Origin of the sequence: Microbacterium sp. ZW T5_45 (genome assembly GCF_044987415.1) — a bacterium.
In the GTDB taxonomy this organism is placed as follows: domain Bacteria; phylum Actinomycetota; class Actinomycetes; order Actinomycetales; family Microbacteriaceae; genus Microbacterium.
In genome coordinates this window covers 1-53,357 of sequence record NZ_JBJDRJ010000025.1, presented here as the reverse complement: position 1 = coordinate 53,357, position 53,357 = coordinate 1, and the positions used below count along the sequence as shown (strand labels likewise).

Genomic DNA, 53,357 nt, shown 5'->3' with positions numbered 1-53,357 from the left:
CCCCACCGCCGTCGTCTGCACCTCGGGCACGGCCGTCGCGAACCTGCTTCCCGCCGTGATGGAGGCCTTCCACTCCGGCATCCCGCTGCTGCTGCTCACCGCCGACCGTCCGCCCGAGCTGCGGGGAATCGGCGCGAACCAGGCCACCGCGCAGCCGGGGCTCTTCGGCACGTTCGTGCGCTCCAGCCTCGACGCGCCGGTACCAGGCGACGGCGAGTGGATGGGGCTCGCGGAGGCGGCCGTCGCCACCGCGATGGGCGCGGATGCCGAGGGAGCGCTGCCCGAAGTCGCAGGGCCTGTGCACCTCAACCTGCCCACGCGTGAGCCCCTGTCGGGTGCCGTGCCGCGGATCGTCGTCGCGCCCGGGGTGGTACCGCAGCCGGTGCGGGCCGAACCTGTCGTCATCGAACGGGGTCCGCGCACGGTCGTGATCGCCGGGGCTGATGCCGGGGCCGAGGCCGAGGAGATCGCGTATCGGGGCTCCTGGCCGCTCATCGCCGAGGTCGTGAGCGGAGCCCGCTTCGGCCGCCAGATCGTGCACGGGTACCGCCGGTTGCTGAACGAGCAGACGCTCGGCGGGCGCATCGAACGCGCCATCGTGCTCGGACACCCCACGCTCAGCCGCGAAGCGGCGCGCCTGCTGGCTCGCACCGACCTCGACGTGATCGCCGTGCGCCGCGGGGGAGAGGAGCTGAACCTCAACGGACGCACGCGTGCCGCGGCATCCGTCGTCGTCGCGGATGGTCCCGCCGACAGGGAATGGCTCGCCGCGTGGCTCGGGGCGTCGGCGGCGCTCGCCGTCGATCTCAGCGAGGCCGCGCCGGATGCCGAGGGCCTCGCCTCGACCGACCCCGCGACGCGCCGCGACGCCGTGCGCACCGAGCTCGACGCCGTGCGGCGGCCGCTCGACCGAGAGCTGCTCGTCGACGCGGTCTGGCGCGCCACGTGGCCGCACGACCGGCTCATGTTCGGATCGTCGCGGCTGGTCAGAGTCGCCGACGGGGTCCTCGGCGGCAAGAAGGTCCCCGTGCACGCGAACCGCGGGCTCGCCGGCATCGACGGCACGATCGCCACCGCCACCGGCATCGCGGCGGCGAGCCAGGCCGAGGGCGCGCACGGAGTCACCAGGGTGCTGCTCGGCGACCTCGCGTTCCTGCATGACGTCGGCGCGCTCCTGCTGCCCCCCGACGAGCAGGCGCCGCGCATGCAGGTCATCGTCGGCAATGACGGCGGCGGCACGATCTTCGACGGGCTCGAGGTCGCGGCATCCGCCCCGCCCACCGATCTGGACCGCGCGTTCTACACGCCGCACCGGGTCGAGATCGAGCACCTCGCGCTCGCCTACGGCTGGGAGTATCACCGGGTGACCACGCGCAGCGCGCTGGACCAGGTGCTCACCACGCCGGTCGTCGGGCGTCAGATCATCGAGGTGCCGCTCGCCCGCTGACTGGCATGATGTCTGCATGAACGCTCATGCCTGGACTCGCACGCTGCAGGTCTCCGAGGGGTTCCGCCTCGCCGACGTCGACCCGGAATCGAAGCCCGGCTACCACGGGCACAAGGCCGACGGCGCTCGTGATCTTGCGGCCGGCCTCGACGAGCTGAACCTGTTGCAGGAGCGGCTGTTCGCCGAGAGCCGCGTGGGCAAGGCCCAGGACTCGGTGCTGCTCGTGCTGCAGGCGATGGACTCCGCGGGCAAGGGCGGCATCGTGCGGCACGTGGTCGGCGGCGTCGACCCTCAGGGCGTCGCGCTCGCCGCGTTCAAGGCGCCCACCGCCGAGGAGCGATCGCACGACTTCCTCTGGCGCATCGCGAAGCGTCTGCCGGAACCCGGTTTCATCGGGGTGTTCGACCGTTCGCACTACGAGGACGTGCTCATCGGGAGGGTGCGCTCGCTCGCGCCGGCCGAAGAGATCGAGCGACGGTACGACGCCATCAACGCATTCGAAGCGGATGCCGCGGCCGCCGGCACCCGCATCGTGAAGGTCATGCTGCACATCTCGCGCGATGAGCAGAAGGCGCGCTTGATGGAGCGGCTCGAGCGCCCCGACAAGCACTGGAAGTACAACCCCGGCGACGTCGACGAGCGGATGCTGTGGGACCAGTACATGGCCGCGTACCAGACGGTGTTCGAGCGCACCTCGACCGAGATCGCCCCATGGCATGTCGTGCCGGCGAACGCGAAGTGGTACGCGCGGCTGGCCGTGCAGGAACTGCTGCTCGCGGCGCTCGAGGACATCGACCCGCAGTGGCCGGCGGCGGACTACGACGTCGAAGCCGAGAAGAAGCGCCTCGCGGCGAGCTGAGTGCGGCGCCCCGCCGACGGTCCGCACGCGGGTCGGCCTCGCCACACGCGGGTCTGTCACGCCGCACCCGCACGGGCTGAAGACTCACGTTCGGGCTGAGGAATGCGCGAGAAGCTCCCTCCCGAACGCGAGTTCCCCTCCCGAGTGCGCGCGTCTCTCCCGAACCGGGGCTCCTCCCGGCGCCGACCGCGGACCGCGACGGATGAGCCGCTCAGGCGAGGGCGTCGACGAGCGGACGGAACTTCACGCGCGTCTCGAGCAGCTCGGACTCGGGGTCGGAACCCGCGACGATGCCCGCGCCGGCGTAAGCGGTGACGGCGATCGTCTCTTCGCCGGGGGTGAACTGCGCGCAGCGCAGCGCGATCGCCCATTCGCCGTTGCCGGTGGCATCCATCCAGCCGACCGGTCCCGCGTAGCGGCCGCGGTCGAAGGGCTCCAGTTCACGGATCGCCGCGATCGCGGCGGGGGTCGGCGTACCGGCGACAGCGGCGGTCGGATGCAGCGCGCCCACGAGATCCAGTGAGGACTCGCCCTCGGCGAGCTCGCCCTCGACGTCGGTCGCGAGGTGGAAGAGGTTCGGCAGCTTCAACAGGAACGGCTGCTCGCTCGCCGCGAGCGCGCGGGTGTGTGGCCGCAGTGAGGCGAGCACGCTCTGCACCGCATACTGGTGCTCGTCGAGGTCTTTGGTGCTCGAGGCGAGCGCGGCGGACGCGGCGGTGTCGGCGTCAGCATCCGCTCCTCGTCCGATCGTGCCGGCGAGCACGCGCGCGGTGACGGTGCGGTTCTGCACGGTCACCAGGGTCTCGGGGCTCGCGCCGATCAGACCGTCGACCGAGAACGCCCAGGTGTCGGGGTAGCCGGTCGAGAGCGCGCGCACGAGGCGTCGCAGGTCGGAACCGGCCGGGATGCTGCCGGTGAGGTCGCGGGCCAGCACGACCTTGCTGAGCTCGCCGTCGGCGATGCGCGACAGCGCCCCGCGCACGGCATCCTGATACCGCTCCGGCGTCTGCGCTCCCGGGCCGACGGTTCCGGCCCAGTGCGGGCCGTACTCGTGCGGGGAGACCTCTGCGTGGGTGCCGGTGCCCGTCTCGGCGCGGCGGATGCGGGTGAGCCAGGTGCGTCCGCGGTGGCGCCCGATGACCGCGGACGGCACGATGAGCACGCTGTCGGCGGCGGAGTCCTCGTCGAACGCGAGCGCGCCGAAGGCGATGAGGCCGGTGCCGGGCAGGCCGAGCGGATCGTCGATCTCGGCATCCGTCGTGAGGTCGCGCCACGCGTCGCCGATGATCCGCGAGCGCAGCGGGCCGTGACCTGCCGGCACCCGGATGCTCGCGACGATGCCGGAGCCGACCGCGACCACGCCGTCGCCTCGCCGGAGCCACGCGAGCGGTGAGGCGGGGTCGGCGTATGCCAGAGGATCCTCGACGGGGTCGATCTCGCGAGTCTCCACGACCAGCCTGCTGCTCACCCCTCCAGCCTATGCCTCGGCGGCGGGGCCGCCGCCCGCCGATCGAGCGAGCCTCGGCCCCGCCGAGCCCGCACCGCGTCGATCTACGCTGTCTCCATGAGCGACGCACGTCCCACATCCGGGTCCGAGATGATCATGCAGTGGCGCAAGTGGGACGGATCCACGCACTGGCGGCACGAGTGCGTGTACCTCGGCTCCGACGCCTGGGGCGACTGGATCGGCCAGCCGGTCGGATGGCTCAGCGCCCGTCCTGGGCGCGAGTTCGTCGCGGGAAGTCCGAACGTGACCCTGATCCCCGCAGGGCGGGACGACTACGCGCTCACCGTCAACCGTGACCACCCCCACGACATGCGCATCTACATCGACCTGGGGTGGGAGGTGCGCTGGTCGGACGACCCGCTGCTCGCCACGGGCATCGACATGGACCTCGACGTCGTCCGCGTCGAGGGTGAGCGCGGAACCTGGGTCGACGACCGTGACGAGTGGGCCGAGCACAGCGCCGCATACGGCTACCCGGCCGATGTCATGCGTCACCTCGAGGCACTCGCCCTCGACCTCGAGGCGGCCGTGCGTGCGCAGCATCCGCCATTCGACGACGCGACGGCCGACGTGTGGCTCGACCGCCTCGCCGAGCTGCGTCTCGATCGCCCGGCGTAGCCGCCCATCCAGGTCGCTCTCGACCGCCCGGCCTAGACTGAACGGGTGACCCCGACAGAGCCCAATCGCGCAGATCTCGGCAAGGACCCCGCCCGCGTCAGCGGCATGTTCGACCAGGTCGCCGCCGGCTACGACCGCACGAACACGGCCATGACGATCGGCAACGACGCGCTCTGGCGCGCGGCCACCACTCGGGCCGTCGCGCCGAAGCCGGGGGAGAAGATCCTCGACCTCGGCGCCGGCACGGCGTCGTCGTCGGCCTCGCTCGCGCGCAGCGGTGCGCAGGTGGTCGCTGCCGACTTCTCGCCGGGAATGCTCGCCGAGGGCGAGCGCCGGCACGGCAGCATCCGCAATCTGTCGTTCGTGCAGGCCGATGCGACGGATCTGCCCTTCGAGGATGCCGAATTCGACGCTGTGACGATGTCGTACGCGCTGCGCAACGTGAACGACCCGAAGAAGGCGCTGCGCGAGCTCTTCCGCGTCACGAAGCCGGGTGGACGGCTGGTCATCAACGAGTTCTCGACGCCCCCGGGGCGGCTCTTCCGAGGTGCCTACCGCTTCTACAACGCCCAAGTGCTGCCGCGCGTCGCGCGCGTCGCCGGGACGAACGGCGAGGCCTACGACTATCTCAACGAGTCGATCAGGGACTGGCCCGACCAGAAGCGCCTGTCGGCGTGGATCCGGGATGCCGGGTGGACCGATGTCGCCTACCGCAACCTCTCGTTCGGCATCGTCGCCCTGCACCGAGCCCGCAAGCCGGAATGATCGGAGCCGTCGTGCACATGATCGGGGCCGGAGCGCACCCGGGTAGGCTGGGGTCGTGACTTCGAGCCCCATCGCCCCGGGTTCGCGACTGGCGAGCCGTCTCGGCTTCAGCGACCGCGTCTTCATCGGCCCCTCCGCTCGTCGGATCGCGCGCGCGATCGAAGACGGCCTCGAGCTCGTCGAGACCGGGCTCGCCGTTGACGTGCGCGTCGCCGATCCACTCGTCGACGCGGCCAGCCGCTACCTCTACGAGGCCGGCGGAAAGCGCATCCGCCCTGTGCTCACGCTGCTCGCGGCCCAGCTCGGCGACGGCAACACGGATGCCGTGATCGATGTCGCGAAGGCGCTCGAGATCACCCACCTCGGCTCGCTGTACCACGACGACGTCATGGACGGCGCCGACCGGCGGCGCGGGGTCCCCGCGGCCCATGCCGTGTGGGGCAACAACATGGCGATCCTCACCGGGGACATCCTGTTCTCCCGAGCCAGCCAGTTGATGTCGCGCCTGGGTGAGCGTGCGACCCGTCTGCAGACCGACACGTTCGAGCGGCTCGTGCTGGGGCAGATGCACGAGACCCTCGGCGCGCAGCCCGAGGACGACCCGATCGAGTTCTACATCCAGGTGCTCGCCGACAAGACGGGTTCGCTCATCGCGGCGGCGACGCAGGGCGGCGTGATCTTCTCGAACGCCCCGTCCGAGTACGAAGAGCCGATGCGCGTGTACGGCGAGAAGATCGGCGTCGCCTTCCAGCTGCTCGACGACGTGATCGACCTCTCCGCCAAGCCGGAGGACACCGGCAAGGTGCCAGGGACCGACCTGCGCGCGGGCGTGCCGACGATGCCGTACCTGCTTCTCAAGGCCGAGACCGACGCGGCATCCGCCGATCTCGCCGTGCGCATCGACGACGGTGTGGCGCGCATCGCCGACGGCGAGGATCCGGCGATCCTCGACGGCCCGCTCGCCGAGCTGCGCGACCACCGCTCGACGCAGAAGACCCTCGATCTCGCCCTCTCCTGGACGCGGGATGCCGTCGACGCGCTCGCTCCGCTGCCCAAGGGCACCGTGCGCGACGCGCTCACGCGATTCGCCGAGTCGCTCGCAGAGCGCTCCAGCTGACCCTCGCCGCTTCGCGGCCGGCACCCGGGCACGGGTGCGACGAAAGGACACTCATGACCAAGCTCAGACTCGCCATCGTCGGTGCCGGACCCGCCGGCATCTACGCCGCCGACATCCTGTTGAAGGCCGAGCGCAAGTTCGACGTGTCGATCGATCTGTTCGAGCAGCTCCCCGCACCCTACGGTCTGGTCCGCTACGGCGTCGCGCCCGATCACCCGCGCATCAAGGGCATCATCAACGCTCTGCGCGATGTGCTCGACCGTGGTGACATCCGCCTGTTCGGAAACGTGCGCTTCGGTGAGGACATCACCCTCGACGACCTCAAGAAGCACTACAACGCCGTGATCTTCGCGACCGGCGCGATCCGCGACACCTCGCTGGACATCCCGGGCATCGACGCGGTCGCCTCCTACGGTGCCGCCGACTACGTCAGCTGGTTCGACGGCCACCCCGACGTGCCGCGCGAATGGCCGCTGGACGCGGCATCCGTCGGCGTGCTCGGCAACGGCAACGTCGCGCTCGACGTGGCGCGCATGCTCGCGAAGCACGCCGAGGACCTGCTCGTCACCGAGGTGCCCGAGAACGTCTACGAAGGGCTCAAGGCGAGCCAGGTCACCGATGTGCACGTCTTCGGCCGCCGCGGCCCCGCCCAGGTGAAGTTCACCCCGCTCGAGCTGCGCGAGCTCGGCGAGCTGCGCGACGTCGACATGGTCGTCTATGACGAGGACTTCGACTACGACGAGGCCGCGAAGGACGCGATCGCCAGCAACAAGCAGGTCATGGTCATCGACCGCGTGCTGCAGTTGTGGCGCAAGCGCGATTCGGTCAACAACGCGGGAGGCACGGCATCCCGTCGTCTGCACCTGCACTTCTGGGCCCGCCCCGTCGAGGTCCGCACCGACGACCAGGGCCGCGTCGCCGCCCTGGTCTACGAGCGCACGAAGCCTGACGGGCAGGGCGGCGCGGTGGGCACCGGCGAGCTGCGCGAGGTTCCGATGCAGTCGCTCTACCGTGCCATCGGCTACTTCGGCTCGCCGCTTCCCGATGTGCCCTTCGACAAGAAGCACGGCGTGATCCCGAACCGCGAGGGGCAGGTGCTCGCGAAGGACTCCAACGAGCAGCTTCGCGGTGTCTACGCGACCGGATGGATCAAGCGCGGACCTGTCGGTCTCATCGGCCACACGAAGTCCGACGCGATGGAGACGGTTCGCCACATCATCAACGACCAGGGCTCGTGGTGGCACCCGGAGGACCCCTCCGAGGACGCGATCCCCGCGCTGCTGCAGGAGCGCGGCGTGAAATGGACCGACCTCGACGGCTGGCACCGCCTCGACGAGCACGAGATCTCCCTCGGTGCCCCGCAGGAGCGCGCACGCGTGAAGGTCGTCCCTCGCGACGAGATGGTACGGGTCTCGCGCGCCGAGTGACGGCGGACGGGGTTCGGACCGGCTGAGCTCGGCGGGCTGAGCACGGCTGGCTGAGTCCGGGGTCTGCGTATCGGAGGAGATCTCCGTTTCGGAGGTCGACGTCGGCGCAAGGGTCCTCCGCAGTGCAGATGTCCTCCGCAGCGCCGGCCGCCGCGACGCCTGATCAGCCAGTACTGCGGCTGTCGTCGAAGATCTGCTCGTACAGCGGACGCAGTTCTGCAGGCGCACCCGCGATCACACCGGCACCTCGATCGTGCTCCGTGGCCTCACCCCAGATCGCGTATCGCGCCGCGCGGAAGCCGGGGTCATCGGTCGAGTCGCCGACCAGGTTCGTGCGCAGCATCGCGATCGCCGACGGCACCTCGCCCTCGCGCGACGCCCGCAGCTGCAGCAGCGTCTCGAGCACGGTGCGGTCTGCCGCGAGCGCCGGATAGGCCGTGCGGTGCCGCAGATGCTGGATGTTGCCGGCTGCGGCGATGAGATACGCGAGCGCCTCGGACGTGAACCCGTGCGCATCGATGACGGCCCCGATGAATCGCCCGTGCATCGACTGGTGCTCGCCGTCGACGAGTGCGAGATAGTCGAGCACGAGGGGAGCGGATGCCGCATCGGCCAGGCCCAGTGCGAACACGGCGAAGGTACCCGGCATCGCGCAGTCCTCGCCGTCGAGGTTCTGATACCACTCGAACTCGTTCATCGCGGCGCGGGCGTATGCCTCGATCGCCGGATGCAGCCCGGGGTAGGCGGCCGCGGCGGCGAAGAGCTGATGCGCGCCCTTCTTCGGCAGACCCTTGACCGGCAGATAGGTCTTGGTCGGACCGCGGAACTCGATCGCATACGACCGCGGGAACTCGGTCGTCGTGAGCAGGCGCGTGAGGTGGTCGAGTGTCTGTGCGTACGCCTGCTCGCTCTCGTCCTTCTGAGTGATGCGGATCACCGCGAGCGCGTCGTTGGCCTTCGCCGTCACCCCTTCGCCGCGGAACTCTGCCAGCTCGCGTGGCAGAGTTCCGGTGCCGTGCTTCTTCAGCCGCGCGGGCAGGTCGGAGCCGAGATCGCTCACCCAGCCGAAGATCCGATCGGCCGACACCGACGCGTAGCTGGGGCCGTGCTTCAATTCGCCGATCGCGACATAGCACGCGAAGTCGAAGAACGAATCGGGGATGCCGTTGACGTCGGCATCCGCTCTGCGTTCCCACTTCTCGTCCCAGTCCGAACCCCTGTTCACGAAGTAGGGGGTGCACAGCCGTGCCTCGACCCACTGCTTCAGCGTGTAGCTGATCTCGTGCCACCCGAAGAGCGCCCGCATCCGCTCCGTGAACACCCGGGCATGTGCGGCGTCGAACGTGCTCGCAGGTCCCATGCCGAGACCGTAACGCAGTACGGCCGTGCCGAGGAGCATGCGTCCGTCCACCCGGAACCCACGGATGCTCTCCCCGCTGATCTTCACGACGGATGCCGTGCCGTCGTGCACTGCGGCGACCGCGGCGTCGAAGATCGGACGCACATCATCATCGCGGAGTGCATCGTCGAACACGAGCCAATCCCGACCGATCACGATGCCTCCCCTTCTGCGGACCGCTTCGTCGACGGTCCCTCGCGAGCACCTTATCGCCTGATACCGACACGGCCGCGAGCCACGACATCCGCCGACGACCGGCTAGCCTGGCGACATGGCCGATTGGGTACCCGACGTCCTCGGAGATGAGTTCGAGCAGCTGACGCTCGACCTCGGTGCCGATGACGAGGGCCCGGTCGTGGCCACTCTGGTCCGGGCGCTTCCCGCGCCCCCGAGCTGGTGGGACCGGCTGAGCGGACGCACGCGCCCGCTCGATGACGTCGACGTGCTGTACGTGCACGGTTGGTCGGACTACTTCTTCCAGAAGCGGTTGGCGAGGTTCTGGACCTCCCGTGGCGCGCGGTTCTTCGCACTCGATCTGCGCAAGTACGGACGGAGCCTGCGCGAGGGACAGACCCCGGGCTACATCACCGATCTCGCGACGTACGACGAGGACATCGCCGCGGCGCGCGCGGCGATGGCGGAGACGGCCGGTGTTCTCGGCCGACGGCTCGTACTGCTCGGGCACTCGACAGGCGGTCTCACCCTGAGTCTGTGGGCGTCACGGCATCCGGGGGAGGCCAGCGCGGTGATCCTGAACAGCCCGTGGCTGGAGTTCCAGGTCGCGTCCGTACGTCCACTGATCACGCCTGTCGCCGAACTGCAGGCGCGATGGGCACCCAGAGAGGTCGCGCCGCAGGTCGACCTCGGCTTCTACACCCGCGCGCAGGCGGAGGTCGCCGATCCCGACGACCCGATGACGGTCGATCTCGCGTGGCGCCCGGCGCAGACCATGGCAGTGCACGCCGGCTGGTTCCACGCGATCATCAAGGGGCACAACGCGGTCGCCGCGGGTCTGTCGATCGACGCGCCGGTGTGCGTGCTGCTCTCCACGCGCTCGGCGACGCCGACGCGGTGGAGCGACGATCTCACGCGTGCCGACACCGTTCTCGTGGTCGATGACATCGCACGCGCGGCGCTGAAGCTCGGCCCGTCCGTCACCGTCGAGCGCATCGATGGAGCACTGCACGATGTGTTCCTCTCGCGCCGAGAGGCGCGCTCCGAGGCGTATGCGCGCCTCGGCCGCTGGGTCACCGGATGGGCGGCCGTCGGCCGACGCTGAGCATCCGTCGATCAGATGCCGTGGAGCGCTCGCGCTGCACGTTCCGCGGCATCGCCGTCGCCGGAGTTCAGGGCCTCTCGCAGCTCCCCGCACAACTGCTGGATGCGATCGTGGTCCATGTGCGGGTCGTCGCAGGCGCTGAGGTTCCGCCGGATCACGAGTCCGGTCTCGCTCAGCATCGAGCGCAGCGGCGTGTTGCCGGTGCGCTCGCCGAGGAACGCGAACACGTCCCATCTCGCCCGCGCAGCATCCGTGCCGGGCTCGGCATCCGCGAGGCGCTCGATGAGCATCGCGACCTGCTGCCGCTCGAGCGGCGTCGCCCTCGTCGCGGCGAGGCGAGCGACGATCCCGGCCTGGAAACCCGCGAACTCGAGCGTCTGCGCCATGATCTCGGCGGTGACGGACGTCACCTCGGTGTATCGGCTCGGATAGACGACGACCAGGCCGAGGCGCTCCAAGCGCTGCAGCGCCTCGCGCACCGGTGTCCGGGACACGTGGAGTTCTTCGGCGACCTCGAGATCGCGGATGCGATGACCCGGAGGGTACTCGTCATTGAGGATGCGCGCGCCGATGTCCTCGAACACTCGTTCCGCCAGTGTGACCTTGACCGCGCCCGGTCCGTCGGTACCTCTCATGTTCATGACCCCCCAGCCGCGTATCCCCTGTCCAGGCCCCCGAGGTATGCCTGGAGGGCTACTACATCATGAAGCCGGATGCTCCGCACGCACATCCTTCTTCGTCGAACGTGTCGCGCCGTCCGGTTCGCCGTCGGAGGTGCCTGTGACCGGCGGTAGTCGGGGTATCCGCCGGTCACAGGCGATCACGACCGCGGAGCCGACGGAGACCCGATCCCCACCGGGAGCGGAATCGTGAAGGGAGAGCCGATTCCGTCCGCCGGCGCGTCGCTTGTCGTGCATCTTCGTCGCCCTCCGGAGTGCGACGTCTTCAGTTTCCGGCACAAATCCTCGTATATCGGAATGCGTTCTTAGACATCCGGCCAGATTCGTCGCCGGCTTCCGAACCCTCCCTCAGCCCGCTCACCCGCCGCTACGACGCGATCGTCGTGGACCGGTGGCTCCCCGGCGTCAGCGGGGTCTTCCCGGTGGTCAGAACGAGCCCCGCGGCGGTAGGAGCGACGATGGCTCCTGAACGGTCATCGCCGCAGACACAGGATGACGGGGCTCACCCGCCCGGTCAAGCCCCTGGGCGCCCGCGGTCGCGGTTCCGTAAGGTCATCTCCCCGACGAAGGAACGGTCGGAGAGATGGACATGAAAGGAGTCGCAGATGAGTGATCCGAAGAACACCCAGGGCACGCCCGGCGCCGATGAGGAGGCCGACACGGCCTCGGGAGGCGCGCCCGACGATGGCGGCTCCGGGGACACCGACGAGGTGCTCGAGCAGGAGACCACGGATGACGAGGGCAAGCCCCTCGAGAATCCCTCGGGAGGCTGATCGGCGTGCAGGATGCGGCAGGGGCTTCGGCCCCTGCCGCGTCGCTGTGGTTGGCTGAGAGGATGCCGAACGTATGGATCCTCCGCCCCGCTCACGAGGAGGACGCCACGTGGATGGCCGACCTACGGGCCGTCGTCCTGCGGGCGGATCTCGAGCGTCTGGGACGCTATGACGAGCGACGTGTGCGGACGAGGTTCCTCGACGCCTACGCGCCCGGGCACACTCAGGTGATCGTCGTCGACGGCCGTGACTCCGGACTCGTGGCCGTCCGGCCGGAGGGGGAATCGCTGTGGATCGAGCACTTCTACCTCGACCCGTCTGTGCAGGGCCGCGGGATCGGCGGCGGTGTGCTCACCGGCATCCTGCGCGATCACGCGGACGACGATCGGATGCTGCGCCTCAACGTGCTGCAGGGGAGCGCCGCGCGACGGCTGTACGAGCGGCACGGGTTCGTCCTCGAGAGCGAGGACGCCGTCGACGTCTTCCTGCGGCGAGAGCCCGGCGCGCAGGGGCCGAGGCCCTGAAACGCGAATGGCCCCCGTCAGAACGGGAGCCATTCGGTGCGCGGAGCGCGTTCAGCGGTAGTTGATGAACTGCAGGTCGACGTCGAGGTCCGAGCCCTTGAGCAGCGCGATGACCGCCTGCAGGTCGTCGCGGCTCTTGGACTGCACGCGCAGTTCGTCGCCCTGGATCTGGCTCTTGACGCCCTTGGGGCCTTCGTCGCGGATGATCTTGTTGATCTTCTTCGCGTTCTCCGAGGAGATGCCGTCCTTGAGGCTCGAGACGATGCGGAACTCCTTGCCGCTCGCGAAGGGCTCGCCCGAGTCGAGGCTCTTGAGCGAGATCCCGCGCTTGATGAGCTTCGACTGGAAGACGTCGAGCACCGCGGTCGCGCGCTCCTCGGTGCTCGCCTTGATGAGCACCTGCTCGCCACTCCACTCGATGGAGGCACCGGTGCCCTTGAAGTCGTAGCGCTGCTCGATCTCCTTGTGCGCCTGGTTGAGGGCGTTCTGCGCCTCCTGGTGGTCGACCTTCGAGACGATGTCAAATGAGCTGTCAGCCATACCCCCAACTGTAACCGGGGTGCGCACGATCGCGTGGTGAGTGCGGTGCATAGACTGCTCCGATGTCGATCTCGCCGTACGTCGCCTCGATCCGCGCGAGGATCGGGCACGAATTCCTGCTTCTGCCGGGCGTCACAGCCGTGATCCGTGACGGCGCCAGGTTCCTGCTCGCCCGGCACGCCCATTCGGGCCTCTGGAGTCTCATCGGCGGGGGTGTCGAGCCGGGGGAGGAGCCGGCGGATGCCGTCGAGCGCGAGGTCCTCGAGGAGACGGGTGCGCGGGTGCGGATCACCGGCATCGTGGGTGCTTACGGCGGTCAGCCCATGGCCGTCACCTATCCCAATGGCGATGAGGTCGGGTACATCTCGATCGCGTACGCGTGCGAACTGCTTGATGACGCAACTCCGGATATGGAGGAGATCGTCGAACTCTCCTGGTTCTCGCGCGAAGAGATCGCCCGGTTGCCGCGGCGCGACTGGATCGATCGAGTGATCAACGATTCCGATCGCGACCAGTAGGCGCGTCTCCGTCGCGTACCGCTTTTGTCGGGCGATATGCGGTTCGTCGGGCGATTCTCGCGGAAAACCGAGCGGTTCCGGGTGGAGTCCCCGACTGAACGCACGTCGCGCGATGCGGCAGCACGACGAGCGAGCTCAGAAGCCCGAGACGATGTGCTGACATCTACCTTGCCACGCATGCTACCTTGTCATGCATGACAGCCGACGTCGGTGCGCAGATGCGCAAGGGGGTGGTCGAATACTGCGTGCTCGGCCTTCTCTCGCGTGAACCGATGTACGGCTGGCAGCTGTCGGACGCCCTCATCCAGGCGGGGCTCATCGCCAGCATCGGCACGCTGTACCCGCTGCTCGGCCGGCTCCGCGACAACGGCTGGGTCAGCACATTCGAGCAGCCTTCGGAGAGCGGCCCGGTGCGCAAGTACTACCGCCTCACGGATGCCGGATCCGTGCAGCTCGAGAGATTCCGGGCCCAGTGGGCCCCGTTCGCCCGTGTCGTCACGGGCATCGTCGGAGAGGAAAGACCATGACCCAGCTCATTGCGGACGGCATGCGCGACGAGTACCTCGCGCGTCTCGATGAGGCGATGCGCGCGCTCCCGCACGGCGTCGCCGGCGAGATCCGTTCGGGCATCGCCGAAGAGCTGAGCGGACTCGACGTCGCCGAGCTCTCCGCGCGGATCGCCGCTCTGGGCGACCCGGCCGTCATCGCACGCGAAGCGCAGGCGCAGTCCGAGGATGCTCCCGCAGCCTCCCTGCCAGAGCCGGCGAAGCCGCCCGTCACGAGCGGCCGCACCTTCGCGATCGTCGCAGCGATCACCCTCGGCGCGGGCGGCTTCGTGGTGCCGATCATCGGGTGGATCGTCGGCGCCGTGCTCGTGTGCCTGAGCCCGCTCTGGAGGACGTGGGAGAAGGTCGTCGCGATCGTCGTTCCCTTCGTGACCCTCGTGATCTCCGCCGTCATCGGAGGAACGTTCTGGGGCGTCGCCGGGTTCGAGAGCGGCAGCTCCTCCGGAACCGGGGATGCGGTGACCACCGTGAACAATCCCCTGGTGCCTGCGGTGTACGACGTCGTGTGGTCCGGGGCTCTCGTCCTCGGTGTGCTGCTCGTCCCGCTCTCGAGCCTCTGGCTGCTCTGGCGACTGCGGGGACGAGCCGCTCGCTGAGCGCGGCATCCGGATCGGCGTTGCGTCTGGCATCCGTCCTCGCGCACCCGTAGCGTGGAGCCATGGCACGAGTGGGGGGACGCAATCTGGCGATCAGCTGGGTAGCAGGCATCCTGTGCACGGGTGTCGTCGTCGGACTGTTCTGGTTCGCGCTGCCGATCGTCCCCGAGATGGCCGCGTTCTTCGGCGACGGGCTCCGCGGCATCCTGCCCTGACCCGCGCTCGGCATCCGCATCGATCCGGGGTGGCCGACACGTCGGCACGCCTCCCTTGGCGCGCGAACACGCGGCGGTAACCTCGCAGTGACCACTTCCACGAGAGGCGCCCCCATGAGTGACCCCGACGTTCCCCAGAACGAGCAGCCGAGAGACGTCGACGACGTCGTCGACAGCGCGAACGCCGGTCTCGACGCCGCTGCAGCGGCGGGCGCCGACGTCCCCTCCGCCACCGGTGCCTCGGCCGACAGCGCTCACGACGGCGACGCAGTCGTCCGGGACGACACCGACGCAGCCGGCACGACGGATGCCGCCACCCGGTCGACCACAGGCGACGCGACCGCATCGACCGGGGACTCCGATGCGACCGCATCCACCGCGCACGTCGACCCCGACCTCGCTGCCTTCGAAGCCGCCGAGATGGAACACCCCGGCACGTTCGCGACCCCGGCGCTGAACGCTCTCGCCGCCGACGACGACCGTACCGCGGTCATCGACGCCGCCGGGGCGCACGACGAGCCCTCGATCGCCGACACCGCCTATGCGGGATCCGTGGCCCCATCGTTCGAGGACGACACTGCGACGCGCATCGTGCCCTCCGAGCCGACCGCCGCGCAGACGGCTGCGGCGGAGCCGCCCGCGGTCATCGCTCCCGCCGTCGCCCCTCAGCCGATCTTCGTCCAGGCCCCTGAGCCGCCGCGCGAGCGCGGCAACCGCGGGACCGCCGGTGCGATCGGCCTTCTCGCGACGCTGGCGTTCGCGATCCTCTACCTCGGCACCGCGATCGGCCTCGGGGCCATCCACGGCGACGTCACCGGCGAGAACATCGGCGAGGCCGCGCTCGCTCCGCTCACCACGTTCGGATTCTGGGTGCCGGTCGTGGTGTTCTTCCTCGGCTTCTGGCTGCTCGGTGCGATCATCAACCGGGGCCGTTGGGGCCGCTGGGTCGTGTTCGGCATCTTCGTCGGCATCATCGCCTACGGCGGTCACATCCTCGGCCAGCTCTTCGAGGCCCCGTTCTGGCTGCTCACCTCGGCCCAGGGCGCGACCTTCGTGAGCGAGGAGCTCTTCGCTCCGCTCGCGATCGCGGCGTTCGTGTTCGGCCGCGAGCTCACGATCTGGTTCGGTGCCTGGGTGGCCCGCAGCGGCGCCCGCAAGACCGAGCTCAACGAGGAGGCGCAGCGCGAGTACGAGCGCACCCTCGAAGCCGGTCCGACGCTGTCGCGATAACCACCGCACATGTCGACGCCAGACCCCCGCAGACCCGAGTCCGCGGGGGTCTCGGTCGTTCTGGCGCTGGTCTTCGCCGTCATCGGCTTCTTCGCCCTGGCGGTGTTCGGGCTCGGCGCCGTGAGCCTGGTGACGGATGCCGAGATCATCGCGGTGCCCGGTCTCGGCCCGCTGCCCGGCGTGCTCGGAATGCTGGCCGCGATGCTCGGATTCGTCGCCGCACTCGCTCGAGCACTGCAGCGGGTGCGGCCGCGCTTCGCATCGGTGCCGGTGATCGCGCTCGTGGCGGCGCTCGTCCACCTCGCGGTCGTGTGGCTCTGCGTGCTGATCGCGACCGGCGGAGTGGTCACCGCCACCGTCGTCGCGGGCGACCTGGTCACCGGTGGTGCGAGCGCCGTGGTGCTGGTCGCGGCGGCCGTAGCCGGCTGGGGCGGCATCGCCCTGCGGCGCACCAGGGCGCAGCATCCGCGCTGGCGCTGGGAGCGCGACGACGACGAGTGAGCATCCGGCGCGCGTCCCTCGACGCCGACACGCCCGAGCCGCCGTACACTTCAGGCGTGGAGCGTTCGCTGGAGTCCCAGGTGGCACAGGCCGTGGAGGCCTGGATCCGCTGGGTGCCCCGGTGGGAGCCGGCCACGCACCGCGGACGCGTCGCGCCGTGTCGCCGCTGCCTCGGATCTCCCGTGCTCTCGGCCGCCGGCATCGCCTCGAACACCCCGCACGGCGTGCAGCACGGACTCTCCACGCGGATCAAGACGATCGTCGATGCCGCCGTCGCGGAGTACACCGCCCGCAATCTCCCCACCCTGCAGCGCGAGCTCGACCAGCAGGCCGCGCGGAACCGCGCCCGCAGCTACCGGCCGTCCGAGGACCTGGACCCCGAGTTCGACGGGTTGCCGCTGGATCCCGAGCCGGTTCCCGGGGCACCGTTCCTGTTCACGATCGCGGGTCTCGCCGACGACGCGGCCGACGAGCTGCCCCCGCTGCCCCCGCTGAGTGAAGAGGCCAAGACGGCGCTGCGGCAGGAGGTCACCCTCGCCGACGAGTACGCGAACATGATCGGCCGCGAGATCTGCGGACTCGTGCTCCGGCATCGCTTCCGGATCCAGGCGGCGATCTCCCAGCACGTCGAGCCGCAGATCGAGGCGCTGCTCGCCGAGCTCACCGAATCCCTGGACACGCCGTTCGGCCCCGACACGCCGTGACCCCGTGGGTCCCGGATCCATTTGACCGCTAGGTTACGCGGCATTACACTTGACCAGGTGTGTGCACGTCTTGACGTGCGCGCTGGGCGTCGGCACCTTGCCGGTCCGCCCCCACGGCATACCCACCACCACAAAAGCACGTCGGTTCCGGCGTGCCGGTGGGTCTGATGTGAATCCATCACGCTGTCACCGTGCAGCACTATGAGGAGAGAACGTGCCAACCATTCAGCAGTTGGTTCGCAAGGGTCGCTCGCCGAAGGTCTCCAAGACCAAGGCTCCCGCCCTGAAGTCGAACCCGCAGCAGGCCGGGGTCTGCACCCGCGTCTACACCACCACCCCGAAGAAGCCGAACTCGGCGATGCGCAAGGTCGCACGTGTGAAGCTCCGTAACGGCACCGAGGTCACCGCCTACATCCCGGGCGAGGGTCACAACCTGCAGGAGCACTCGCTGGTGCTCGTCCGCGGCGGTCGTGTCAAGGACCTCCCCGGTGTGCGTTACAAGATCGTCCGTGGCGCCCTGGACACCCAGGCCGTCAAGAACCGTAAGCAGGCTCGTTCCCGCTACGGCGCGAAGAAGGGTTGAGTTAGATGCCTCGTAAGGGTCCCGCACCTAAGCGTCCCGTCGTCAACGACCCGGTCTACGGCGCTCCGATCGTCAGCCAGCTGGTCAACAAGATCCTGGTCGACGGCAAGAAGTCCCTCGCCGAGTCGATCGTCTACAACGCCCTCAAGGGCGTCGAGGCGAAGAACGGTGGCCAGGATGCCGTCGCCACGCTCAAGAAGGCGCTCGACAACGTCCGCCCCACCCTCGAGGTCAAGAGCCGCCGCGTCGGTGGTTCGACCTACCAGGTGCCGGTCGAGGTCAAGCCGCACCGCGCCAACACCCTCGCGCTGCGCTGGCTCGTCAGCTACGCCAAGGGTCGCCGCGAGAAGACGATGACCGAGCGTCTCCAGAACGAGATCCTCGACGCGTCGAACGGTCTCGGCGCTGCTGTCAAGCGTCGCGAGGACACGCACAAGATGGCCGAGTCGAACCGCGCGTTCGCTCACTACCGCTGGTAACAGCTTCGCCCGCCCCCGACGGATCGTCGGGGGCGGGCACCCCCTCTTCGCAGTACGACTGCCAAAAAGATAAGGACACTCCTGTGGCACAAGACGTGCTCACCGACCTGAGCAAGGTTCGGAACATCGGCATCATGGCTCACATCGATGCTGGCAAGACCACCACGACCGAGCGCATCCTGTTCTACACGGGCGTCAACCACAAGCTCGGCGAGACCCACGACGGTGCGTCGACCACCGACTGGATGGAGCAGGAGAAGGAGCGCGGCATCACGATCACGTCTGCCGCCGTGACCTGCTACTGGAACAAGAACCAGATCAACATCATCGACACCCCCGGTCACGTGGACTTCACGGTCGAGGTGGAGCGCTCGCTCCGCGTCCTCGACGGTGCGGTCGCCGTCTTCGACGGCAAGGAGGGCGTCGAGCCCCAGTCCGAGACCGTGTGGCGTCAGGCCGACAAGTACAACGTCCCCCGCATCTGCTTCGTCAACAAGATGGACAAGCTCGGCGCGGACTTCTACTTCACGGTCGACACGATCATCAACCGCCTCGGCGCGAAGCCGCTGGTCATCCAGCTGCCCATCGGTGCGGAGAACGACTTCATCGGAGTCGTCGACCTCATCGAGATGCGCGCGCTCGTCTGGGCCGGTGACTCCAAGGGTGACGTCACCATGGGCGCCTCCTACGAGATCCAGGAGATCCCGGCAGATCTCAAGGAGAAGGCCGACGAGTACCGTCAGCTGCTCCTCGAGACCGTCGCCGAGACCGACGACGCTCTGCTCGAGAAGTTCTTCGGTGGCGAGGAGCTCACGGTCGCCGAGATCAAGGGCGCGATCCGTAAGATGACGGTCGCCTCCGAGATCTACCCGGTGCTCTGCGGCTCCGCGTTCAAGAACCGTGGCGTCCAGCCGATGCTCGACGCGGTCATCGACTTCCTGCCGAACCCGCTCGACGTGGGCTCGATCCAGGCGCACGACCCCAAGGACTACGACACGATCATCGAGCGTCACCCCGACGCGAAGGACCCGTTCGCAGCCCTGGCCTTCAAGGTCGCCGTGCACCCGTTCTTCGGTCGCCTGACCTACGTGCGCGTCTACTCGGGCGAGCTCGAGTCCGGCGCTCAGGTCGTCAACTCGACCAAGGGCAAGAAGGAGCGCATCGGAAAGATCTTCCAGATGCACGCCAACAAGGAGATCCCGGTCCCCTCGGTCACCGCGGGCAACATCTACGCGGTCATCGGCCTGAAGGACACCACCACCGGTGACACCCTGACCGACCCGAACTCGCCGGTCGTCCTCGAGTCGATGACGTTCCCCGAGCCCGTCATCGAGGTCGCCATCGAGCCGAAGACCAAGGCCGACCAGGAGAAGCTGGGTGTCGCCATCCAGAAGCTCGCCGAAGAGGACCCGACCTTCCGCACGGAGCTCAACCCCGAGACCGGTCAGACGACCATCAAGGGCATGGGCGAGCTGCACCTCGACATCCTCGTCGACCGCATGAAGCGCGAGTTCAACGTCGAGGCGAATGTCGGCAAGCCCCAGGTGGCCTACCGCGAGACGATCCGCAAGGCCGTCGAGAAGCACGACTACACCCACAAGAAGCAGACGGGTGGATCGGGTCAGTTCGCGAAGATCCAGTTCAACATCGAGCCGCTCGAGCTCGACGACGAGAAGACGTACGAGTTCGTCAACGCCGTCACCGGTGGACGTATCCCGCGCGAGTACATCGGCTCGATCGACGCCGGTTTCCAGGACGCGATGAACGTCGGCGTGCTCGCCGGCTACCCGATCGTCGGCGTCAAGGCGACCATCGTCGACGGTGCCGCTCACGATGTCGACTCCTCGGAGATGGCGTTCAAGATCGCGGGATCCATGGGCTTCAAGGAGGCCCTGCGTCGCGCGAACCCCGTGCTGCTCGAGCCGCTGATGGCCGTCGAGGTCCGTACTCCCGAGGAGTACATGGGCGACGTCATCGGCGACCTGAACTCGCGTCGTGGCCAGATCCAGTCGATGGAGGATGCCGCCGGCGTCAAGGTCGTCCGTGCTCACGTGCCGCTGTCCGAGATGTTCGGCTACATCGGTGACCTGCGCTCGAAGACCTCGGGCCGCGCCGTCTACTCGATGGAGTTCAACAGCTACGCCGAGGTTCCCCGCGCTGTGGCGGACGAGATCGTCCAGAAGCACCAGGGCGGCGAGTAACACCTGTCTGGGAGTCGGTGCTTCGACAGGCTCAGCAACCCATGGGTTCCTGAGCCTGTCGAAGGGCCGCTCCCAGGTCTCCTACAACTTCACATTCCCTCTCTACTAAACTGAGAACCTAACCCGTAGAGATCCGGTCGCAATCCAGTGCCCGGACACCTCTACACGACGTCCTGAGGAGGACCAAGTGGCTAAGGCCAAGTTCGAGCGGACCAAGCCGCACGTCAACATCGGAACGATCGGTCACGTCGACCACGGCAAGACCACGCTCTCCGCAGCGATCTCGAAGGTGCTTGCTGACAAGTACCCCTCCGACACCAACGTGCAGCGCGACTTCGCTTCCATCGACTCGGCGCCGGAAGAGCGCCAGCGTGGTATCACCATCAACATCTCGCACATCGAGTACGAGACCCCGAAGCGCCACTACGCACACGTTGACGCCCCCGGCCACGCCGACTACGTCAAGAACATGATCACGGGTGCAGCGCAGATGGACGGCGCGATCCTCGTGGTCGCCGCCACCGACGGCCCCATGGCTCAGACCCGCGAGCACGTTCTGCTCGCGAAGCAGGTCGGCGTGCCGTACCTGCTCGTCGCCCTGAACAAGAGCGACATGGTCGACGACGAGGAGATCCTGGAGCTCGTCGAGCTCGAGGTCCGCGAGCTGCTCTCTTCGCAGGGCTTCGACGGCGACAACGCTCCCGTCGTGCAGGTCTCGGCGCTCAAGGCGCTCGAGGGCGACGAGAAGTGGACCGAGAAGATCCTCGAGCTCATGCAGGCTGTCGACGACAGCGTGCCGGACCCCGAGCGTGACCGCGACAAGCCGTTCCTCATGCCGGTCGAGGACGTCTTCACGATCACCGGTCGTGGCACCGTCGTCACGGGCCGCGCCGAGCGTGGCACCCTGGCCATCAACTCCGAGGTCGAGATCGTCGGACTGCGTCCGACCGTCAAGACCACGGTCACGGGTATCGAGATGTTCCACAAGCAGCTCGACGAGGCCTGGGCCGGCGAGAACTGTGGTCTGCTTCTCCGTGGCACCAAGCGCGAGGACGTCGAGCGCGGCCAGGTCATCGTGAAGCCGGGCTCGGTCACCCCTCACACGAACTTCGAGGGCACCGCGTACATCCTCTCCAAGGACGAGGGTGGCCGTCACAACCCGTTCTACACGAACTACCGCCCGCAGTTCTACTTCCGCACCACCGACGTCACCGGCGTCATCTCGCTGCCCGAGGGCACCGAGATGGTCATGCCCGGCGACACCACCGACATGACGGTCGAGCTGATCCAGCCGATCGCCATGGAGGAGGGCCTCGGCTTCGCCATCCGTGAGGGTGGACGCACCGTCGGCGCCGGTACGGTCACCAGCATCATCAAGTAAGCATCTGCTTCCTGGCACAGGGGTCGGACCTTCGGGTCCGGCCCCTTCGTCGTGTGCGGGGGATGACGGCGTGCGACCTCGCCCGTATCCGTCTCTTCCCCCGATCGGTCGATACCGGCACAATGAAGATGCGCAGGTCATCTCCGGCGCATCGACCCGGACTCAATCGAGGGGACACAGCATGGGCATCGAGGACACCGTCGGCAACGCCGTCAACAAGGGCAAGGAGCTGTTCGAGCAGAACAAGGACAAGATCGAAGAGGCCGTGAAGAGCGAGCAGGCCGAAGAGGTCAGCGACAAGGTGCTCGACGGCGTCGCCGACTTCGCGAAGAAGATCGCTCCCGGCGCCGCGGACAAGATCGACGAGATCCGCGAACAGGCCGACAAGGCAGTCGGCAACGAGTAGATCTCCGCAGTCGCCAGAAGGCGGCGGCGATCCATCCCGGATCGTCGCCGCCTTCTGCTGTATACCGGTCCGGCAGTATCGACCTTCCCTTCTGCTTCGCCTATAGTGAGCAGCGACCGCCTGGGGAATGCGCGGTCGAGGAGTCGGAGGGGTCCGGCATCCTGAATCCACGCGGTACGCCGCGTTCGAACTGGGGAACGATCGTGGGGAACATCGTGCATCGCTCGCGCGTCGCGCGCGACGGCCGATCCTCTGCCTGCGCGGCGGCGACGCCGCGCTCTCGAGCGGGAGGAGCGGTGTCCCTTCACGCCGCGCCTCTCGCGCCCGGTGCGCCCCCTCGCCCGGGCGTCCTCCCCAAAGCGGGGCGAGGCATGGGGATGCCTCGCCCCGCGCTCGGAGGATGATCCCGCTCGGCGACTCCGGTGCCCGACCCGAGGCACCCGCGGGGCGCGACACGCCCGGGTTTGCGGATGCGGATTCCGCCGTGGCAGAATAGACAGGTTCGACATTCCGGCGCGCTCCGCGTGCGCTGGATCACCATCACGACAGTGCATAGGCGGCGTCATCCCTCAGGGATCGGGCGCAGGGACCTAGGCCGCGGGTGGCAGGACAACCCCGACACCTCCTCACGGAGGTTCCGCCATGCGTGGCGGAGGTCGGAATCCGCGCGTCGCGAGGCGTGCGGGATGACAGCAGAACAGTGGTGCAGCCCCTTCGACAGGCTCACGGACTCCGATCCGAGATCCCGAGAAGCGAAGTGCCGAGGCGCGAACAGCGCCGTCGTGCGTCCAATGCCCCAGGGTCACCCGGCCCCGGACGGTAAGACGCCTAAGAGAGAGAAGCAGACAATGGCGGGACAGAAGATCCGCATTCGCCTGAAGTCGTATGACCACGAGGTCATCGACACGTCCGCACGCAAGATCGTCGACACCGTGACCCGTGCGGGCGCGACTGTCATCGGTCCCGTGCCCCTTCCGACCGAGAAGAACGTCGTGTGCGTCATCCGGTCGCCCCACAAGTACAAGGACAGCCGCGAGCACTTCGAGATGCGCACCCACAAGCGTCTGATCGACATCGTCGACCCGACGCCCAAGGCAGTCGACTCGCTGATGCGTCTCGACCTGCCGGCTGACGTCAACATCGAGATCAAGCTCTGAGGTCCGACATGGTTGACATCAACGCAAAGATTTCCAAGGGCCTGCTCGGCACGAAGCTCGGCATGACCCAGGTCTGGAACGAGAACGGCAAGCTCATCCCGGTCACCGTGATCGAGCTCGCACCGAACGTGGTCACCCAGATCCGTACGCCCGAGAAGGACGGCTACAACGCCGTGCAGATCGCGTACGGTCAGATCGACCCCCGCAAGGTAAACAAGCCGCTCTCCGCCCACTTCGAGGCCGCCGGCGTCACGCCGCGTCGTCACGTCACCGAGATCCGCACCGCGGATGCCGGTGACTACACCCTGGGCCAGGAGCTCACGGTCGACGGCACCTTCGAGGCCGGCCAGCTCGTCGACGTCGTCGGCACGAGCAAGGGCAAGGGCTTCGCCGGTGTCATGAAGCGCCACAACTTCAAGGGCGTCTCGGCATCGCACGGTTCGCACCGCAACCACCGCAAGCCCGGCTCCATCGGCGCATCGTCGACCCCGAGCCGCGTCTTCAAGGGCATGCGCATGGCCGGCCGTATGGGTGGCGAGCGCGTGACCGTCCTCAACCTCACGGTGCACGCCGTCGACGCCGAGAAGGGTCTGCTGCTCGTCAAGGGCGCCGTCCCCGGTGCACGTGGCCGCATCGTCTACGTCCGCAACGCAGTGAAGGGTGCCTGATCATGGCTGACTCGACTCTCGCGCTCGACGTCCTCAAGGCAGACGGCAAGAAGGCCGGCTCGATCGAGCTGCCCGCCGCTCTGTTCGACGTCAAGACGAACATTCCGCTGATCCACCAGGTCGTCGTCGCGCAGCTCGCCGCCGCCCGCCAGGGAACCCACTCGACCAAGCGTCGTGGTGAGGTCTCGGGTGCCGGCCGCAAGCCCTTCAAGCAGAAGGGCACGGGTAACGCCCGTCAGGGCTCGATCCGCGCGCCGCACATGACCGGTGGTGGCATCGTGCACGGCCCGAAGCCGCGCGACTACTCGCAGCGCACCCCCAAGAAGATGATCGCCGCCGCCCTGCTGGGCGCGCTGAGCGACCGCTTCCGTGGTGACCGTCTGCACGCGATCGACGCCTTCGGCACCGAGGGCGCGCCCTCGACCAAGGCTGCGGCGAGCTTCCTCGCCACGGTCGCCACGTCGAAGAACGTCCTCGTGGTCATCGAGCGCGGCGACGAGCTGGCGCTCAAGAGCATCCGCAACCTCAGCAACATCCACGTGCTGTCGTTCGACCAGCTCAACGCCTACGACGTGCTCGTCTCCGACGACATCGTCTTCACCCAGGCCGCTCTCGAGGGCTTCATCGCCGCGAAGACCGGCGCCAACCAGGAGGTCTCCGCATGAGCGAGCAGGCATCTGTTCTCCAGACGGCCCTGAACAAGGACCCGCGCGACATCATCCTGAAGCCGGTCGTGTCCGAGAAGAGCTACGGGCTCATCGACGAGGGCAAGTACACCTTCCTCGTCGACCCGCGCGCTTCGAAGACCGAGATCAAGCTCGCCATCGAGAAGATCTTCGGCGTCAAGGTCGCAGGGGTCAACACCCTCAACCGCGTCGGCAAGGCTCGTCGCACCCGCTTCGGCACCGGCAAGCGCAAGGACACCAAGCGCGCCATCGTGACCCTGAAGTCGGGCACCATCGACATCTTCACGGCAATCGGCTGATCCGGGGGATAAAGGACAATCATGGCTATTCGCAAGTACAAGCCCACGACCCCGGGCCGTCGCGGCTCGTCGGTGGCTGACTTCGCCGAGATCACTCGATCGACGCCGGAGAAGTCGCTGCTGCGCCCGCTCTCGAAGACCGGTGGTCGCAACAACCAGGGCCGCATCACGACCCGTCACATCGGTGGTGGACACAAGCGTCAGTACCGTGTCATCGACTTCCGTCGCAATGACAAGGACGGCGTCAACGCCAAGGTCGCTCACATCGAGTACGACCCCAACCGCACCGCTCGTATCGCGCTGCTGCACTACTTCGACGGCGAGAAGCGCTACATCCTCGCGCCGGCGAAGCTCAAGCAGGGCGACGTCGTCGAGTCGGGTGCCGGGGCTGACATCAAGCCGGGCAACAACCTCCCGCTGAAGAACATCCCCACCGGTACCGTGATCCACGCGATCGAGCTCCGCCCCGGCGGCGGTGCCAAGATGGCGCGTTCGGCCGGAGCATCCGTCCGTCTCGTCGCCAAGGACGGCAACTTCGCTCAGCTGCGTCTGCCCTCCGGCGAGATCCGCAACGTCGATGCGCGCTGCCGCGCGACCATCGGCGAGGTCGGCAACGCCGAGCAGTCGAACATCAACTGGGGCAAGGCCGGCCGCATGCGCTGGAAGGGCGTCCGCCCGACCGTGCGTGGTGTCGCGATGAACCCGGTCGACCACCCCCACGGTGGTGGTGAGGGTAAGACCTCCGGTGGTCGTCACCCCGTTTCTCCTTGGGGACAGGCTGAGGGTCGTACCCGTCACGCCAACAAGGAGAGCGACAAGTACATCGTGCGTCGTCGTAACGCCGGCAAGAAGCGCAAGTAGGAGTAAGAGAAGATGCCTCGCAGTCTTAAGAAGGGCCCCTTCGTCGACGAGCACCTGCTTCGCAAGGTGATCGGCCAGAACGAAGCCGGCACGAAGAACGTCATCAAGACCTGGTCCCGTCGGTCCATGATCATCCCGGCCATGCTGGGTCACACGATCGCGGTCCACGACGGACGCAAGCACATCCCCGTGTTCGTGTCCGAGACCATGGTCGGTCACAAGCTGGGCGAGTTCGCGCCCACCCGCACCTTCCGCGGCCACGAGAAGGACGACAAGAAGGGGCGGCGCCGCTAATGGTCGAATCCATCGCACGCGTGAAGCACATCCGCGTGACCCCGCAGAAGGCTCGTCGTGTCGTCGCGCTCATCAAGGGAAAGCAGGCCAAAGAGGCCCTGGCGATCCTGAAGTTCGCTCAGCAGAGCGCCAGTGAGCCGATCTACAAGCTTGTCGCGTCGGCGATCGCCAACGCGCAGGTGAAGGCCGATCGCGACGGCGAGTACCTCGACGAGCAGGACCTGTACGTGAAGAACGCGTACGTCGACGAGGGCACGACGCTCAAGCGTTTCCAGCCCCGTGCTCAGGGTCGCGCTTTCCAGATCAAGAAGCGCACGAGCCACATCACGGTCGTGCTCTCCACGCCCGAGGCGGCTCCGGCCGCTGCCGGCGACAGCAACAAGAAGGCGAGCAAGTAATGGGACAGAAGGTCAACCCGTACGGCTTCCGCCTCGGCATCACCACTGATCACGTTTCGCGTTGGTTCTCCGACTCGACGAAGCCTGGTCAGCGTTACGCCGACTACGTGGCCGAGGACATCAAGATCCGTCGTCTGCTGCAGACGCAGCTCGACCGTGCCGGTGTCTCGAACATCGAGATCGAGCGCACCCGCGACCGCGTCCGCGTCGACATCCACACCGCCCGTCCGGGCATCGTGATCGGTCGCCGCGGCGCCGAGGCCGAGCGCATCCGCGGCGACCTCGAGAAGCTCTCGGGCAAGCAGATCCAGCTGAACATCCTCGAGGTCAAGAACCCCGAGGCCGACGCTCAGCTCGTCGCGCAGGGCATCGCCGAGCAGCTGTCTGCCCGTGTCGCCTTCCGTCGTGCGATGCGCAAGGGTCTGCAGGGCGCTCAGCGCGCCGGCGCCAAGGGCATCCGCATCCAGGTCTCCGGCCGCCTCGGCGGCGCCGAGATGAGCCGTTCGGAGTTCTACCGCGAGGGTCGTGTGCCGCTGCACACGCTGCGCGCGAACATCGACTACGGCTTCTACGAGGCCAAGACCACCTTCGGCCGCATCGGCGTGAAGGTCTGGATCTACAAGGGCGACCTCACCGCCAAGGAGCTTGCTCGCGAGCAGGCGAACGCACCGAAGTCCCGTCGTGACGACCGTGGTGGCGACCGCCGCCGCGCGCCGCGCAACGAGGCACCCGTCGCAGAAGGAGCGTCTGCCTGATGCTTATTCCCCGCAAGGTCAAGTACCGCAAGCAGCACCACCCGGGTCGCTCGGGCCAGGCCACCGGTGGCACCCAGGTGTCGTTCGGTGAGTTCGGCATCCAGGCGCTCACCCCGGCTTACGTGACGAACCGTCAGATCGAGTCCGCTCGTATCGCCATGACGCGTCACATCAAGCGTGGCGGAAAGGTGTGGATCAACATCTACCCCGACCGTCCGCTCACCAAGAAGCCGGCTGAGACCCGAATGGGTTCCGGTAAGGGCTCGCCCGAGTGGTGGGTCGCCAACGTCAAGCCGGGTCGCGTCCTCTTCGAGGTCGCCGGCGTGAGCGAGGAGCTCGCTCGCGAGGCACTGACCCGTGCCATCCACAAGCTGCCGCTCAAGGCACGCATCATCAAGCGCGAGGGAGGCGACGCGTAATGGCGATCGGCACCAAGGAGCTCGCTCCGGCAGAGCTCGACACGTTCGAAGACCAGCGCCTCGTCGAGGAGCTGCGCAAGGCCAAGGAGGAGCTGTTCAACCTCCGTTTCCAGTCGGCCACCGGCCAGCTGGAGAGCCACGGCCGCATCCGCGCCGTCAAGCGCGACATCGCGCGCCTGTACACCGTGATCCGCGAGCGCGAGCTGGGCATCCGTGCGACGCCCGCTCCCGTCGAGGCTCCGGCCAAGAAGGCGACCAAGTCGAAGGCGAAGAAGGCGGACTCCGCCGACGACGCCGTGAAGGAAGAGGCTGAGTGATGGCCACCAAGAAGGAAGCCGCTGTCGAGGCTGAGCACGCCGCACACGACGTCCGCGACGCGGAGGCCCGTGGCTACCGCAAGTCGCGTCGTGGCTACGTCGTCAGCGACAAGATGGACAAGACCATCGTGGTCGAGGTCGAGGACCGCGTGAAGCACCCGCTTTACGGCAAGGTCATCCGCCGCACCTCGAAGGTCAAGGCGCACGATGAGACCAACTCGGCCGGTATCGGCGACCTGGTCCTCATCAACGAGACCCGCCCGCTGAGCGCCACGAAGCGCTGGCGTCTGGTGGAGATTCTGGAGAAGGCCAAGTGATTCAGCAGGAATCCCGACTCAAGGTCGCCGACAACACCGGCGCCAAGGAGCTGCTCACCATCCGTGTGCTCGGTGGCTCCAAGCGTCGCTACGCCGGCCTCGGCGACACCATCGTCGCGACCGTCAAGGACGCGATCCCCGGTGGGAACGTCAAGAAGGGTGACGTCGTCAAGGCGGTCATCGTTCGCACCAAGAAGGAGGTCCGTCGTCCGGACGGCTCCTACATCAAGTTCGACGAGAACGCCGCCGTCATCCTGAAGAACGACGGGGAGCCCCGCGGCACCCGTATCTTCGGGCCGGTCGGTCGTGAGCTTCGTGACAAGAAGTTCATGAAGATCGTCTCGCTGGCACCGGAGGTCATCTGATCATGGCGAAGCTCAAGAAGGGCGACCTGGTTCAGGTCATCAGCGGACGCAAGCAGGAGAAGGGCGGCGACCGCGGCAAGCAGGGCAAGGTCCTCGAGATCCTGTCGGAGCAGAACCGCGTGATCGTCGAAGGCGTCAACTACGTCACCAAGCACACGCGCGTCGGTCAGACGCAGCGCGGCACCAAGACGGGCGGCCTCGAGACTGTCGAGGCTCCCATCCACATCTCGAACGTCGCAGTCGTCGACCCCTCGACCAAGAAGCCGACCCGTGTCGGTCACCGGGTCGAGGAGCAGACCAAGGACGGCGTCAAGCGCACCGTCCGCGTGCGTTACGCGAAGAAGAGCGGTAAGGACCTCTGATGGCAGCTACTGACGCTGCGGAGGCTGTCAAGGTGCAGCCCCGCCTGAAGGCGAAGTACAACTCCGAGATCAAGAAGGCTCTGCAGGAAGAGTTCGGCTACGCGAACGTCATGCAGATCCCCGGCCTGGTCAAGGTCGTCGTGAACACCGGTGTCGGCGAGGCAGCTCGCGACAGCAAGGTGATCGATGGTGCGGTCGACGACCTCACCAAGATCACCGGCCAGAAGCCGATCGTCACGAAGGCCCGCAAGTCCATCGCGCAGTTCAAGCTGCGCGAGGGCCAGGCCATCGGCGCGCACGTCACCCTCCGTGGCGACCGTGCGTGGGAGTTCATCGACCGTCTGGTCTCGCTCGCCCTGCCCCGTATCCGCGACTTCCGCGGTCTGTCGCCGAAGCAGTTCGACGGCAACGGCAACTACACGTTCGGTCTCCAGGAGCAGAGCGTGTTCCACGAGATCGACCAGGACAAGATCGACCGGGTTCGTGGTTTCGACATCACCGTCGTCACCACCGCGAAGACGGATGACGAGGGACGGGCTCTGCTCCGTCAGCTCGGCTTCCCGTTCCGGACGGACGACGCCCAGGCGTGACCGGTTTTCGGGCGGGGTGCGGAGCACCCCGCCCGATCCCGTACAATTGAAGATTGCGTGCTCATCGCAGGCCGTCTGTCGTGTAACGGCAGCCGGAACCTCATGAACAAAGGAAAAACACAATGACAATGACAGACCCGGTCGCAGATCTGCTGACCCGTCTGCGCAACGCGAACTCGGCGCATCACGACTCCGTGACCCTGCCGTCGAGCAAGCTCAAGACGCACATCGCCGAGATCCTCCAGCAGGAGGGCTACATCGCCGGCTGGGAGACCTCTGACGCTCGCGTGGGCAAGAACCTCACGCTGCAGCTGAAGTACGGCCCCAACCGCGAGCGCTCCATCGCCGGCATCAAGCGCGTCTCGAAGCCCGGCCTCCGCGTGTACGCGAAGTCGACGGAGCTCCCCAAGGTCCTCGGCGGCCTCGGCGTGGCCATCCTGTCCACCTCCTCCGGTCTCCTCACTGACCGTCAGGCCGAGCAGAAGGGCGTGGGCGGAGAAGTTCTCGCCTACGTGTGGTAATTCGAAATGTCGCGTATTGGACGCCTTCCCATCGACGTTCCCGCGGGCGTGACCGTTTCGGTCGACGGCCGTGAGGTGCAGGTCAAGGGCCCCAAGGGTGAGCTCACCCTGACGGTGGCCAACCCCATCGAGGTCGCGGTCGAGGAGAACCAGGTTCTCGTCACCCGTCCCGATGACGAGCGTGCGTCGCGGTCGCTTCACGGCCTGACCCGCACCCTCATCAACAACAACATCATCGGCGTGACCCAGGGCTACACCAAGGGTCTCGAGGTCGTCGGAACCGGTTACCGCGTGGCGCAGAAGGGCAGCTCGGTCGAGTTCGCCCTCGGCTTCTCGCACCCGGTCCTCATCGACCCGCCCGCCGGCATCACGCTCACGGTCGAGGGTACGAACAAGCTCACCGTCAGCGGTATCGACAAGCAGGCTGTCGGCGAGGCAGCTGCGAACATCCGCAAGATCCGCAAGCCCGAGCCGTACAAGGGCAAGGGTGTGCGTTACGCCGGCGAGGTCGTGCGTCGCAAGGCCGGAAAGAGTGGTAAGTAACCATGGCTCTCAAGTCAAAGTCTGACGCCCGCGCGCGTCGTCACGCCCGCCTTCGCAAGAAGGTCGTCGGCACCGAGGTGCGTCCGCGCCTCGTCGTCAACCGCTCGGCCCGCCACGTCTTCGTGCAGCTGGTCGACGACAGCAAGGGTCACACCGTCGCGTCGGCATCGACGCTCGAGACCGACCTCCGCGCTCTCGAGGGTGACAAGACCGCCAAGGCACGCAAGGTCGGCGAGCTCCTCGCTGAGCGCGCGAAGGCCGCGGGCATTTCCGAGGCTGTGTTCGACCGTGGCGGCAACCGCTACGCCGGTCGTGTCGCCGCCATCGCCGACGGCGCTCGTGAAGGGGGCCTGGCACTGTGAGTGACAACAAGGAGAACGAAGTGACCGAAGCGGCAGTTGCCACTTCCGAGACGGCCGCCGGCACCACGCAGGCCGAGCCGACTCGCGATCAGCGCGACGGCCGCCGCGGCGGCCGTGGTGACCGCAATCAGGGTGGCCGCGACCGCAACTCGCGTGACCGTGGTGACAACCAGTTCCTCGAGCGCGTCGTCACCATCAACCGCGTGTCGAAGGTCGTGAAGGGTGGTCGTCGCTTCAGCTTCACCGCTCTCGTGGTCGTCGGCGACGGCAACGGTCTCGTGGGCGTCGGTTACGGCAAGGCCCGTGAGGTCCCGCTCGCCATCTCGAAGGGTGTCGAAGAGGCCAAGCGCAACTTCTTCCGCGTTCCGCGCACCGGCAACACCATCCCTCACCCCGTCCAGGGTGAGTCGGCTGCCGGCGTCGTGCTGCTCCGTCCGGCCGCTGCCGGTACCGGAGTCATCGCGGGTGGTCCCGTCCGCGCCGTGCTCGAGTGCGCCGGCATCCACGACGTCCTGTCGAAGTCGCTGGGTTCCTCGAACACGATCAACATCGTGCACGCCACGGTGACGGCTCTGAAGCAGCTCGAGGAGCCCCGTGCGGTCGCCGCGCGTCGTGGTCTCGAGTTCGACCAGGTCGCACCTGCGCGTCTCGTCCGCGCCGAGGCCGAGGCCATCGCCGCACAGAAGGTAGGTGCCTGATGGCCGCCCGGCTCAAGGTCACGCAGATCAAGTCCAAGGTGAGCGAGAAGCAGAACCAGCGCGACACGCTGCGTTCGCTCGGTCTCAAGCGCATCGGTGACAGCACCGTTCGCCCCGACGACGCGCAGACGCGCGGTTACGTCAAGACCGTCGCCCACCTCGTCAAGGTTGAGGAGATCGACTAATGGCTGAGAAGAACGAAGCCGTCGAGGCCGAGAAGGCCCCGAAGAAGGCTGCTGCTCCCAAGGCTGCCGCCGAGAAGAAGCCCGCCGCCAAGAAGGCCGCTCCGAAGAAGGATGCTCCGGCATCCCGCCCCGGCGTCCTGAAGGTGCACCACCTGCGTCCGGTCCCCGGATCCAACACCGCCAAGACCCGCGTCGGCCGTGGTGAGGGTTCCAAGGGAAAGACCGCTGGTCGTGGAACCAAGGGCACCAAGGCGCGCAACACCGTGCGCGTCGGCTTCGAGGGTGGGCAGATGCCGCTGCACATGCGTACCCCGAAGCTGCGCGGGTTCAAGAACCCGTTCCGCGTCGAGTACCAGGTCGTGAACCTGGAGAAGCTCGCGGAGCTCTACCCGGCCGGTGGCGACGTCACCGTCAGCGACCTGGTCGCCAAAGGTGCGGTTCGCAAGAACGAGAAGGTCAAGGTTCTGGGCGGCGGCGACATCGCCGTGAAGCTCACGGTCTCGGTCGACAAGGTCTCGGGTTCTGCCGAGCAGAAGATCGTGGCTGCGGGCGGTTCCGTCAAGTAACCACTTCATAAGAGGGGTCGGAGAAATCTCCGGCCCCTCTTTTGAGTTACCCTGGTCTTTCAGCCATCCCTCAGGATCGGCATCCCTTTTCAGGAGGAACGTCCTTGTTTAGCGCCATCGCGCGGATCTTCCGCACGCCCGACCTGCGTCGGAAGATCGGTTTCACTCTGGCGATCATCGCCATCTACCGCCTCGGCTCCAACGTCCCGGCTCCGTTCGTGAACTTCCCGAACGTCGAGCAGTGTCTGGCGGCGAACTCCGGAACCGAGGGCCTGCTCGGGCTCGTCAACCTGTTCTCGGGTGGCGCGCTCCTGCAGCTGTCGATCTTCGCGCTCGGTGTGATGCCGTACATCACCGCGACGATCATCACGCAGCTGCTGCGTGTGGTGATCCCGCACTTCGAGGCGCTGCACAAGGAAGGACAGGCGGGGCAGTCGAAGCTGACGCAGTACACCCGCTACCTGACGATCGCCCTCGCGCTGCTGCAGTCGACCACGCTGGTCACCGTCGCGCGCAGCGGCCAGCTGTTCGGCCAGACCGACATCGCGGCCTGCAACAACCTCCTGACCAACGACGTGTGGTGGGCGCAGCTGCTCATCATCATGGCGATGACGGCCGGTACCGGACTCATCATGTGGTTCGCCGAGCTCGTCACCGAGCGCGGCATCGGCAACGGCATGTCGCTGCTCATCTTCACCTCGATCGCGGCGACCTTCCCCGGCGCGATGTCGCTCATCTGGGAGACGAACGGCTTCGAGATCTTCCTCATGGTGATCGCCGTGGGAATCATCGTGATGGCACTCGTCGTGTTCGTCGAGCAGTCGCAGCGGCGCATCCCGGTGCAGTACGCCAAGCGCATGGTCGGGCGCCGCACCTACGGTGGCACCAACACCTACATCCCGATCAAGGTCAACATGGCGGGTGTGATCCCGGTCATCTTCGCCTCGTCGCTGCTGTACATCCCGGCGCTGATCGCGCAGTTCAACACCCCGCAGGACGGCTCGACGCCGGCACCGTGGGTCACCTGGATCTCGACGTACTTCACCAAGGGCGACCACCCGATCTACATGGTCGCGTTCTTCCTCCTGATCATCGGATTCACGTACTTCTACGTCGCGATCACGTTCAACCCGGTCGAGGTCGCCGACAACATGAAGAAGTACGGCGGGTTCATCCCCGGCATCCGCGCGGGTCGACCGACGGCCGAGTACCTCGACTACGTGCTGACGCGCATCACGCTGCCCGGATCGATCTACCTCGGTCTGATCGCCCTCATCCCGCTGATCGCTCTGGCGACGGTCGGTGCCAACCAGAACTTCCCGTTCGGTGGCGCGTCGATCCTCATCATCGTCGGCGTCGGTCTCGAGACGGTCAAGCAGATCGACGCGCAGCTGCAGCAGCGTCACTACGAAGGGCTCCTCCGATGACGTCATCCGCTCGTCTCCTCATCGTCGGCCCGCAGGGCTCCGGCAAGGGCACGCAGGGTGTGCGCATCGCCGAGGCTCTCGGCGTCCCGGTGGTCTCGACGGGTGACATCTTCCGAGCGAACATCAAGCAGGGCACAGAACTCGGTCAGCAGGTCACCGCGATCCTCGAGGCCGGCGACCTGGTCCCCGACGAGCTCACCAGCGAGATCGTGCGCGACCGTCTCTCGCAGGATGATGCCGCACAGGGCTTCCTGCTCGACGGCTACCCGCGCAACACCCACCAGGTCGAGCACCTCGATGAGTTCCTCGGCGCACGCGGCGAGGCCCTCGACGCGGTGATCCTGCTGGACGTGCCGCGTGAGGAGAGCATCTCCCGTCTTGCGCTGCGTGCCACCGAGCAGGGGCGCACGGACGACACGCCGGAGGCGATCGCCCACCGCCTGGACATCTACGAGCACGAGACGGCTCCGATTCTCTCGGTGTACGGAGAGCGCGGCATCGTCGACACGATCGACGGCGTCGGCTCGCTCGACGACATCACCGAGCGCATCTTCGCTGCGCTCGACGCCCGCGGCCTGCGCGTCGCGGTCTGAGATGTTCCGCAAGTCGATCTACAAGACCCCGGCGCAGCTGCGGTCGATGATCGAGCCCGGGCTGATCACGGCGGCGGCGCTGGACGCCGTGCGACCGTTGATCCGTCCTGGGGTGACGACCCTCGAACTCGACACGGTCGCGAACCGCACGATCCTCGAGCGAGGGGCGGAGTCGAACTTCCAGCTCGTGCGCGGTTACCGGCACACCCTGTGCGTGTCGGTCAACGACGAGGTGGTGCACGGCATCCCGGGTTCGCGCGTTCTCGAGGCCGGGGACATCGTCTCCGTCGACGGGGGAGCGCAGTACCAGGGCTGGAACGGCGACAGCGCGCGCACGTTCATCGTGCCCGGCGAAGCGGATGCCGAGATCGTGGCGCGTCGGATGGAGCTGTCGCGGGTGACCGAGGGGTCGATGTGGGCCGGCATCGCCGCGATGGCGTCGGTCTCGCACATCGGTGAGATCGGTGCCGCGATCCAGGAGTACATCGAGGCGCAGGGTCCGTCGGCCGTGTCGGGGGAGACTTACGGCATCCTGCGCGAGTACGTCGGGCACGGCATCGGCCGCAAGATGCACGAGGCGCCGAGCGTCTTCAACTACCGCACGCCGGACCCGGGTGCCGAGATCAAGCCGGGCCTCGTGCTCGCGATCGAGCCCATGGTCACCGCCGGCGGCGAGGCGACGTTCGTGGAGGACGACGACTGGACCGTGTCGACGGTCGACGGCTCCGACGGCTCGCACTGGGAGCACAGCGTCGCCGTGCACGCGGACGGCATCTGGGTGCTCACCGCCGCCGACGGCGGCGCGGCCGGCCTTGCGCCGTTCGGAGTCACGCCCACTCCCATCGCCTGAGTCCGCTGCCCGCTGAGACCGACGGTGTGCGTGAGGCGGATGGTTCGGCGTGAGACCGACGGTTTTGCGCGAGGCGGATGCTCTACCGGTCGGTTTCGTGCAGGGGTGTCGGTCTCAGCGCGGGCGAAGGCGGTCTCACGCGAGCCGAGCGGTCTCACACGACCTGAGCGGTCTCGCGCTCGTGTGGAGGCCTGGGCGCCCGATGCCCGCACTCAGCGCTCGACCACCGCATTCGGTGCACAACTCGCCGCTCACATCGATCGTGCACGACGGAGCGACGAACGTTCGGCCGGATCTCAACTCCCGCATAGGAAACGCAAGGCAGAATAGACTCCGAGGCGCGCGTGCGCCCGAACACTTTCAGACCGGACTCACACGGGTGAGCCTCGACAGAACGGAATGCAATGGCAGTCGCGAATAAGAGCACCAACTGGTTCGTTGTGGGTGTGTCCGCGGCCGTGGTGGTCGTGCTGGTCGGGCTCATCGGTCTCGTGTGGTTCATGAACAACCAGGCCACGGCTCCGGGAGCCGCTCCGAAGAGCGACATCGTCAACACGGAGACCGGCGCGATCAGCTTCGGCTCCGGTGACGATGAGATCGACACGTACTTCGACTTCATGTGCCCGATCTGCGGTCAGTTCGAGGACGCCTACGGCGAGCAGCTGCAGACCGCCGCGGCGAACGACGAGATCACGCTGAACATCCACCCGGTGTCGATCCTGAACCGTCTGTCGACCACGGGTGACTTCTCGTCGCGGGCCGCCGGTGCCATGTACTGCGTCGCGGAGGAGGCACCCGACGCGACCCTCGACTACTTCAACCTCATCTTCGCGAACCAGCCGGCCGAGAACTCCGCCGGTCTGAGCGACGCCGAGATGAGTGCCTTCGCTGAGCAGGTCGGGGCGGGAGCCGCTGCCGACTGCATCGCCGACGGCACTTACACGAAGTTCGCCGACGACCAGACCAAGTCGCAGAACATCACGGGCACCCCGACGGTCGAGGTCAACGGCACCCGGATCGAGAACGCAGACATCGCGACCGAGTTCGCGAAGATCCTGGGCGGCGCGAGCGGCACCGGCTCAGACGGCTCCGGCGAGTGATCAGACCCTGATCCGCACACCGAGCGGCGGCGCACATCGTGCGCCGCCGCTCGGTCGTCTCTGCCCTCTTAAGGGGTCGCAAATCGACATCTGTCGAACAGGCGCGTACCCTCTATGAGGCGCCCGGACCCGGGCGCGCTTTCATGTGGCGCGTGATCCGCGCCGAGGGGACCTGGGGTATGCCTTCATCTGCTTTCCGCGCGCATCCGCGCATCATCATCGCCGGCACGGTCGGCGCCTTCCTCCTCGTCGGAGGGACCGTGACGGCCGCACAGGCCGCACCGCTTCCTGCGACGGTCACCGCTCCGCTGGGCGTCTGCACTCCCGACGGAGGGTTCCCGTACATCGACGGGACCACGCCGGCGCAGCCGCAGGTGCACGACACCGGAGTCAACACCTATGCCGGCGGGGACTTCACCGTCGCGGGCGGAGCCGCTGAGGCCGAAGGCCTCGTCGTGGTCGCGGGCGACGCCGTGATCGGCAAGGACTTCATCGTCGGCATCGCGATCGGGTCGGATGTGCGTCCGGCACCAGGGGAGACCATGCTGCAGGTCGGCGGAGATGTGGACGTCGCATCCGGATCGGTGCTCCGTGTCGGCGACTTCGCGATCCCCGGCGGCGCCGTCGCCATCGGCGGAACAGCCACCGCCGGCGGCATCAGCAACGCCGGTGCAGACCTGCAGACCGGACTCGGTGCCGCAGACGCCCTCGATCCCTACGCGGCTTTCTCGGCGCAGGTGTCGTCGTGGTCGTCATCGCTCGCGACGCAGAACGCGAACGGCACCGTGTCGGCGAGCACCGGCTGGGTCGTCCTCGACATGGCCGGCACCGGCACCGATGAGCTGCAGGTCTTCGACGTGACCGCCGAGCAGCTGAGCTCCGCCAACGAGATCCGCTTCAGCGGTATCGCCCCCTACGCCCCTGTGCTCGTCAACGTGGTCGGCGGCCCCGTCGCCGTGACGGCGTCGACCTACTTCTACAACGGGGCGGCGCTCACCATGTCGTCGCCGAACGATGGGAACATCGCGGCTTCGATCCTCTGGAACTACCAGGACGCGGCTGCGGTCGAGATCGGTGGCACCGGACAGGTGCCCGGCTCGATCCTCGCGCCGTCCGCCGACGTCGACATCATCGCGAACACCAACGGCCGCGTCTACGTCGGTGGAGACCTGACGACCCGCGGGCAGGGCAATGAACTGCACGCGTATCCGTGGGCCGGCACGTGCGTCGACGACGGCGAGGGCGATGCGGATGCGGATGCGGACGCGGATGCTGACGGCGCCGGTGCGGATGCGGATGCTGACGGCACGGATGCGGGCGCTGACGGCGCCGGTGCGGATGCTGCCGCGGACGGCGCCGGTGCGGATGCGGATGCTGATGGCGCCGGTGCGGATGCTGCCGCGGACGGTTCCGGCGCGGACGCGGATGCCGACGCTGCGGGTGCCGACGCGAACGCCGGTTCCGACGGCTCTACCGCCGACGCATCGGCCGACGGCACCGGCGCCGGCGCGGCCGCCGAGGCAACGGCATCCGGATCGACCGAGGTCGTGACCGACGCAACCGCATCGGACGGCTCGTCCGATGCTCTGGCGACCACAGGTGGGACGGTGTCCCTGCTCGTGCTGGTCGCGGCGACCGTGCTGCTCGCCGCGGGTGGCGTCCTCGTCGCCCGCCGTCGCCGGGTCTGACCCTGCGCCGACCGCGCATCGGAGGAGCATCCAGCATTTGCCGGATGCTCCTCCGTCGTCTAATATAGATCTTTGGTGCTTTGTGCCCTGTCTCGGCGTGTCCGAATCAGAGCCGCACCGCACTCCCATCACCCACCGCAGATCGGCCGATCTGCAGAAGCGTCAGCGAGGCTATGGCTAAGAAAGACGGTGTCATCGAGATCGAGGGCGTGATCTCCGAGGCTCTTCCCAACGCGATGTTCCGCGTTGAGCTCAGCAACGGACACAAGGTCCTGGCAACGATTTCCGGAAAGATGCGGCAGAACTACATCCGCATCATCCCCGAGGACCGCGTGGTCGTGGAGCTCAGCCCCTACGACCTGACCCGCGGCCGTATCGTCTACCGCTACCGCTGATCGGTCGAGAAGTAACACCCCAGGCGTTCCCGCCTGCCCGGTGAAGACAGCGAATAGGAAACATCATGAAGGTCAACCCCAGCGTCAAGCCCATCTGCGATCACTGCAAGGTGATCCGCCGTCACGGCCGCGTCATGGTGATCTGCAAGAGCAACCCGCGCCACAAGCAGCGCCAGGGCTGAGTTCTCGTCGGCGCAGCCGACGGATCTCGTAGATCTGACTCACAACTCAATACACACAACGGCAGGATCAGATCCCACTCCGGTGGGGGACACCTCGGGGCGGAGGCCCGGGCACCGATCCTGCTCCAGACCTCCACAACACCCAGGAGAACCGCATGGCACGTCTTGCCGGCGTTGACATCCCGCGCGACAAGCGCGTGGTGATCGCCCTTACCTACATCTACGGCGTCGGCCGTACCCGCTCGGTCGAGATCCTCAAGGCCACCGAGATCGACGAGTCGATCCGCGTCAAGGACCTCACCGACGACCAGCTCGTCGCACTCCGCGACTACATCGAAGGCAACTACAAGGTGGAGGGTGACCTGCGCCGCGAGGTCGCCGCAGACATCCGCCGCAAGGTCGAGATCGGCTCCTACGAGGGCATCCGCCACCGTCGTGGCCTCCCCGTCCGTGGTCAGCGCACCAAGACCAACGCCCGTACCCGCAAGGGCCCGAAGCGCACCGTCGCCGGCAAGAAGAAGGCCCGCTAAGCGCGGCCCCCAGGGACTAGGAGAACACTTTCATGGCTGCACCCAAGGCCGCCGCGCGCAAGCCGCGCCGCAAGGAGAAGAAGAACATCGCGCTGGGCCACGCCCACATCAAGTCGACGTTCAACAACACGATCGTCTCGATCACCGACCCGTCCGGCGCTGTCATCAGCTGGGCATCGTCGGGTGGCGTGGGCTTCAAGGGCTCCCGCAAGTCGACCCCGTACGCCGCCGGCATGGCCGCCGAGTCCGCTGCGCGTCAGGCGCAGGAGCACGGCGTCAAGAAGGTCGACGTCTTCGTGAAGGGTCCGGGCTCCGGTCGCGAGACCGCGATCCGCTCGCTCACCGCAGCAGGCCTCGAGGTCGGCTCGATCCAGGACGTCACGCCCCAGGCTCACAACGGCTGCCGTCCGCCGAAGCGCCGCCGCGTCTGATCGTCGTCATGAGAGGGGTGCCCCGGCACCCCTCTCATGACCGCCTTCGCGCATGGGGCCCGCTCAGCGGGTCGGCGGAAACGCCACAACTCAAGACCTCACCCCACCACATGTCATATAGCGGGCATGTGATCGAAAGGAACACAGAGTGCTTATTGCACAGCGTCCCACACTGACCGAGGAAAAGATCGTCGAGAACCGGAGCCGGTTCGTCATCGAGCCTCTGGAGCCCGGCTTCGGATACACGATCGGCAACGCGCTCCGTCGGAGCCTGCTGTCGTCGATCCCCGGTGCCGCTGTCACCAGCGTTCGCATCGACGGTGTGCTGCACGAGTTCAGCACGATCCCCGGTGTCAAGGAGGATGTCACCGAGATCATCCTCAACATCAAGCAGCTCGTCGTCTCGAGCGAGCGCGACGAGCCCATCACCGCGTACCTGCGCAAGACGGGTGCGGGCGAGGTCACGGCCGCCGACATCTCGGCTCCGGCCGGCGTCGAGGTCCACAACCCCGAGCTCGTGATCGCGACCCTCAACGACACCGCGAAGTTCGAGCTCGAGCTCACGATCGAGCGCGGCCGTGGCTACGTCTCGGCGACGCAGAACCGCAACGAGTACGCGGAGGCCGGTCAGATCCCGATCGACTCCATCTATTCGCCGGTGCTCAAAGTCAGCTACCGCGTCGACGCCACCCGTGCGGGTGAGCGCACCGACTTCGACAAGCTGGTCCTCGACGTCGAGACGAAGAACGCGATCAGCCCGCGCGACGCCGTGGCCTCGGCCGCGAAGACGCTCACCGAGCTGTTCGGCCTCGCTCGCGAGCTGAACGTCGAGGCCGAGGGCATCGAGATCGGCCCGGCGCCGGTGGAGGCTGTGAACTCCAGCGAGCTGTCGATGCCGATCGAGGACCTCGACCTGTCCGTGCGCTCGTACAACTGCCTCAAGCGCGAGGGCATCAACACCGTTTCGGAGCTCGTCGCCCTCTCGGAGACGCAGCTCATGAACATCCGCAATTTCGGCCAGAAGTCGGTCGACGAGGTGCGCGACAAGCTCATCTCGCTCGGTCTGTCGCTCAAGGATTCGGTGCCCGGTTTCGACGGCGCCCACTTCTACGGCGCAGGCGACGACGAGTCCTTCTGACCTTCCCGGATTGTCATCTGGCAGAGGCCAGCTGACCCGACCTTTCCTGACCAGGAGATAGATATGCCCAAGCCCACCAAGGGTCCCCGCCTCGGAGGCGGCCCCGCCCACGAGCGCCTGCTGCTTGCCAACCTCGCGGCTCAGCTCTTCACGCACAAGTCGATCAAGACGACCGAGACCAAGGCGAAGCGCCTTCGTCCGCTGGCCGAGCGTCTGGTCACGCTCGCGAAGCGCGGCGACCTGCACGCCCGTCGCCGCGCCCTGACGGTGCTGCGCACCAACAAGGACGCCGCGCACATCCTCTTCAACGAGATCGCGCCGCTGGTCGCCGAGCGTGAGGGCGGCTACACCCGCATCACGAAGATCGGCAACCGTAAGGGCGACAACGCGCCCCTCGCCGTGATCGAGCTCGTCCTCGAGCCCGTCACCCCGAAGAAGAAGGCCGCCAAGTCTGCTCCGAAGGCTGAGAAGGCCGAGAAGGCTGCAGAGCCCGAGGTCGTCGAGGAGGCCCCCGTCGAGGAGGCTCCCGTCGCCGACGAGGCCGCTGAGGCCGGTGCCGAGTCGCAGGTCGAGGGCGAGGCCGCTGAGGCCGCAGCCGCCGACGCCGTCGAGGACACCAAGTAAGCATCTGCTTTCCCGCGAAGCCCGTCGCCCCCTGGGGCGGCGGGCTTCGTCGTTTCCCGGATGCTGCGCCCGCTCGGATGCTGCGCCTCCGCCGAATGGCCGCCTCCGACCAGCGCTGCCGCGACGGATCCCGGATGCCGTGACGGATCCCGGAAGCTTCTGCCGAGAGCATCCGCTTCCCGTCATCCATTCCGGGAATCGTCACGCGTCTGGGCGGGGCACCCATCGCCTACGGCCCAGCCGTCACATGGCGCCCTCTGGCCGAGAGCACGGACGCCGCGAGAGTAGGGTTGACGGGTGAACGACGCCCAGATCTCCACCCGAGGGCCTCGCGCGTACGCGTCGTTCATCGGGATCGGCCTGCTCGCAGGTCTCCTGTCCGGTCTCTTCGGGGTCGGCGGCGGAACGGTCATCGTCCCGCTGCTCGTGCTGCTGCTGCACTTCAACCAGCGACTCGGTGCGGGCACCTCGCTCGCCGCGATCGTGCCGACCGCGACCGTCGGCGTGATCTCCTACGCCCTCAGCGACTCGGTCGCCTGGATCCCGGCGCTGATCCTCGCTGCCGGATCGGTGGTGGGTGCGCAGATCGGCACGAGGCTGCTGCCGAAAGTCTCGCAGACCGTGCTGCGCTGGGCCTTCGTCGGCTTCCTCGCCGTCGTCATCATCATGCTCTTCGTCGTCGTGCCCTCGCGCGACGCTCCGTTCGATCTCACCTGGGTGAGCGGCATCGCCCTCGTCGGCGTGGGGGTGATCACCGGAATCCTCGCGGGCCTCATCGGTGTCGGCGGCGGCGTCATCGTCGTCCCCGTCCTGATGATCGCGTTCGGCACCAGCGATCTCGTCGCCAAGGGCACATCGCTGCTCATGATGATCCCGACCGCGATCTCGGGAACGATCGGCAATCTCCGCAACCGCAACGTCGACCTCGTCGCCGCGGCGTTCATCGGCATCTCGGCATGCACCACGACCGCGCTGGGCGCCTGGCTCGCGACGCTGACCGAGCCGACCATCGCGAACCTGCTGTTCGCCGCCTACCTCGTCGTCATCGCCGTGCAGATGGCGGTCAAGGCGGTCAAGGGGCGCGGCAAGGGCTGAGCCGGAACGGCCGATCCGCGGAGAACGTAGGATCGAGGGGTGGCAGTGAACCAAGATCTCGTCGGCCGGCAGTTTCCGCCGACCGCCCCGTACCTCGTCGGCCGCGAGAAGGTGCGCGAGTTCGCGCGCGCCGTCTTCGCCGATGCTCCGCAGCACACCGATGTCGAGGCCGCGCGTGCCGCCGGCTTCGCAGATGTCGTCGCGCCGCCGACCTTCGCGATGGTCATCCAGGACCACACGCTGCAGCAGCTGCTCGCAGAGCCCGACTCGGGCATCGTCCTCGCGCGCACGATCCACGCCGAGCAGCGCTTCTCCTACTCGCGCCCCATCGTCGCGGGCGATGAGCTCACCGGACAGCTGTCTGTCACCGGCATCCGCATGATGGCCGGCAACGCGATGATCACCAGCGAGGCCGAGATCACGGACGCCGAGGGTGCTCACGTCGTGACCGCCACCAGCGTGCTGCTGGTCGGCTCGGAAGAAGGGGCAGCCTGATGCCGTTCACCGTCGGAGACGTCGTCGCCGAGCGCACCGTGCACCTCACCCGGGAGTCGCTGGTCCGCTATGCGGGCGCATCCGGGGACTTCAACCCGATCCACTACCGCGACGACGTCGCCGCGGCGGTCGGCCTTCCCGGTGTGCTCGCCCACGGGATGCTGACCATGGGCATCGCCTCCTCCGTCGTGATCGCCGCACTCGAGCCGGGGGCGCGTGTGATCGACTACGGCGTGCGCTTCACGAAGCCCGTGGTCGTCGATCCCGAGGCGGGTGCCGACCTGCAGGTCACGGCCACCGTCGCCGCGGTGGACGACACGGCGACCCGGATCGACCTGAAGGTCGTGTTCGCCGAGACGACCGTGCTGGTCAAGGCGCAGCTGCGCGTCGCGATCTGATGCGCGAGGTCGAGCCGATCCGTCTCGCGGAGCTCACGACGTTGCGCACCGGCGCCGCGCCGGAGCGCATGCTGGAGGCGACGACCACCGCGGAGCTCGTCGACGCGCTGCAGGATGCATGGTCGCGCGGCGACGACTGGTTCGTGCTCGGCGGAGGTTCCAACCTGTTCGTCGGCGACGCTCCGTTCGAGGGGACCGTCGTGCGCGTGCTCACGCAGGGCATCGAGGAGCTGCCGTCGCCCCACGAGGGTCGTGTGCGTCTGCGCGTGCAGGCCGGACACGGGTGGGACGATCTCGTCGCCTACGCGGTCGAGCGCGGTTACGCCGGACTCGAGGCGATGAGCGGCATCCCCGGCACGGTGGGCGCGGCCCCGGTGCAGAACATCGGCGCCTACGGCCAGGAGGTGCAGGAGACCCTCGTCGAGGTGGAGCTCCTCGATGAGAACACCGATGAGGTGGTGACCGTACCGGCGGGGGAGCTCGGCCTGGGCTTCCGCACCTCGGTCTTGAAGCATCACTACGGCAGCGTGCCGCAGCGCCGGGCGGTGATCGTCTCGATCACGGTCGACCTGCTCGTCGCCAGCGAGCGGATCGTCCGCGGCGAGCAGCTGCGTCGTGCCCTCGGACTGCAGAACGACGAACCCGTGCCGCTCACCTGGGTGCGTGAACGGATACTTGCGACCCGCGCGTCGAAGGGCATGCTCCTCGACGAGAGCGATCACGACACGCACAGCGTCGGGTCGTTCTTCCAGAACGCGATCGTCTCCGAGAGCGTGGCCCGCTCGCTCCCGCCCGAGTGCCCGCGGTGGCCGGTCGCCCCCGATCTGGATGCCGTCACGGTGATCCCGCTCGCCTCGTACGACGGACTGGTGCCGCAGCCCGTGGCGGTCCCGCCGGACGTCAAGGTCAGCGCCGCATGGCTCATCGAGCAGGCAGGAGTGCGCAAGGGCTTCCACCTGCCGCGCTCGCGCGCGTCCGTCTCCACCAAGCACGCACTCTCGCTGACCAACAGGGGAGGGGCGACGGCGGCCGAGGTCGCCGAGCTCGCCCGGTTCATCCAGAGCCGTGTGCACGCGGAGTTCGGTCTCGTGCTGCAGCCCGAACCCGTGCTCGTCGGCGTCGAGCTCTAGGCGACCGCGTGCTCGACTGGCTGCAGACCGAGTGGCCCCAGGTGCTCGGCTTCGTCACCGGCGCGATCTGCGTCTGGTTGGCGGGGCGGCGCAACGTGTGGAGCTACCCGATCGGCATCGCGAACAACGTCGTGATGTTCGTCGTCTTCGTCGGTGCGGGGATCTACGCCAGCTCCGTGCTGCAGATCGTGTACCTCGTCATGGGCGTGCACGGCTGGTGGCGGTGGACGCGCGGAGCAGAGCAGAGCCGCACCTACATCGCGCACACCCCACGCCGGGCCTGGCCCTGGCTGGCGCTGGCGGGCATCGCCGGCACGGCGCTGCTGGTCTGGATGCTCGCGAGCTTCACCGACTCGCAGGTGGTGCTGGCGGATGCCGCGACGACGGCCGTGAGCCTCGTCGCGCAGTACATGCTCAACCGCAAGTGGATCGAGAACTGGTTCGTCTGGATCGGCGTCGACATCGTGTTCGTCGGCCTGTCGATCGCCGCGGGGCTGTGGGTCATCGCCGCGCTCTACGCGCTCTTCATCGGTCTCTGCGTCGTCGGCCTTCGGTCGTGGCGCGGTGTCGAGGCATCGGAGCGAGCGCCCCGAGGAGCGGAGACGGCGTGAGCGGGCAGCCGGATGCCGGCGGGCACGGTCTCGTCATCGGCAAGTTCTACCCGTTCCACAGCGGGCATTCGCATCTCATCCGCGAGGCGCAGCGGTACAGCGACCGGGTCACCGTGCAGGTGCTCGGCTCCTCGGTCGAATCCATCCCGCTGGAGACCCGGGCCGAGTGGGTCCGCGAAGCGCACCCCGGCGTGCGAGTGGTCGCCGCGATGGACGATGCACCGGTGGACTTCGAGTCGGCGACCGCATGGGACGAACACGTGGCCGTCATCGCCGCGCTCCTCGACGGACCCGTCGACACGGTCTTCTCCTGCGACGCCTACGGCGGGGAGCTCGCTCGCCGCCTGCATGCGCGCTGGTGGCAGGTCGATGAGGGTCGGCGCATCAACCCCGTCTCCGGTACCGCGATCCGCGCCGACGTCGAGGGCAATTGGCACGAGCTCACACCCGCCGTGCGGGCCTGGCTCACCGTGCGGGTCGTGGTGATCGGAGCGGAGTCGACCGGATCCACGACTCTCGCCGAGGCGCTCGCCGCCCGGCTCGGCACCCTGTGGGTGCCCGAGTACGGCCGTGAGCACTCGATGATCCGCGAGGGCGGGCTCGAAGCCCCCTGGCGGAGCGACGAGTTCGACCTCATCGTCGACCGCCAGATCGCGCTCGAGGACGAGGCCCGCAGACGGGTGCCCCGACCCATCCTCGTGTGCGACACCGATGTGCTCGCGACTGCACTGTGGCACGAGCGCTACGTCGGTGATCGCGCCCCGCGTCTGTACGAGGCGGCCGCGCACCATCGGCCCCTGCTCTACGTGCTCACGGGCGACGAGATCCCCTTCGTGCAGGACGGCATGCGCGACGGCGAGCACATCCGTCACGCGATGCAGCAGCGCTTCCGCGACGAGCTCGCCGCGCAGAGCGCGCCCTGGCTCGAGGTGCGCGGCACGGTGGAGGAGAGGGTCGAGGCCGCGGCATCCGCTCTGCGTCCGCTCCTCGATGAGCACCTGCGGTTCGCCGTCCCGCTGGAGGCGCGGCCGATGCACGAGCAGCGGGCGATCCAGCGCGGCCTAGGATGATCGCATGCCCGATCGCTGGAGCCGTGTGTCCGCATCGCCGACGAACCCGGGCGGCGCGCACGGCGTCGAGCCGTTGACCGCTGAGGATCTGTTCCGGCCGCAGGCCGCCGCGGCGGTGCCGCTCGACGAGAAGCTGCGCCAGGTCTACTACTGGATCGTCAACCGCGCGGTGATCTCGCCGTACTACGACATGGAGTTCTCGCACGGCGAGCCGCTCACGATCGGTCTCGGCGATGCCGATGCGCGTATCTCACTGCCCACGCAGGCATCGTTCTCGTCGAACGTGCTCATCCCGCTGCTGACCTTTGCGGTCGGCGGCAAGTGCCTGCTGATCGGCGGCCCCGGACGGGGAAAGACGACCGTGGCGGTGCTGATGGGAGTGCTCGCGGGCACGGCATCTGACGATGTGCGCCGAGCCGTGCAGCAGGGGCAGCCGCAACTGACGGTGAGCGACCTCGTCGGCATCCCGTTGCCGCGGGACCTCGTCGAGGCCGAGCGGCTCAGTGACATCCGCATCGCGTGGCGCGACTGGCTCGGCCTGCCGGTCAAGATCGTCGACGAGTACAACCGCATTCCCACCAAGACGCAGTCGGCGCTGCTGACGATGGTGGCCGAAGGGTATGTCGAGAGTCACGATCAGATGCGCCGGACCGCCCCTGATTCGGGCGTCGAGAGCTGGTTCTTCACGGCCAACGACGACGCCGGTGGCGGCACGTTCCCCGTGATCCAGGCCCTGCGCGACCGCATGGACGTCACGGTGCAGGCCGCCGGTTTCAACAGCCGGTTCCTCGACGAGCTGATCACCCGCGTCGAGGCCGGCGAGAAGCCCGAGGAGCACGTGCCGGCGGAGCTCGTCTTCGACGCTGCGGCGCAGGTCGAGATGCGCGCGCGCATCCGCGCGGTGCCGATCCCGGATGCCGTTCGGGAGCGCCTGCGCTTCTTCCTCAGCCACTTCGAGTTCGTCCAGCACGGCGGCAGGCGCTTCGAATACCGCACGAAAGACGTGGTCACGACGGCCGGAGGCCGCGTCGGTGAGGTCATCGAGGCGAACAGCGGCGCCGACCTCGAGGTCGATCTCGGCGCGCAGACCCGCAACGGTCTCTCGGTCAGAGCGCTGCAGACGCTCATCCTGTATGCGAAGGCGATGGCGTGGTTCCGCGGCGAGGATGCCGTCGACCTCGACGACGTCGCCGCGATCCTCCCGTTCGTACTGCGCGGAAAGCTGCTGCCGAACACCACGCATCCGCGATTCGACGTCGGAGCCGAGCGTGAGCTGAGCACCGACACCGTGAGCTGGCTCGGTGACCTGTTCGCGCGGTCGTGCCGACAGTTCGACGCGCTCGGCAGGGGGGCGGACGACCCCACGGCGGCTCTCCTGGCCGAGCTCGATCGGGGGCTCGACGGCGTCACCGCGCTCGAGGCCTCGCGCCGGATCACCGTCATCGAGGCGGAGTTGCGTCGTATCGCCTCGGTCGGCAAGCTCTACGGCCGTGACTTCGACGACGTCATCGCGCTCAAATACCTGCATCAGCGCTACACCGCCTATGCGAGGTGGCGGGAGTCCGGTCGATGATCAATCGCCCGGGGATGCTCTCCAATCGCACACCGTTCCCCCCGGCCGGACTCCCCGACCTCTCGAGTGCCGGGCTGGACGCGACGGTGGCCGCGGCATCCGTCGAACGGGCGGGCGGGTCACCGACGCTGTTCGCCGGGGCGCTCGCCGCGGGACTCACTGCGCATCCCGCGGCGCACGACGACCGGGAGGGGCTGCTCGGCCTGGTCGCGATCGCCGCGTGGCGGTCGGGAGCGCTCGCGCTCCGCGATGATGCGCTCGCGCGCCTGCGCGGCGCGACGGATGCCGGACGGCGGCGTGGTGCGGCCGCGACCCTCGGGATCGCGGTGCACGTCCTCGACGAGTTCCTACGACGGCAGAGCGACGATCGCTTCTGGTGGCCGGAACGCGATGACAACAGAGGGTACGTGCTCGCCACCGGCGGGTTCAGCGGTGTCGGCGGTGCGTGGATCCGCCCGCCGGAGCGCGGCATCCGTCTCGCCGCCGACGGCGCGTTCGCGTTCCTCGTGGCGGGGGACTGGTGGCGCCTGGACTGCGATGTCTGGAGCGCGCAGCTCACCCCGCTGCGCGACCCCCCGACTCCGGCCGACGGCCTCGCCGACGGCCCGGCTGACGGAGTGGGGCTCGTGTTCGGCGAGGGAAGCCACCTCGCCTGGGTACGGGTGCAGGATTCCGCATGAGCGCGGATCGAGGACTGCCGGATGCTGTTCCGCTGACGGATCAGGCCCGCGCGGCCTGGGAGCGGGCTCTCGCCCTGTGGCGCGTGCGCGTGAACGATCCGGAGGTGCGACCGGGAGCGGCCGCCGTGCACGGAGCTCCCGCCTGGTTCTCGTTCCCGCCGTCGGTGACCGTCGATCCGCTGTTCCTGCACGAGCGAGGCCTCTCCGACGAGCTCTGGTCGATGTTCGCGCACGAGATCGGCCACCATGTCCTTGCACCGAGCACGCGGATCGATTCGCTGAAGATCCGGCACCAGATCGCGAAGGCGATCGCACCGGTCTCCGACGGTCGCCCTTCCGAGACGACCGTCGGGCGGTTGTCGAACATGTGGAACGACCTGCTCGTGAACACGCGGCTCGCACAACTGCAGCGAGCCGAAGCCGGCGCCGGCAACCCGCTCGAGATCGGGATCGTCCGGCTGGGACGCGCGCTCTACCCCGCACCCGTGGGCAGCGCGGATCGGATCTGGTGGGTGTACTGCCGCGCCTACGAACTGCTCTGGCAGTTGCCGCCGCAGACCCTGTGTCCTCTGGAGCCGCCCGCGGCACCGGATCCGGCGACACGACAGGCTGTCGTCGCCCCGATGAGCACCATCAAGGAGAAGCATCGCGAGAAGGAGAGGCTGCTGCGCGAGGCCCAGCAGGAGCGCGCACGCATCGATGCGGAGCTCGCCTCCGCGACGGTGGCGTCGCCACCCGTCGACGCGACCCTCATCGCCGAGGCGGTGCGCACCTTCCGCACGGATCCGATCGCGGGGGCGGCGCTGTTCGGAGTGATCATGGCGCCCTACCTTCGCGAGATCGCCCAGTCCGAGCATCCGCTCGCGGCGCCCGAGAGCGGGGCGGGTGCGTGCGCGGCATCCGACGATCCGCCAACGGCCGATGAGCTGGGACGGATGCTGGCCGACCAGCGGTTGCGGGACGATCTGCCCCGGCATCCTGCTCTACCCGACGACGCGGACGGTGGCGCCGATGCCGCGTCTTCCTCGGCCCCGCCATCGTCTTCCGACCACGGCCAGCGGCTCACCCTCGCGCAGACCCTGCGGCTGTACCCGGACTCCCACGCCGATGCCGTGCTCGCGGCCTGGTACCGCACCGAGGCCGCACCCTGGGTGCGTCCGTACCTGCGGCCCGCGCCGGAGCGTCCGGACGGCGGCATCCCCGGACCGATCGATCAGTGGGCGCTCGGTGACGACCTCGCCGAGATCGACTGGCCGCTGACCCTGCGAGGCGGTGCCGTGATCCCCGGTGTAACCACGCGGCGGCGCACCGAGCTCGACGATGTGCCGGTCCGCGTCGAGCGCAGCATCGACCTCGACCTCTACATCGACTCCTCCGGATCGATGGCGAATCCGCGGATCGGTTCGCCGGCCGTGCTCGCCGGGACGATCCTCGCGCTCTCGGTTCTGCGCGGGGGAGGACGGATGCGCGTCACCAGCTTCTCAGGCACGGGGGAAGTGGCCGGCATGGAGCGCTTCAGCCGGAACGCGAACGAGGTCGTCGCGACACTGTGCCTGTTCTTCGGGCGGTCGACCTCGTTCCCGCTCGACCTCTACGAGGACCGTTACCGCGGCCTTCCCGCACCGACCGACGAGGTGCAGCGGCACGTCGTCGTGCTGTCCGATGACGGCCTCGTGTCGATGTTCGGCGTCGGCAACGAGCCCTTCGCCGCGGTCGCCGCCTCGGTCCGGCGGGTGCTCACCACGGGTACGCTCGTGCTCATGGATGCTCGGCGGCGGGTGGCGGACCTCGCCGCAGCGAACGGCTACGACGTCGTGTACCTCGAGTCGATGGCCGATGCCCCCACGGCCTGCGCGGCACTCGCGGAGCGGCTGCATGGCTGACACCGGCGACCTGCTCGCGGCGTGGAGTACCGCCTGGCACGGTGAGGACGAGGCCTGGGCGCGTGCGCGTCCCGGCCCCTCGCTGGCGGCGGTGGCGGCGCGCCTGTCCAGCGTTCCGCAGGCGTTCCTCGACGAGCGGGTCTCGGTGCAGGCGCTCGCCGGAGACATCATCGGAGTCTCCCTGCGCTGTCTGCCCTTCGCCGGTGACCCGCGCGTGCGCCTCGGAGCCGCGATCGGGCTGTGGCTCTGCGCGAGCGAGGAGGTCGTCGAGCCGTTCTCACCCGCTCTGCCGCCTGCGGGCCGAGCGGTCGCGATCGACGCGCTGGCTCTGCGGGTCGCCTCGGTGGTGGATCCGACCCGGTGGCTCTCCGACGATGCGCGCCGCACCGAGGCCGCCCGGACCTTCCTGCTCTGGTGCGGATGCCTGCCAGCCGGAGAGGACGAGCAGACGGCGCGTTCCCTGCTCGCGGCCTGCGATTCGCTCGCTCGCGACCGCGCGCTGTCCGAGGCCTACGAGGGCCACCGGCACCGAGCAGAGATCGCGCGTCGGCTCGAAGAGGCTCGGCGCAAAGAGGCCGCGGCGCGGTACTCCAGTGAGTGACTCCCAGCTCGGCGCGACTCGGCCCGATGCCGCCGGCCGTGATGGTGCCGGCCTCGGGGTCGCAGGTCTCGATGCTGCTGATCTCGATGTCGCTGATGCTGCTGATGTCGATGTCGCTGATCTCGATGGAGTGCTCGCGCTCGCCGAGTACGCCCCCGGAGAGGCCGCCGTGCTGAGCGACTCCGAGCGCTGGCCCACGCTCGACGCCGCCGGGGCGGCCCGACTGGACCGGTGGCGACGGCATCCCGACGCCCCGCAGTGGACGCACGCCACCGGCGATCGACTCATCACGGCGCAGCTCGAGCGCGTGCGGCATCCGCTCTCCACCGACGGATGGCTCGCCGAGCACCTGGATGCGGCGCGGAGGACGCTGCGCTATCGCGACATGCCGGCTCAGGCGGTCCTCGAGGACTTCCCCACGATCGGGCGCGCCGACCTCGTCGACGATCTCGGCGCGTTCGTGCCGCTGGACGCGGACCTCGATCGGATGCTGCACGGTACGAGTTCCGGATCGACCGGTGCCGCGCTGCTCATCCCGGACGACGTCGAGGAGGTCGCGCGCGGGTTCCATCTGCTCGTCGCGCTCGCCGCATCGGCGGGGGCGTCGGTGGAGCCGTCCGGCGAGCGGATGGCGGTCATGAATCTCGTGCATCAGCGGCAGGCGTTCACCTACGTCTCGGTGATCTCGAGTTTCGCGCAGCGCGCGATGGCACGGGTGAACCTGCATCCCTCGGCGTGGACCGACGTCGATGCCCGTCGCCGCTTCCTCGCCGAGGCCGACCCGCAGGTCCTCAGCGGGCACCCGGCCAGCCTCGGTGAGCTGGTCGATGTGGGGCTCGACGACGTGCTGCATCCCGTCGTGATCTTCTCCGGCGCGATGGCGCTCTCGGCTCCGCTGCGTGCGCGGCTCGAGCGCGCCTTTCGATGCCCGGTGATCGATGTGTACGGGCTGCACGAGACGCGGCCGATCGCGGCGCGCAATGACGACGGGCCGTTCCGCGTGCTCGATCGCCGGGTGCACGTCGAGGTGCTGGATCCGCGGGCGGACGTCGCCGTGGCTCCGGGCGAGATGGGCGAGATCGTGGTGACCGCGGGTGAGAATCCGCTGCTGCCGCTGGTCCGCTACCGGACGGGCGATGTCGGGCGCCTGATCATGCTCGACGATGGTGGTGTGGGGATCGCGGATCTCGAGGGACGGGAGAACACGCGCTTCATCGCCGGTGACGGCGCGCTGGTGCCGTGCGTCGAGCTGACGCAGCAGTTGCAGGCCCACGGGGCCGAGGGATGGGCGGTGGAGCAGACGGCGGACGGTGGTGTGCGGGCCCGGATCGCCGGAGGGGATGCCGAGGGAGTGCGGCGCGCGCTGAGCGCCCTGCTCTCGGTGCCGATCGTGGTGGAGCGGGTGGGGCGGCTCAGCGAGCTCGGCGAGGGGAAGCCGCGGCGGTATCGGAGTGCCGTGCCGGGATGATGCGGGCCGGCTCCTGTCGGCCGGGGCGTGCCGGGCGTACACTCGCGGGATGGCCGGACTCATGCCGTATCTGCTGTTCCCTGGGAACGCCGCCGAGGCGCTGGAGCTCTACTCGTCCGTGTTCGGCGGCGAGGTGAGCGCGTGGACGTATGCCGAGATGGGTCGACATGACGGCCCTGGTGACGCGATCGCCCACGGCCAGCTGGCGGGGCCGGTCGCTCTCGCGGCCGCCGATGCGGGAGCCGATGACGACGCGGTGCAGATGAGCGGGATGTTCCTGTCGCTGCTCGGAACGGCGGATGCCGTGACGCTCACCCGCTGGTTCGACGCGCTCGCCGCCGATGGGCGGGTGATGGACCCGCTGCAGGCGCGCCCCTGGGGCGGGGTCGACGGCTCGGTCGTTGACCGCTACGGCATCCGCTGGCTGATCGGCTACGAGCCGGAATGAGCCGGCGCTCCGCGCGCATCCGCTGGTGTCGCGCCTCGCGTCCTCATGCCGGCGCCGCTGTGTGCCACCCAGGTGGCCCCGCGAGGGCTATGCCGACGCCCCCACTGGGCTACGACGCCCCCTCTCATTCACGTAGATGAGAGGTGTCATGTCGCAGGACATCGGTGACGTTTCTGGATCAGGACATCGGTGACGGTTTCGGGGTTCTTGGTGGTGACACTTCTGGGCTCGGATTGAGCGGTGACGAAGAACGAGCCGCTCGATCCCCG

At 68.1% G+C, this 53,357-nt stretch carries 68 protein-coding genes (1 of these 68 running past the window's edge); 64 read left to right on the top strand and 4 right to left on the bottom strand.

Annotated elements, in window-relative coordinates; all coding sequences use genetic code 11:
* Both menD and ACI3KS_RS13285 read left to right on the top strand, forming a co-directional pair.
* Positions 1-1,447, top strand: the 3' portion of a protein-coding gene (gene menD, locus ACI3KS_RS13290; RefSeq protein ID WP_404919016.1) for a 2-succinyl-5-enolpyruvyl-6-hydroxy-3-cyclohexene-1-carboxylic-acid synthase. It extends 218 nt beyond the left edge of the window; 1,447 of the gene's 1,665 nt are visible here — the last part of the coding sequence; its start codon lies beyond the left edge, outside the window; it ends in the stop codon at positions 1,445-1,447.
* Positions 1,448-1,463: 16 nt separating this feature from the next.
* Positions 1,464-2,306 carry a PPK2 family polyphosphate kinase gene (locus ACI3KS_RS13285; protein ID WP_404919015.1) on the top strand — a complete coding sequence of 281 codons (843 nt, stop codon included), beginning with the start codon at positions 1,464-1,466 and terminating at the stop codon, positions 2,304-2,306.
* Positions 2,307-2,517: 211 nt separating this feature from the next.
* Here ACI3KS_RS13285 and ACI3KS_RS13280 read toward each other — a convergent pair whose 3' ends face one another.
* Positions 2,518-3,774 (bottom strand): isochorismate synthase MenF, encoded by a 1,257-nt coding sequence (locus ACI3KS_RS13280; RefSeq protein WP_404919014.1) that lies wholly within the window; start codon positions 3,772-3,774, stop codon positions 2,518-2,520.
* Positions 3,775-3,870: 96 nt separating this feature from the next.
* On the opposite strand from ACI3KS_RS13280, the gene ACI3KS_RS13275 reads away from it, so the two are divergent.
* From ACI3KS_RS13275 to ACI3KS_RS13260, 4 genes are read left to right on the top strand one after another with little or no spacing between them, the layout of a single operon-like run.
* Positions 3,871-4,431, top strand: coding sequence for a hypothetical protein (locus ACI3KS_RS13275; RefSeq protein WP_404919013.1), 561 nt, complete (start codon positions 3,871-3,873; stop codon positions 4,429-4,431).
* A 45-nt stretch (positions 4,432-4,476) separates the two neighbouring features.
* Positions 4,477-5,196: a class I SAM-dependent methyltransferase gene (locus ACI3KS_RS13270; RefSeq protein ID WP_404919012.1), complete on the top strand. Its 720-nt coding sequence runs from the start codon at positions 4,477-4,479 to the stop codon at positions 5,194-5,196.
* Positions 5,197-5,251: 55 nt separating this feature from the next.
* Positions 5,252-6,313, top strand: a complete 1,062-nt coding sequence (locus ACI3KS_RS13265) for a polyprenyl synthetase family protein (protein ID WP_404919011.1) — start codon at positions 5,252-5,254, stop codon at positions 6,311-6,313.
* 53 nt (positions 6,314-6,366) lie between these two features.
* On the top strand, positions 6,367-7,740 hold the full coding sequence (locus ACI3KS_RS13260) for an FAD-dependent oxidoreductase (RefSeq protein WP_404919010.1): 1,374 nt from the start codon (positions 6,367-6,369) through the stop codon (positions 7,738-7,740).
* A gap of 163 nt (positions 7,741-7,903) precedes the next feature.
* Here the strand turns inward: ACI3KS_RS13260 and ACI3KS_RS13255 are convergent, their stop codons facing one another.
* Positions 7,904-9,295 carry a DUF6138 family protein gene (locus ACI3KS_RS13255; RefSeq protein ID WP_404919009.1) on the bottom strand — a complete coding sequence of 464 codons (1,392 nt, stop codon included), beginning with the start codon at positions 9,293-9,295 and terminating at the stop codon, positions 7,904-7,906.
* Positions 9,296-9,410: 115 nt separating this feature from the next.
* On the opposite strand from ACI3KS_RS13255, the gene ACI3KS_RS13250 reads away from it, so the two are divergent.
* Positions 9,411-10,418 carry an alpha/beta hydrolase gene (locus tag ACI3KS_RS13250; protein WP_404919008.1) on the top strand — a complete coding sequence of 336 codons (1,008 nt, stop codon included), beginning with the start codon at positions 9,411-9,413 and terminating at the stop codon, positions 10,416-10,418.
* 11 nt (positions 10,419-10,429) lie between these two features.
* On the opposite strand, the gene ACI3KS_RS13245 is transcribed toward ACI3KS_RS13250, so the two are convergent.
* A complete protein-coding gene (locus ACI3KS_RS13245; protein ID WP_404919007.1) occupies positions 10,430-11,053 on the bottom strand; it encodes a GntR family transcriptional regulator in 624 nt (207 codons plus the stop codon).
* A gap of 650 nt (positions 11,054-11,703) precedes the next feature.
* Here ACI3KS_RS13245 and ACI3KS_RS13240 point away from each other — a divergent pair.
* Both ACI3KS_RS13240 and ACI3KS_RS13235 read left to right on the top strand, forming a co-directional pair.
* Entirely contained in the window at positions 11,704-11,871 is a 168-nt protein-coding gene (locus tag ACI3KS_RS13240; RefSeq protein ID WP_404919006.1) for a hypothetical protein, read from the top strand.
* 62 nt (positions 11,872-11,933) lie between these two features.
* The gene (locus tag ACI3KS_RS13235) at positions 11,934-12,395 is read left to right on the top strand and encodes a GNAT family N-acetyltransferase (RefSeq protein ID WP_404919005.1); all 462 of its coding nucleotides are present in this window, start codon (positions 11,934-11,936) and stop codon (positions 12,393-12,395) included.
* 51 nt (positions 12,396-12,446) lie between these two features.
* Here the strand turns inward: ACI3KS_RS13235 and ACI3KS_RS13230 are convergent, their stop codons facing one another.
* Positions 12,447-12,935 (bottom strand): YajQ family cyclic di-GMP-binding protein, encoded by a 489-nt coding sequence (locus tag ACI3KS_RS13230; RefSeq protein WP_404919004.1) that lies wholly within the window; start codon positions 12,933-12,935, stop codon positions 12,447-12,449.
* 62 nt (positions 12,936-12,997) lie between these two features.
* On the opposite strand from ACI3KS_RS13230, the gene ACI3KS_RS13225 reads away from it, so the two are divergent.
* The 55 genes from ACI3KS_RS13225 to ACI3KS_RS12955 all read left to right on the top strand — a co-directional run bounded on the left by ACI3KS_RS13225 (position 12,998) and on the right by ACI3KS_RS12955 (position 53,088).
* Positions 12,998-13,453: an NUDIX domain-containing protein gene (locus ACI3KS_RS13225; RefSeq protein WP_404919003.1), complete on the top strand. Its 456-nt coding sequence runs from the start codon at positions 12,998-13,000 to the stop codon at positions 13,451-13,453.
* 194 nt (positions 13,454-13,647) lie between these two features.
* Entirely contained in the window at positions 13,648-13,980 is a 333-nt protein-coding gene (locus tag ACI3KS_RS13220) for a PadR family transcriptional regulator (RefSeq protein ID WP_404919002.1), read from the top strand.
* On the top strand, positions 13,977-14,615 hold the full coding sequence (locus tag ACI3KS_RS13215; protein ID WP_404919001.1) for an HAAS signaling domain-containing protein: 639 nt from the start codon (positions 13,977-13,979) through the stop codon (positions 14,613-14,615). Before ACI3KS_RS13220 ends, ACI3KS_RS13215 begins: the two co-directional genes overlap by 4 nt.
* 62 nt (positions 14,616-14,677) lie before the next feature.
* Complete coding sequence (locus tag ACI3KS_RS13210; RefSeq protein ID WP_404919000.1) at positions 14,678-14,830, top strand: hypothetical protein; 153 nt, start codon at positions 14,678-14,680, stop codon at positions 14,828-14,830.
* A 114-nt stretch (positions 14,831-14,944) separates the two neighbouring features.
* Complete coding sequence (locus ACI3KS_RS13205; RefSeq protein WP_404918999.1) at positions 14,945-16,060, top strand: ABC transporter; 1,116 nt, start codon at positions 14,945-14,947, stop codon at positions 16,058-16,060.
* Positions 16,061-16,069: 9 nt separating this feature from the next.
* Positions 16,070-16,561 carry a hypothetical protein gene (locus ACI3KS_RS13200; RefSeq protein WP_404918998.1) on the top strand — a complete coding sequence of 164 codons (492 nt, stop codon included), beginning with the start codon at positions 16,070-16,072 and terminating at the stop codon, positions 16,559-16,561.
* 56 nt (positions 16,562-16,617) lie between these two features.
* Entirely contained in the window at positions 16,618-17,265 is a 648-nt protein-coding gene (locus ACI3KS_RS13195; protein ID WP_404918997.1) for a spermidine/putrescine ABC transporter substrate-binding protein, read from the top strand.
* Between the two features lie 214 nt (positions 17,266-17,479).
* Positions 17,480-17,848: a 30S ribosomal protein S12 gene (rpsL, locus tag ACI3KS_RS13190; RefSeq protein ID WP_013584051.1), complete on the top strand. Its 369-nt coding sequence runs from the start codon at positions 17,480-17,482 to the stop codon at positions 17,846-17,848.
* Between the two features lie 5 nt (positions 17,849-17,853).
* Positions 17,854-18,327, top strand: coding sequence for a 30S ribosomal protein S7 (gene rpsG / locus ACI3KS_RS13185; protein ID WP_045256225.1), 474 nt, complete (start codon positions 17,854-17,856; stop codon positions 18,325-18,327).
* Positions 18,328-18,410: 83 nt separating this feature from the next.
* A complete protein-coding gene (fusA, locus tag ACI3KS_RS13180) occupies positions 18,411-20,528 on the top strand; it encodes an elongation factor G (protein WP_404918996.1) in 2,118 nt (705 codons plus the stop codon).
* A 187-nt stretch (positions 20,529-20,715) separates the two neighbouring features.
* Complete coding sequence (gene tuf, locus ACI3KS_RS13175) at positions 20,716-21,909, top strand: elongation factor Tu (protein WP_404918995.1); 1,194 nt, start codon at positions 20,716-20,718, stop codon at positions 21,907-21,909.
* Between the two features lie 181 nt (positions 21,910-22,090).
* Positions 22,091-22,315 carry a hypothetical protein gene (locus ACI3KS_RS13170; RefSeq protein WP_404918994.1) on the top strand — a complete coding sequence of 75 codons (225 nt, stop codon included), beginning with the start codon at positions 22,091-22,093 and terminating at the stop codon, positions 22,313-22,315.
* Between the two features lie 848 nt (positions 22,316-23,163).
* Complete coding sequence (gene rpsJ / locus ACI3KS_RS13165; RefSeq protein ID WP_404918993.1) at positions 23,164-23,472, top strand: 30S ribosomal protein S10; 309 nt, start codon at positions 23,164-23,166, stop codon at positions 23,470-23,472.
* An 8-nt stretch (positions 23,473-23,480) separates the two neighbouring features.
* Positions 23,481-24,140 carry a 50S ribosomal protein L3 gene (rplC, locus tag ACI3KS_RS13160; protein WP_404918992.1) on the top strand — a complete coding sequence of 220 codons (660 nt, stop codon included), beginning with the start codon at positions 23,481-23,483 and terminating at the stop codon, positions 24,138-24,140.
* Positions 24,141-24,142: 2 nt separating this feature from the next.
* Positions 24,143-24,805: a 50S ribosomal protein L4 gene (rplD, locus tag ACI3KS_RS13155; RefSeq protein WP_404918991.1), complete on the top strand. Its 663-nt coding sequence runs from the start codon at positions 24,143-24,145 to the stop codon at positions 24,803-24,805.
* Positions 24,802-25,125: a 50S ribosomal protein L23 gene (rplW, locus tag ACI3KS_RS13150; RefSeq protein ID WP_017829206.1), complete on the top strand. Its 324-nt coding sequence runs from the start codon at positions 24,802-24,804 to the stop codon at positions 25,123-25,125. Before rplD ends, rplW begins: the two co-directional genes overlap by 4 nt.
* Positions 25,126-25,146: 21 nt before the next feature.
* Positions 25,147-25,986, top strand: coding sequence for a 50S ribosomal protein L2 (rplB, locus tag ACI3KS_RS13145; protein ID WP_091029529.1), 840 nt, complete (start codon positions 25,147-25,149; stop codon positions 25,984-25,986).
* Positions 25,987-25,998: 12 nt separating this feature from the next.
* On the top strand, positions 25,999-26,280 hold the full coding sequence (gene rpsS / locus ACI3KS_RS13140) for a 30S ribosomal protein S19 (RefSeq protein WP_045249922.1): 282 nt from the start codon (positions 25,999-26,001) through the stop codon (positions 26,278-26,280).
* On the top strand, positions 26,280-26,678 hold the full coding sequence (gene rplV / locus ACI3KS_RS13135; protein ID WP_404918990.1) for a 50S ribosomal protein L22: 399 nt from the start codon (positions 26,280-26,282) through the stop codon (positions 26,676-26,678). Before rpsS ends, rplV begins: the two co-directional genes overlap by 1 nt.
* Positions 26,678-27,433, top strand: coding sequence for a 30S ribosomal protein S3 (gene rpsC, locus ACI3KS_RS13130; protein ID WP_401069612.1), 756 nt, complete (start codon positions 26,678-26,680; stop codon positions 27,431-27,433). The genes rplV and rpsC overlap by 1 nt, the downstream gene beginning before the upstream one ends.
* On the top strand, positions 27,433-27,852 hold the full coding sequence (rplP, locus tag ACI3KS_RS13125; protein ID WP_404918988.1) for a 50S ribosomal protein L16: 420 nt from the start codon (positions 27,433-27,435) through the stop codon (positions 27,850-27,852). Before rpsC ends, rplP begins: the two co-directional genes overlap by 1 nt.
* Positions 27,852-28,169: a 50S ribosomal protein L29 gene (gene rpmC, locus ACI3KS_RS13120; RefSeq protein ID WP_017829202.1), complete on the top strand. Its 318-nt coding sequence runs from the start codon at positions 27,852-27,854 to the stop codon at positions 28,167-28,169. Before rplP ends, rpmC begins: the two co-directional genes overlap by 1 nt.
* A complete protein-coding gene (gene rpsQ / locus ACI3KS_RS13115) occupies positions 28,169-28,486 on the top strand; it encodes a 30S ribosomal protein S17 (RefSeq protein WP_045256213.1) in 318 nt (105 codons plus the stop codon). The genes rpmC and rpsQ overlap by 1 nt, the downstream gene beginning before the upstream one ends.
* Positions 28,483-28,851, top strand: coding sequence for a 50S ribosomal protein L14 (rplN, locus tag ACI3KS_RS13110; protein ID WP_017201583.1), 369 nt, complete (start codon positions 28,483-28,485; stop codon positions 28,849-28,851). The genes rpsQ and rplN overlap by 4 nt, the downstream gene beginning before the upstream one ends.
* 2 nt (positions 28,852-28,853) lie before the next feature.
* Positions 28,854-29,213: a 50S ribosomal protein L24 gene (gene rplX, locus ACI3KS_RS13105; protein WP_404918985.1), complete on the top strand. Its 360-nt coding sequence runs from the start codon at positions 28,854-28,856 to the stop codon at positions 29,211-29,213.
* On the top strand, positions 29,213-29,803 hold the full coding sequence (gene rplE / locus ACI3KS_RS13100) for a 50S ribosomal protein L5 (protein ID WP_404918983.1): 591 nt from the start codon (positions 29,213-29,215) through the stop codon (positions 29,801-29,803). The genes rplX and rplE overlap by 1 nt, the downstream gene beginning before the upstream one ends.
* 122 nt (positions 29,804-29,925) lie before the next feature.
* Entirely contained in the window at positions 29,926-30,324 is a 399-nt protein-coding gene (rpsH, locus tag ACI3KS_RS13095) for a 30S ribosomal protein S8 (RefSeq protein WP_105673687.1), read from the top strand.
* A gap of 6 nt (positions 30,325-30,330) precedes the next feature.
* Complete coding sequence (rplF, locus tag ACI3KS_RS13090; RefSeq protein WP_404918980.1) at positions 30,331-30,867, top strand: 50S ribosomal protein L6; 537 nt, start codon at positions 30,331-30,333, stop codon at positions 30,865-30,867.
* Between the two features lie 2 nt (positions 30,868-30,869).
* Positions 30,870-31,229: a 50S ribosomal protein L18 gene (gene rplR / locus ACI3KS_RS13085; RefSeq protein ID WP_404918978.1), complete on the top strand. Its 360-nt coding sequence runs from the start codon at positions 30,870-30,872 to the stop codon at positions 31,227-31,229.
* A complete protein-coding gene (gene rpsE / locus ACI3KS_RS13080) occupies positions 31,226-31,927 on the top strand; it encodes a 30S ribosomal protein S5 (RefSeq protein ID WP_404918976.1) in 702 nt (233 codons plus the stop codon). Before rplR ends, rpsE begins: the two co-directional genes overlap by 4 nt.
* Positions 31,927-32,112, top strand: coding sequence for a 50S ribosomal protein L30 (gene rpmD, locus ACI3KS_RS13075; RefSeq protein ID WP_067121122.1), 186 nt, complete (start codon positions 31,927-31,929; stop codon positions 32,110-32,112). The genes rpsE and rpmD overlap by 1 nt, the downstream gene beginning before the upstream one ends.
* Positions 32,112-32,678, top strand: coding sequence for a 50S ribosomal protein L15 (rplO, locus tag ACI3KS_RS13070; RefSeq protein ID WP_404918974.1), 567 nt, complete (start codon positions 32,112-32,114; stop codon positions 32,676-32,678). Before rpmD ends, rplO begins: the two co-directional genes overlap by 1 nt.
* A gap of 104 nt (positions 32,679-32,782) precedes the next feature.
* Positions 32,783-34,105: a preprotein translocase subunit SecY gene (gene secY, locus ACI3KS_RS13065; RefSeq protein ID WP_404918972.1), complete on the top strand. Its 1,323-nt coding sequence runs from the start codon at positions 32,783-32,785 to the stop codon at positions 34,103-34,105.
* Positions 34,102-34,698, top strand: coding sequence for an adenylate kinase (locus ACI3KS_RS13060; protein ID WP_404918970.1), 597 nt, complete (start codon positions 34,102-34,104; stop codon positions 34,696-34,698). The genes secY and ACI3KS_RS13060 overlap by 4 nt, the downstream gene beginning before the upstream one ends.
* A gap of 1 nt (position 34,699) precedes the next feature.
* Entirely contained in the window at positions 34,700-35,548 is an 849-nt protein-coding gene (gene map / locus ACI3KS_RS13055) for a type I methionyl aminopeptidase (protein ID WP_404918968.1), read from the top strand.
* Between the two features lie 404 nt (positions 35,549-35,952).
* Positions 35,953-36,648: a DsbA family protein gene (locus ACI3KS_RS13050; RefSeq protein WP_404918966.1), complete on the top strand. Its 696-nt coding sequence runs from the start codon at positions 35,953-35,955 to the stop codon at positions 36,646-36,648.
* A gap of 179 nt (positions 36,649-36,827) precedes the next feature.
* Entirely contained in the window at positions 36,828-38,336 is a 1,509-nt protein-coding gene (locus ACI3KS_RS13045; RefSeq protein ID WP_404918964.1) for a choice-of-anchor A family protein, read from the top strand.
* A gap of 173 nt (positions 38,337-38,509) precedes the next feature.
* Positions 38,510-38,731, top strand: coding sequence for a translation initiation factor IF-1 (gene infA, locus ACI3KS_RS13040; protein WP_017201569.1), 222 nt, complete (start codon positions 38,510-38,512; stop codon positions 38,729-38,731).
* A 65-nt stretch (positions 38,732-38,796) separates the two neighbouring features.
* Positions 38,797-38,913 (top strand): 50S ribosomal protein L36, encoded by a 117-nt coding sequence (rpmJ, locus tag ACI3KS_RS13035; RefSeq protein ID WP_005050492.1) that lies wholly within the window; start codon positions 38,797-38,799, stop codon positions 38,911-38,913.
* A 155-nt stretch (positions 38,914-39,068) separates the two neighbouring features.
* Positions 39,069-39,443 (top strand): 30S ribosomal protein S13, encoded by a 375-nt coding sequence (gene rpsM, locus ACI3KS_RS13030; RefSeq protein WP_196384186.1) that lies wholly within the window; start codon positions 39,069-39,071, stop codon positions 39,441-39,443.
* A 32-nt stretch (positions 39,444-39,475) separates the two neighbouring features.
* Positions 39,476-39,874, top strand: a complete 399-nt coding sequence (gene rpsK / locus ACI3KS_RS13025) for a 30S ribosomal protein S11 (RefSeq protein ID WP_045253826.1) — start codon at positions 39,476-39,478, stop codon at positions 39,872-39,874.
* Between the two features lie 148 nt (positions 39,875-40,022).
* The gene (locus tag ACI3KS_RS13020) at positions 40,023-41,012 is read left to right on the top strand and encodes a DNA-directed RNA polymerase subunit alpha (RefSeq protein ID WP_404918960.1); all 990 of its coding nucleotides are present in this window, start codon (positions 40,023-40,025) and stop codon (positions 41,010-41,012) included.
* Between the two features lie 63 nt (positions 41,013-41,075).
* Positions 41,076-41,636: a 50S ribosomal protein L17 gene (gene rplQ / locus ACI3KS_RS13015; protein ID WP_404918958.1), complete on the top strand. Its 561-nt coding sequence runs from the start codon at positions 41,076-41,078 to the stop codon at positions 41,634-41,636.
* Positions 41,637-41,933: 297 nt separating this feature from the next.
* Positions 41,934-42,731 (top strand): sulfite exporter TauE/SafE family protein, encoded by a 798-nt coding sequence (locus ACI3KS_RS13010; RefSeq protein WP_404918956.1) that lies wholly within the window; start codon positions 41,934-41,936, stop codon positions 42,729-42,731.
* 39 nt (positions 42,732-42,770) lie between these two features.
* Complete coding sequence (locus tag ACI3KS_RS13005; protein WP_404918954.1) at positions 42,771-43,226, top strand: MaoC family dehydratase N-terminal domain-containing protein; 456 nt, start codon at positions 42,771-42,773, stop codon at positions 43,224-43,226.
* The gene (locus ACI3KS_RS13000; RefSeq protein ID WP_404918952.1) at positions 43,226-43,624 is read left to right on the top strand and encodes a MaoC/PaaZ C-terminal domain-containing protein; all 399 of its coding nucleotides are present in this window, start codon (positions 43,226-43,228) and stop codon (positions 43,622-43,624) included. Before ACI3KS_RS13005 ends, ACI3KS_RS13000 begins: the two co-directional genes overlap by 1 nt.
* Complete coding sequence (locus tag ACI3KS_RS12995) at positions 43,624-44,754, top strand: UDP-N-acetylmuramate dehydrogenase (protein ID WP_404918950.1); 1,131 nt, start codon at positions 43,624-43,626, stop codon at positions 44,752-44,754. Before ACI3KS_RS13000 ends, ACI3KS_RS12995 begins: the two co-directional genes overlap by 1 nt.
* An 8-nt stretch (positions 44,755-44,762) precedes the next feature.
* Positions 44,763-45,365 carry a nicotinamide riboside transporter PnuC gene (gene pnuC, locus ACI3KS_RS12990; protein ID WP_404918948.1) on the top strand — a complete coding sequence of 201 codons (603 nt, stop codon included), beginning with the start codon at positions 44,763-44,765 and terminating at the stop codon, positions 45,363-45,365.
* Positions 45,362-46,435 (top strand): AAA family ATPase, encoded by a 1,074-nt coding sequence (locus ACI3KS_RS12985; protein ID WP_404918946.1) that lies wholly within the window; start codon positions 45,362-45,364, stop codon positions 46,433-46,435. The genes pnuC and ACI3KS_RS12985 overlap by 4 nt, the downstream gene beginning before the upstream one ends.
* A gap of 4 nt (positions 46,436-46,439) precedes the next feature.
* Positions 46,440-48,008 (top strand): AAA family ATPase, encoded by a 1,569-nt coding sequence (locus tag ACI3KS_RS12980; RefSeq protein WP_404918944.1) that lies wholly within the window; start codon positions 46,440-46,442, stop codon positions 48,006-48,008.
* Positions 48,005-48,688, top strand: a complete 684-nt coding sequence (locus tag ACI3KS_RS12975; RefSeq protein ID WP_404918942.1) for a potassium transporter Kef — start codon at positions 48,005-48,007, stop codon at positions 48,686-48,688. The genes ACI3KS_RS12980 and ACI3KS_RS12975 overlap by 4 nt, the downstream gene beginning before the upstream one ends.
* Positions 48,685-50,571, top strand: a complete 1,887-nt coding sequence (locus tag ACI3KS_RS12970; protein WP_404918940.1) for a VWA domain-containing protein — start codon at positions 48,685-48,687, stop codon at positions 50,569-50,571. Before ACI3KS_RS12975 ends, ACI3KS_RS12970 begins: the two co-directional genes overlap by 4 nt.
* On the top strand, positions 50,564-51,172 hold the full coding sequence (locus tag ACI3KS_RS12965; RefSeq protein ID WP_404918938.1) for a phosphohydrolase: 609 nt from the start codon (positions 50,564-50,566) through the stop codon (positions 51,170-51,172). Before ACI3KS_RS12970 ends, ACI3KS_RS12965 begins: the two co-directional genes overlap by 8 nt.
* Positions 51,165-52,640 carry an AMP-binding protein gene (locus ACI3KS_RS12960; protein ID WP_404918936.1) on the top strand — a complete coding sequence of 492 codons (1,476 nt, stop codon included), beginning with the start codon at positions 51,165-51,167 and terminating at the stop codon, positions 52,638-52,640. The genes ACI3KS_RS12965 and ACI3KS_RS12960 overlap by 8 nt, the downstream gene beginning before the upstream one ends.
* A 49-nt stretch (positions 52,641-52,689) precedes the next feature.
* Positions 52,690-53,088 (top strand): VOC family protein, encoded by a 399-nt coding sequence (locus ACI3KS_RS12955; protein ID WP_404918934.1) that lies wholly within the window; start codon positions 52,690-52,692, stop codon positions 53,086-53,088.
* Positions 53,089-53,357 lie beyond the last annotated feature (269 nt).

What these genes read in the sequence shown, in the direction of transcription:
- ACI3KS_RS13285 (WP_404919015.1), top strand. Translation starts at nt 1,464, where the DNA reads ATGAACGCTCATGCCTGGACTCGCACGCTGCAGGTCTCCGAGGGGTTC.
- ACI3KS_RS13275 (WP_404919013.1), top strand. Translation starts at nt 3,871, where the DNA reads ATGAGCGACGCACGTCCCACATCCGGGTCCGAGATGATCATGCAGTGG.
- ACI3KS_RS13260 (WP_404919010.1), top strand. Translation starts at nt 6,367, where the DNA reads ATGACCAAGCTCAGACTCGCCATCGTCGGTGCCGGACCCGCCGGCATC.
- ACI3KS_RS13250 (WP_404919008.1), top strand. Translation starts at nt 9,411, where the DNA reads ATGGCCGATTGGGTACCCGACGTCCTCGGAGATGAGTTCGAGCAGCTG.
- ACI3KS_RS13245 (WP_404919007.1), bottom strand. Translation starts at nt 11,053, where the DNA reads ATGAGAGGTACCGACGGACCGGGCGCGGTCAAGGTCACACTGGCGGAA.
- ACI3KS_RS13240 (WP_404919006.1), top strand. Translation starts at nt 11,704, where the DNA reads ATGAGTGATCCGAAGAACACCCAGGGCACGCCCGGCGCCGATGAGGAG.
- ACI3KS_RS13235 (WP_404919005.1), top strand. Translation starts at nt 11,934, where the DNA reads ATGCCGAACGTATGGATCCTCCGCCCCGCTCACGAGGAGGACGCCACG.
- ACI3KS_RS13230 (WP_404919004.1), bottom strand. Translation starts at nt 12,935, where the DNA reads ATGGCTGACAGCTCATTTGACATCGTCTCGAAGGTCGACCACCAGGAG.
- ACI3KS_RS13225 (WP_404919003.1), top strand. Translation starts at nt 12,998, where the DNA reads ATGTCGATCTCGCCGTACGTCGCCTCGATCCGCGCGAGGATCGGGCAC.
- ACI3KS_RS13220 (WP_404919002.1), top strand. Translation starts at nt 13,648, where the DNA reads ATGACAGCCGACGTCGGTGCGCAGATGCGCAAGGGGGTGGTCGAATAC.
- ACI3KS_RS13215 (WP_404919001.1), top strand. Translation starts at nt 13,977, where the DNA reads ATGACCCAGCTCATTGCGGACGGCATGCGCGACGAGTACCTCGCGCGT.
- ACI3KS_RS13210 (WP_404919000.1), top strand. Translation starts at nt 14,678, where the DNA reads ATGGCACGAGTGGGGGGACGCAATCTGGCGATCAGCTGGGTAGCAGGC.
- ACI3KS_RS13205 (WP_404918999.1), top strand. Translation starts at nt 14,945, where the DNA reads ATGAGTGACCCCGACGTTCCCCAGAACGAGCAGCCGAGAGACGTCGAC.
- ACI3KS_RS13200 (WP_404918998.1), top strand. Translation starts at nt 16,070, where the DNA reads ATGTCGACGCCAGACCCCCGCAGACCCGAGTCCGCGGGGGTCTCGGTC.
- rpsG (WP_045256225.1), top strand. Translation starts at nt 17,854, where the DNA reads ATGCCTCGTAAGGGTCCCGCACCTAAGCGTCCCGTCGTCAACGACCCG.
- ACI3KS_RS13170 (WP_404918994.1), top strand. Translation starts at nt 22,091, where the DNA reads ATGGGCATCGAGGACACCGTCGGCAACGCCGTCAACAAGGGCAAGGAG.
- rpsJ (WP_404918993.1), top strand. Translation starts at nt 23,164, where the DNA reads ATGGCGGGACAGAAGATCCGCATTCGCCTGAAGTCGTATGACCACGAG.
- rplC (WP_404918992.1), top strand. Translation starts at nt 23,481, where the DNA reads ATGGTTGACATCAACGCAAAGATTTCCAAGGGCCTGCTCGGCACGAAG.
- rplD (WP_404918991.1), top strand. Translation starts at nt 24,143, where the DNA reads ATGGCTGACTCGACTCTCGCGCTCGACGTCCTCAAGGCAGACGGCAAG.
- rplW (WP_017829206.1), top strand. Translation starts at nt 24,802, where the DNA reads ATGAGCGAGCAGGCATCTGTTCTCCAGACGGCCCTGAACAAGGACCCG.
- rplB (WP_091029529.1), top strand. Translation starts at nt 25,147, where the DNA reads ATGGCTATTCGCAAGTACAAGCCCACGACCCCGGGCCGTCGCGGCTCG.
- rpsS (WP_045249922.1), top strand. Translation starts at nt 25,999, where the DNA reads ATGCCTCGCAGTCTTAAGAAGGGCCCCTTCGTCGACGAGCACCTGCTT.
- rplV (WP_404918990.1), top strand. Translation starts at nt 26,280, where the DNA reads ATGGTCGAATCCATCGCACGCGTGAAGCACATCCGCGTGACCCCGCAG.
- rpsC (WP_401069612.1), top strand. Translation starts at nt 26,678, where the DNA reads ATGGGACAGAAGGTCAACCCGTACGGCTTCCGCCTCGGCATCACCACT.
- rplP (WP_404918988.1), top strand. Translation starts at nt 27,433, where the DNA reads ATGCTTATTCCCCGCAAGGTCAAGTACCGCAAGCAGCACCACCCGGGT.
- rpmC (WP_017829202.1), top strand. Translation starts at nt 27,852, where the DNA reads ATGGCGATCGGCACCAAGGAGCTCGCTCCGGCAGAGCTCGACACGTTC.
- rpsQ (WP_045256213.1), top strand. Translation starts at nt 28,169, where the DNA reads ATGGCCACCAAGAAGGAAGCCGCTGTCGAGGCTGAGCACGCCGCACAC.
- rplX (WP_404918985.1), top strand. Translation starts at nt 28,854, where the DNA reads ATGGCGAAGCTCAAGAAGGGCGACCTGGTTCAGGTCATCAGCGGACGC.
- rplE (WP_404918983.1), top strand. Translation starts at nt 29,213, where the DNA reads ATGGCAGCTACTGACGCTGCGGAGGCTGTCAAGGTGCAGCCCCGCCTG.
- rpsH (WP_105673687.1), top strand. Translation starts at nt 29,926, where the DNA reads ATGACAATGACAGACCCGGTCGCAGATCTGCTGACCCGTCTGCGCAAC.
- rplF (WP_404918980.1), top strand. Translation starts at nt 30,331, where the DNA reads ATGTCGCGTATTGGACGCCTTCCCATCGACGTTCCCGCGGGCGTGACC.
- rplR (WP_404918978.1), top strand. Translation starts at nt 30,870, where the DNA reads ATGGCTCTCAAGTCAAAGTCTGACGCCCGCGCGCGTCGTCACGCCCGC.
- rpmD (WP_067121122.1), top strand. Translation starts at nt 31,927, where the DNA reads ATGGCCGCCCGGCTCAAGGTCACGCAGATCAAGTCCAAGGTGAGCGAG.
- rplO (WP_404918974.1), top strand. Translation starts at nt 32,112, where the DNA reads ATGGCTGAGAAGAACGAAGCCGTCGAGGCCGAGAAGGCCCCGAAGAAG.
- ACI3KS_RS13060 (WP_404918970.1), top strand. Translation starts at nt 34,102, where the DNA reads ATGACGTCATCCGCTCGTCTCCTCATCGTCGGCCCGCAGGGCTCCGGC.
- map (WP_404918968.1), top strand. Translation starts at nt 34,700, where the DNA reads ATGTTCCGCAAGTCGATCTACAAGACCCCGGCGCAGCTGCGGTCGATG.
- ACI3KS_RS13050 (WP_404918966.1), top strand. Translation starts at nt 35,953, where the DNA reads ATGGCAGTCGCGAATAAGAGCACCAACTGGTTCGTTGTGGGTGTGTCC.
- ACI3KS_RS13045 (WP_404918964.1), top strand. Translation starts at nt 36,828, where the DNA reads ATGCCTTCATCTGCTTTCCGCGCGCATCCGCGCATCATCATCGCCGGC.
- infA (WP_017201569.1), top strand. Translation starts at nt 38,510, where the DNA reads ATGGCTAAGAAAGACGGTGTCATCGAGATCGAGGGCGTGATCTCCGAG.
- rpmJ (WP_005050492.1), top strand. Translation starts at nt 38,797, where the DNA reads ATGAAGGTCAACCCCAGCGTCAAGCCCATCTGCGATCACTGCAAGGTG.
- rpsM (WP_196384186.1), top strand. Translation starts at nt 39,069, where the DNA reads ATGGCACGTCTTGCCGGCGTTGACATCCCGCGCGACAAGCGCGTGGTG.
- rpsK (WP_045253826.1), top strand. Translation starts at nt 39,476, where the DNA reads ATGGCTGCACCCAAGGCCGCCGCGCGCAAGCCGCGCCGCAAGGAGAAG.
- rplQ (WP_404918958.1), top strand. Translation starts at nt 41,076, where the DNA reads ATGCCCAAGCCCACCAAGGGTCCCCGCCTCGGAGGCGGCCCCGCCCAC.
- ACI3KS_RS13000 (WP_404918952.1), top strand. Translation starts at nt 43,226, where the DNA reads ATGCCGTTCACCGTCGGAGACGTCGTCGCCGAGCGCACCGTGCACCTC.
- ACI3KS_RS12995 (WP_404918950.1), top strand. Translation starts at nt 43,624, where the DNA reads ATGCGCGAGGTCGAGCCGATCCGTCTCGCGGAGCTCACGACGTTGCGC.
- ACI3KS_RS12980 (WP_404918944.1), top strand. Translation starts at nt 46,440, where the DNA reads ATGCCCGATCGCTGGAGCCGTGTGTCCGCATCGCCGACGAACCCGGGC.
- ACI3KS_RS12975 (WP_404918942.1), top strand. Translation starts at nt 48,005, where the DNA reads ATGATCAATCGCCCGGGGATGCTCTCCAATCGCACACCGTTCCCCCCG.
- ACI3KS_RS12970 (WP_404918940.1), top strand. Translation starts at nt 48,685, where the DNA reads ATGAGCGCGGATCGAGGACTGCCGGATGCTGTTCCGCTGACGGATCAG.
- ACI3KS_RS12965 (WP_404918938.1), top strand. Translation starts at nt 50,564, where the DNA reads ATGGCTGACACCGGCGACCTGCTCGCGGCGTGGAGTACCGCCTGGCAC.
- ACI3KS_RS12955 (WP_404918934.1), top strand. Translation starts at nt 52,690, where the DNA reads ATGGCCGGACTCATGCCGTATCTGCTGTTCCCTGGGAACGCCGCCGAG.